Raw genomic sequence first — 57,671 nt, 5'->3', positions numbered from 1 at the left:
TTATCCATGAATTCACGTATTTCGTCCGGTGTTTCTTCTCGTAGTATGTCGTAACGATCCGTGGGTTTGGGCGCGCCGTCGCCTGTCACTCGTTGTTTACGCATGATGCGGGTTTGTTCACTTGGTGCTTTGCCCAGATTCCATTGGGCTAACTCACGCTCCAGATCTATCGATCCCGTGTGGCTGCGAACGTAACGCCAGTTGAACTTGGCTCTTGGATTGCCCACGGCAGAGGCTTTGTTGGCATCGTCCGGTCTGTCGAGACCCGATTTGGTCTCATCGCCCCTGAAGTTCTCCTCCTCTCCGCCAAACATAGCGGGGGCGTGGGGCGGGTACAGTTGTTCAGCGTTGATCAGGATCTTATGCCCTTCTTCTATAGGGCCTTTCGAAATGAGCCCTGTGAAAAAACCGCCACCTGGATAACGAGATTCGTTTTTGGCGCGTAACAGCTCATAACCTGGAGGCTTTCCGACCATGACCGGTGATCCGTCACGGTAGCGTTTGGTCCACATGCGCTGAAAAAAGCGTACGGCCTTCAATTCAGCCATAGGGTTGCGAGTACTGTCTTTGCCATGGGTTTCCCACACCCCGTAAGTGCCGATGCCTCTCACGTCATCCAGTGCGACTGTGGTGTCGTCCGGGCAGAAATACAGGTACACCTTGCCGCGGTTATCACGCTCGGGAAATACCGTCATGTTACCGACACTGTCCTTGCGCGAACCTTGTGTAGGTGACCACTGCGGGCCGCTGCGTCCGCAGTAGGTTGCAGGGTTGCGCAAGTCCGACAGCGGCGGTTGGGTGTGGGGTGCCTGAGTCACTTGCGCCACGATGCGGGTCAGTGTGGATAGCGTGTCTTGATCTTTGGGGGTGACTTCCGGGAACAGGCAGTAGGGCGTGTCCACCATGATTATCGTGTCCGCGCAACGATGTCCACCGTCCACCAACAGTGCTTGCGCCAGCAGGGTAATCAACGTGCCTTGGCTATGCGCCATGATCGTGATGGTTTCGTCGGGAGACACCCTGCGTATCTCCTTGACCATCATCGCGAGCCGGTGAGCAGCCAGCACGTAATAACGTCGATGTGGGTTATCCCCCAGAAAATGGGTGTTGGGGAGCATCTTTCGGGCAATCTTAAGGCGCATGGTGAGTGGCAGGCCCTTGTCATACATTTCCAGCAGGTTATTGGTGGCATTGACAAAATAACCACCGGCCTTGCCAAAATGCCGATCCAGGCGATTGCCCTGTATGTCCTGATACTGGTCGCGCAGTTTGGTGGGGTTGTTGTTCTTGTCTCGACTGATTTCGCTGGGGTCAGCCCTATATCCCCAATAAAAGGGAATGAGCAGGCTACGGGTTTTCGGATCCTTGGTGTCGCGTTGATAAAGATAGGTGTCGGGATCGTCCAGGATGCCCTTCTGATCGTCCTGCACATCTTTAGATGGTAGCTTTCTTAACTTTCCGTACTCATACCCATACCTTCCAGCCACCAGATCCGGCCGATCCAGCCGCTCATTAACCCCCTGACACAACCCCGTCTCCACCGACTCATAAGAAGCCCCCGGGTCATTCACACCGTGCAGAAAGATCACTACGCCTGGCAAATCGCCGGGCACTTCCATTTTGCAGGTGGTGTTGAGGTTGGGGATCAGCCGTGTGTTGCCTTGGGCAACGGCGTATTCATCGGCGCCGTTCATTGCGCACCTCCTTTCGGTGTGCCGCTGCGTAATGCCGATACCTGTGCCTGATGCATCATTTCGCGTTCCACGCGCTCGGTCAGTCCGTCTGCGTTCGTCATTCCTTTCACCAGGCTGCCATCTTCCAGTTTGATTTCATACGAGTGATCCGCTGCTGCCCGCGGGCTTTGTTCGCTGTGCCCGGGGTAGTGAAAGATGACCTGCTGGGCGGCGGGGTCGCGGCCGAAAGAGGGGATCGCAGCGCTGTCGGTCTTGGGGCTGATCCAGTCGTGTTCGCTGGCGTGCACAGTGACTTTGCCCTGTGAGCCGATCTCGACGCCGCCGCCAATCTTGATGTAACTGCCGTCATCGGCGACCAGGCGGATGGTCGGCGCGGTGATGACCACTTCGCCTTCTACTGCGGAGACGTGCAGGTTTTTCTGGGCATTGAGGGCGATGTCGTCTTCCTGCGCTTGCACCAGCACTTTGCCGCGGTTGGCGATAGCGCTGATGCCTGCGTCCTGGGCGAAAGCTGACAGCCCTTTGCCCGCTTGCAGGTGCATGGCCGCGCCGCTGGTCAATTGCAGGTTGTCCTGCGCGGTGGTGTCGTGATTTTCACCGGCATAGTGAGCCTGCGAGCGTGGTGTGGCGCTGGCGATGCCTGCTGCTGCGGTCATGGCCAGTACCGGGTCGCCCAGGCCGTTATTATTCGGCGCGGGCCATTGGTCGAGCGACTGGCGCAAGGCTTCTATGCCTTTGACATCCACCGCCTGTCCGCCACGTGCGGCTGCGGTTTCGCCGAGGGATTTGAACAGCTCGCCGCACTCGGCCAGCAGTTTGAGCAGCTCTTCGCGATCCAGCTGTGAGCCTTTTGCGTCGGTACGCGCGTAGGTGGTCAGCAACATGCCTTGCGCGGCACGCAGGGCGATGGCGGCATCGGTGCGCAGTTCTGCGCCGTTGCCGCGTGGCTGGGCGGTGCCGTCAGTGCGCGGGTCGGTCAGTTTGCCCAGGTTGAGGGCGGTGGCCTGATGGGTCGTGCCCATGCGTGCGCGCAGTGAGCCTGGCGTGTCATCGAACAGCAGTTCGTTGAAGCCGCTGCCTTTGTGTTCCTGGGTGCGGATCCCCGACAGTGTGCGGTTACCGGGCAGCCCCGAGGCCTTGCTGAAGCGTGGCGGCAGATTAATGTTGTTGTAGAGCACCGACGTCACCAGAGGCCGGTCGATATCGCCTGCCAGAAACGTCACCAACACTTCCTGGCCGATGCGTGGCATGAACTGATGCCCGAAGCCGCTGCCGGCACTGGGCATCGCCACCCTTAACCAGGTGGTGCCCTGCGGCAGGCTGTCGCCGCGCTGCCAGTGGAACCTGACCTGTATCCGCGCCAGCTCATCCGTGAACACTTCCTCACCTTCCGGCCCGACCACGATGGCGCTCAGCGGGCCGTTAATGCTTGGGCGCGGGACGGTGATCGGATGACGGTAGGGAATCTTGTGGCGAATGCACACGAACTCGTTCGTGTAGCCCGCGCCTTCGTCCGACAGGTAATTGTTGCTGCCCTCATGCTTGACCGTTATCAGTAGAAAACTGCGATCTTCAGCAGAGCCGCGGTCATGATCAAAATGCTGGGTCAGCTCAAAGGTGTGGCCGGGGTACATGGCGCGGCAGTTACTGTTGCCGGTGAATGTCTTGCCCTGAACTTCAATGGCCTCCAGACGCTGACGTACCAGGCGTTCTCCGTCATTGAAGGTGCCGTGGCTGTAGTGATCGAGCACGTCATACACTTCATACGAATCGACGTTGCCCTGCTCATTGAGGCTCGGCATGCCAACCGGCAGCGAATTGCGCGGCTGCTTGTAATCGAAAGTCTGAATGGACATGCGCCCCGACTGCAGGCGTCGATGGCTGCGCCATTCGGTAATCGAATCCGCTGTCTCGGTAACGGATGCACTGTGATAACGAATGGTGGGCTGTTGCGGCAGGGGCGAGAGGTCGCGCGAGTGATCAAGAATGATCAGCGTGTGCTTTTCCTGATTGTGATCGAAATAGAAGAACAGCCCTTCGTGTTCCAGCAAGCGCAATACAAAGGTCAGATCGCTTTCACGGTACTGGGTGATGTAACTGTGCGTCTTGAGTGGCTGGCTGAGTTGAAACTCGAAATCGGGCAACGCACCATAGGCCGCAAATACCGTTCGGATAACGGCTTCGATGGTCTGTTCCTGAAATATCCGCGAGTCGACGCGCCGCGAGAGCATCCACAGCCAGGGGCTCAGTGTGGCGCTGTAACGTGCCAGACCGCCGTCGCTGCCTTCCAGGCTGAAGGCACTGATATAGCCATTGATGAAGCGCGACTCGCCGGTGGCCAGTTCTATTGCCAGTTGTGCAGGCTGGCCGATCTGCGATTTGAGCTCCAGACCGGCATCGCGGCTGATCATCGACAACTCGAAGCTGAACAGCTCGGACAGGCTTTCAGTACCGGAAAAACGTTCCAGCAGGAGTTCCTGTTCGTCACGGGCAACGGTCGTCAGCTTGATCAGGCGACGGTTTTGTGGCGCAAACAGCGCCGTTAGATCCTTTAACATTGTTGCTCCGTTATATAAAACCAGCCGCTCGTTCCGGGCGAGAGTGTTGATATAGAGAGGTGGGTGAGTCTATAGACTTGTTTCCGGGGGCACACAGTTAAATTGCAAAGGGCCATTACTGAGCGACATTACTCTTGATGCTGCAGTGAGGTAGTGAAGAATGGCTAGCAGTGTCGTCGGCCAATTCATAAGAAGCTGTAGTGCGTTTCTTACGGCGTAATGAGAGACGCCAGGAGGAAAGACTGTAAGGGGAGGGCGCGCGCTATATGAAAAAAGCCCTGGCGCGTGAGCGTCAGGGCTTTTTTAGTCGGCGATTACTGCAGGCTTATATTGGCCAGCGTAACGATAATGCCGATTGCCGCGACGACGGCGGCGACTGCATTGATCGAGAACACCGTGCGTAGGGTTGTGGAGAGTCTCCACGGTTTTACGGCGAACGCATAAACCAGCAGAAAGATGATGGCGAAGATCTCCACCTGCGCGAGCAGAACCACCGCGCCACCGAAGGCCATTGGCCCGGAAGGGGTCGCGGGATCCTGTGACAGGTAGGAGCTCAGCAGGGTGCCGATGATCGGCAGCCAGATCCCCAGGCTGATAAGGATCAGGGGAACGGGGTTGAAAGCGCGTGCTTTGTTTTCGGTGTCCAATGTTGTTCCTTGATGAGGTAGCCAGAGATCAGGGCTTGTCGATAACGGAAGCCTCTTGAGGCGGCTCGGTCTTCGCCGTGCGTATCTCTCGGTTCCATTGCAGGATGATCATCACCAGCGTCGGAATGCCCAGCAGCGCGGTGATCAGGAAGAAGTTGTGGTAGCCGTACTTTTCCACCACCACACCGGAATAGCCGCCCAGCAGGCGCGGTAGCAGCAGCATGATGGAGCTGAGCAAGGCATATTGCGTGGCAGAGAATTTCAGGTTGGTGAGGCTCGACAGGTAGGCGACGAACGCCGATGTCGCCAGCCCCGAGCTGAGGTTGTCCAGCGAGATGGTGACGATCAGCATCTTCACGTTCGGGCCCATGTCCGCCAGCAACAGGAACAGGATATTGGTCGAAGCCGAGGCCAGTCCGCCGATGAACAGGATAGGCATGATGCCGAAGCGCACGATCAGCAGCCCGCCGATACCGGCGCCCAGCAGGGTCATGATCAGGCCGAAGATTTTGCTGACGCTGGCGATCTGGTCCTTGGTAAAGCCCTGGTCGATGTAGAACACGTTGGCCATGACCCCCATCACCGTGTCCGACATCCGGTAGGTCGCGATCAGGCCCAGCAACAGCAGCGCCTGCCAGCGGTAGCGCATGATGAAGTCGTTGATCGGGGTGAGAACCGGTGCCAGTCCGCGACGACCCATCGAGGACAGGCAGGCGATGGTCAGGAGCGTGTAGAGAATCGCGCGTAAAAACGCCCGGTCTTCCAGCAACAGGTCCATCCAGCTGGTGCCGTTGAACAGCACACTGGCGAAGTCGGTATTGTAAAGCTGGGTAAACATCGCCGGTACTGAGACCAGCAACACAATCAGCACGAACACCGAGGCCAACTGGTGCGTAAAGCCATAGCGCGCTGCCGACAGTTGGGTGCGCAGCGGCACCGGCGGCTCGCGCATGATCAGTGTGGTGACCAGGGCGGGCAGCATCAGCAGCCCGAACAGCACATAAGTGCCGGTCCACGCTGAATGCTTGTAGGCAAAGCCTGTAGAGCCGAAGCCCTCGGCGAAATACAGTGCACCCGCTGTCGCCAGCAGTGCAGCGACCCGGTAGCCGGACATGTAGCTGGCGGCCAGGGCAGCCTGTTGGGTGTCCTGGGCAATTTCCAGGCGATAGGCGTCAATGGCGATGTCTTGCGTGGCTGACGAGAAGGCGACCACCACGGCAATCGCGATCAGCCACGAGAGATGCTTTTGCGGGTCGCAGAAGCCCATGCCGATCAGGCCCAGAATCACCAGGCTCTGGGACAGCACCAGCCAGGACCGACGACGTCCCAGTTTGCCAAGCAGGGGCAGGCGCCATTGGTCGAGCAATGGCGACCAGACCCATTTAAAGGCGTAGGCAAGGCCGATCAGGCTCGCATAGCCGATGGTCTCGCGCGCGACACCGGCTTCGCGCAACCACACGGACAATGTCGAAAAGACCAGCATATAAGGCATGCCCGCAGCGAATCCGAGCAGCAGTAACACTAATGTCGACGGGCTGGCATATGCGGCGAGCGCGGCGCGCCAGGTTTTACGGGGCATGGGCTGGAATCTGCCTCAGGTTACGAAAACAAAGGGCGCACTCTAACCGCTGTGCTATAGGGGACGCCAGCCATGGCGCTGCATATCAACCCGATTATTCACAATGGTGACGCCCTCGGCGCGTAAACGTGCCCGTTGTTCGTCACCGGAAACGCTGCCAGGCGGCAGACTGAGCCGACCTCCGGCGCCCAAAACCCTATGCCAGGGCAGCGAAGAACCGCCCGGCAACTGGCTCAACGTACGACCCACCCAGCGTGCAGCTCGGCCCAGGCCGGCCAGTTCGGCGAGTTGCCCGTAGGCGACCACTTTGCCTTCCGGTATCTGCGCCATCGTCAGGTATAGGGCGGTGCGTCGCGCCTCGTTCGGCGATTGTCCTGCCGGGTAAAGTAATGTCAAGTCCGAGTCTGCCACGCGATAATCCTGTATAAAACGCTATTGATTGCTGTTCGCTGAACTTTTGCTTCTCCGGGCTGTCAGTTACCACCGTGCTTGATGGTACATGGATCGCACCGACACCTCCCCGCAGGAAAATGCCTGATTCCCGCCTTACAGAGCCTAGTTATCGCTTATGTTGTCCAGAACCCTGTTGTGCCTTGCAATCACCGCTGTTTCCACTCCATTGCTTGCCGATACCGTCTGGTTGAAGAATGGCGACCGTCTGACCGGCACAATCAAGGTGTTCGACGGCGGCAAATTATTGCTGCAGACCGAATACGGTGGCGCTATCGCACTGGACTGGAAGCAGGTCAAGACCCTGAAAAGCGATCAGCCGTTGTTGGTCAAGCAAGATGAGCATGGCGGCGAAGTCTCCAATTCGCTGCAGGCAGCGGATGATGGCAAGGTCGTGCTGGCCAATGGCGATGCACCCAAGACTGTCGAGCTGGCAAGTATCCATCAGATCATCAAGCCCAAGCCGGTTATCACGGATCTTGTCTGGAAAGGCAACATCGATGCGGCGCTGGATTTCCAGCAGGCCGAAAACGATACCAATGATTACAACGTCGCCTTCAAGACCTCGGCTCGCCATGGCGACTGGCGTCACAACGCCAAGGGCGATTACAACCGCGAGACCACCGACGACGTAGTCGGCACTGACAACTGGAGCGCCGAGTACTCGCTGGACCGCTTCCTGACCGAGAAATTCTTCTGGGACGGTCGCGTCAGCTACAAACGCGACAAGGTCGAGGATCTGTCTCGTCAGCGCGTAGTCGGTACCGGTCCAGGTTACCAGCTGTGGGATGACGAACTGGGTGCATTCAAGGTCGGTGCGCTGCTCAACCGTACCGATTTCGAGTTCTCCAACGACGAGAAGGAAAACTTCTATTCCGTTGCCGGCACCTGGGATTACAACCGCTACCTGATCGGCAAGAAGGTCGAGTTCTTCACCAACGGCGAGCTGGGCAAACCGCTGAGTGCCGTCGCCGACTACTCGCTGGATGTCGAAGCGGGGCTGCGTTACAAGGTGACCGACTGGGCGTCGCTTAACCTGAAAGCCGAGAAGAACGTCATCAGTGGTTCGAGCAATGGCGATGTCGACAAGACACGCTACACCGCTGGCTTCGGCGTAAGCTGGTAAGCGAAGGGCAGGCGACGCACACCCTGTGCGTCGCCTGCTGCTTTTACGGGCTGACTAGATTCGCATTGCGCCATCCAGCTCAAGGATGCGTCCGCTGTAATAATCGTTTTCCAGAATATAAGCCACCGAGTGTGCAATCTCGTCCGGTCTGCCCATGCGCTTGAGCGGGATCGCCGAGGTCATCTTCTCCAGTGCTTCGGGGCGCATGCTGCCGGTCATTTCGGTTTCAATGAACCCCGGCGCCACGCCTGCCACTCGAATGCCGTAGCGCGCCAGTTCCCTTGCCCAGGTAACCGTCGCAGCCGCCACACCGGCCTTGGCTGCCGAGTAGTTGGTCTGTCCGATATTCCCCGCACGTGAAATCGACGAGATATTGATGATCGCGCCCTGGCTCTTCTGCTCGATCATTTTCGCCGCCACTTCGCGGGTGCAAAGGAATACGCCGGTCAGGTTGACGTCGATCACTGCCTGCCATTGCGCAAGGCTCAGTTTGGTCATCTCGCCATCCTTGACCTTGACCAGCAGGCCGTCACGCAGAATGCCAGCGTTGTTGACCAGGCCATGAATGGTGCCGAAATCCTCGGCGACCTTGCTGACCGTATCGACGACCTGTTCTTCATTGGCAACATTGCACAGATAGGCGCGAGCCTTGACCCCGAGTGCTTCACAGGCGGCGACAGCCTGATCGAGTTTCTCCTGATTGAGGTCCAGCAGCGCCAGGTTGGCGCCTTTGCCGGCCAGGTATTCGGCCATGGCTCTGCCCAGCCCCTGGCAGCCGCCGGTGATGATTATCAGCTTGTCTTTCAATTCCATATGCGTGCCCAATCACAGTTGATCGTTTCCATGGCATCACTGGCGGGTTGCGAGTGCTTATGCCATAGCCAGAGCACGTTATAGGCTGTTTTTACCCGTTCGTCTCGGGCGGGCCGCCTGGCCCTGAAATACACCGACACACGTTTGTGAAGGCCTGGTTCAGCTCACTTGTGCGCATAATTTAGCGGTAAGCCAGATGCAGGGAGCTTGAATTAACGACCTTCTGACATCACATACGGTCTACTCGGAAGGCATTCTTCCCTTGAGGAACTCATTTGATGCGTGTTTTTTTGCTGCTGTTTCTATTATTCCCGGTACTTGAGCTGTTTCTGCTGGTTCGTGTCGGGATGTCCATCGGCTTTCTCTGGACCTTTCTGCTGGTCGTCGCGACGTCGATGCTCGGCTTGTTCGTGATGCGCGTGGCCGGTTTCGCGACGGCGCTGCGTGCACGCGAAAGCCTGGCGCGTGGCGAGTTGCCTGCCCAGGAAATGCTCGAAGGCCTGATGGTTGCCGTGGGCGGCGGTCTGCTGCTGTTGCCCGGTTTCATCAGCGACATTCTGGGTGTGATCTGCCTGTTGCCGATCACCCGTCGTCTGCTGATCAACAAGGTCCGCCAGCGCGCCCAGGATCAGGCCATGCGTCAGCGGGCCTTCGCCGATGATTTGCAGACACCTGCCAATCAGGGCGCGTCGAGTCATCGCCCGACGGCGATTCACCAGCCTACCCGCGAGCCCGACGTCATCGAAGGCGAGTTCGAGCATCGCGACAAGTAATCTTCCACACCCCCCGGCAGCGCGGCACCTCAGGGTGCCGCGTTCGTTTTGACCAGCCGGTTCGGGTGTAAAAAATTTCTACCCAAGACTTGTAATCACTTTGCTCGCCCTTATGTATGGGTCACCGCAAGGTTTCTGGCCTGAAGGCCAGACCGTATTCTGCGGTTCGCGCGTCGAACCGTAACCGGCAAGTCCGGATTTAAACCGGCCGGTGCACTCACCGGACGATCAAACAAACATAATCAGGAGATCGACAATGAAGCTTCGTCCTCTGCATGACCGCGTCGTCATCCGTCGCAGTGAAGAAGAAACGAAAACTGCCGGCGGTATCGTTCTGCCAGGTTCGGCTGCTGAAAAGCCTAACCGCGGCGAGATCGTTGCTGTGGGTACCGGCCGCGTGCTGGACAACGGCGAAGTACGTGCGCTGGCTGTGAAAGTGGGTGACAAGGTTGTGTTCGGCCCTTATTCCGGCAGCAACACAGTGAAAGTAGACGGCGAAGACCTGCTGGTGATGAGCGAGAACGAGATTCTTGCTGTCGTCGAAGGCTGAGTGCTCCCGCTGACTTCCGTTACTACTAAGTATTCAAGGAATAATGATCATGGCTGCTAAAGAAGTTAAATTCGGCGATTCTGGCCGCAAAAAAATGCTCGCCGGTGTAAACGTCCTGGCTGACGCAGTTAAAGCGACCCTGGGCCCTAAAGGCCGCAACGTTATCATCGAGAAAAGCTTTGGCGCTCCGCTGATCACCAAAGACGGTGTTTCGGTTGCCAAGGAAATCGAGCTTAAAGACCGTTTCGAAAACATGGGCGCGCAGCTGGTCAAAGACGTTGCTTCCCGTGCTAACGATGATGCAGGCGACGGTACCACTACCGCTACCGTTCTGGCTCAGGCCATCGTCAACGAAGGCCTGAAGGCTGTCGCTGCCGGCATGAACCCGATGGACCTCAAGCGCGGCATCGACAAGGCGACCATCGCCATTGTTGCCGAGCTGAAGAAGCTGTCCAAGCCATGCACCGACACCAAGGCAATCGCCCAGGTCGGCACCATCTCGGCCAACTCTGATCACTCCATCGGCGACATCATTGCCGAAGCCATGGAAAAAGTGACCAAAGACGGCGTTATCACCGTTGAAGAAGGTTCTGGCCTGGAAAACGAGCTGTCTGTTGTAGAAGGCATGCAGTTTGACCGTGGTTACCTGTCCCCGTACTTCATCAACAAGCCGGACACCATGGTTGCCGAGCTGGACAGCCCGCTGCTGTTGCTGGTCGACAAGAAGATCTCCAACATTCGCGAAATGCTGCCGGTTCTGGAAGCAGTCGCCAAGGCTGGCCGTCCTCTGCTGATCGTTGCCGAAGACGTTGAAGGCGAAGCGCTGGCGACTCTGGTGGTCAACAACATGCGCGGTATCGTGAAAGTTGCAGCCGTCAAGGCTCCAGGTTTCGGCGATCGTCGCAAGGCCATGCTGCAGGACATCGCTGTTCTGACTGGCGGTACCGTTATCTCCGAAGAGATCGGCCTGAGCCTGGAAACCACTACCCTGGAACACCTGGGTAATGCCAAGCGCGTCATCCTGAACAAAGAAAACACTACCATCATCGATGGTGCTGGCGTGAAAACCGATATCGACTCACGTATCTCCCAGATCCGTCAGCAAATCGGCGACACCAGCTCGGACTACGACAAAGAAAAACTGCAAGAGCGTCTGGCCAAGCTGTCTGGCGGCGTTGCAGTGATCAAGGTCGGTGCCGGTTCCGAAGTCGAGATGAAAGAGAAGAAAGCCCGCGTTGAAGACGCCCTGCACGCAACCCGCGCAGCCGTTGAAGAAGGCGTGGTACCTGGCGGTGGCGTGGCACTGGTTCGCTCCCTGCAGGCTATCGAAGGTCTGAAAGGCGACAACGCTGATCAGGACGTCGGTATCGCTCTGCTGCGTCGTGCAGTCGAAGCGCCGCTGCGCCAGATCGTTGCCAACTCCGGTGACGAGCCAAGCGTTGTTGTCGACAAGGTCAAGCAGGGTTCGGGTAACTACGGTTACAACGCTGCTTCCGGCGAATACGGCGACATGATCGAAATGGGTATCCTTGACCCGGCCAAAGTGACTCGCTCTGCTCTGCAGGCGGCGTCCTCCATCGCCAGCTTGATGATCACCACCGAAGCGATGATCGCTGACGTGCCTGACGACAAGCCAGCAGGCGGCGGCATGCCGGACATGGGCGGCATGGGTGGTATGGGCGGCATGATGTAAGCCAGCTTTACCCCCAGCGTTACACCCATAAAAAACCCCGCCTTGTGCGGGGTTTTTTTATGGTCTTTGTGTCCGATCAATCAATGCGTCGGTTGTACTTTGCTGTTATCGAGACCCTTGGGTTCGGGGCGGTAAAGCACGAAGTAATAAACCCCCAGACAGATCAGCCAGCAGAACACTGCGGTCCAGATGTTATGGGAAAAGAAGTGCGCACCTTGCAGCATCCGCCCGACAGAGAACACCGTTCCAAGGCCGAACGCCAGAGCCAGGCCCATTTTTGCCATCCGTGGACGACGGTCGCGAAAAGCGAAGAACAGCGAGAACAGGGTAAAGCCGGTCGCCGCATGACCGCCCGGCCAGCAGCGTCCCGGTTTATCGGTCGCAGGGCGTGGGCTCAACAGTTCGCTGTAGGTTTCCTGACCACCGAATTCTTTCAGGCTCCAGGGGCACTGCACTGACGTCACCACTTTCACCGGGGTAACGAAGGCGGTTGAAAGCGCCATGGACAGCACCAGGCAACCCAACTCCCTGCGCCACGGGATCAGGCGCTGTACTTTGAAGGAAGCCGCAAAGCCGATCATCGCCACCGCGCCGAACACCATGACCAGCTGTTTGGCGCGGTCGTGGAGAACGTCTTCGAGAAAATAACTGTGCCTGCCGATGAACTGTCCGCTGACCGGATCGAAGGCCAGCTTGGCGATGTCCATGTCCAGTGACGTCAGTTCAAGCAGCATGAGGATCAGCGCTACGGCGACAGGGATACCCAGGTAAATCCACGGGTTGATCGAACGGGAGTAGGGTGGGGCGACGGTTTTCGACATATCGAATCCAGATCTTTGAAGGGCATGCCGCGATTATTGTGTGCGACGGTTCGTCTCAAAGTGTGTCATGAGCCTTATGAATCATAGGTGAAAAAAACGTCATGCCATTTCGGCGCTGGCCCTCACGCCCACTTCGTCTTAAGCTGCGCCAGCCCAAACTGCATACGAGAGTGTTTTATGCGAATTCTTCTGGTTGAAGACAACCGCGACATCCTGGCGAACATGGCCGATTACCTGGGCATGAAAGGCTATACCGTCGATTGCGCCCAGGATGGCCTCTCAGGACTGCATCTGGCAGCCACCGAGCACTACGACCTGATCGTTCTCGACATCATGCTGCCCGGTATTGACGGCTACACCTTGTGCAAGCGCCTGCGCGAAGATGCCCGGCGGGACACGCCGGTCATCATGCTCACCGCCCGCGATCAACTGGACGACCGACTGCAGGGCTTCCGCTCCGGTGCTGACGACTACCTGCTCAAGCCGTTTGCCCTGTCTGAGCTGGCCGCGCGGATCGAAGCGGTATTGCGTCGTGCCCAAGGCGGCGGGCGGCGTACCTTGCAGGTGGCTGATCTGGTCTATGACCTCGACACCCTCGAGGTCACGCGTGAGGGGCGCATGCTCAAGCTCAACCCGGTCGGCCTCAAGCTGCTCGCCGTACTGATGCAGAAAAGCCCGCACGTGCTGCGTCGCGAGATTCTCGAAGAAGCGCTGTGGGGCGATGACTGCCCGGACAGCGACAGTCTGCGCAGCCATGTGCACCAGTTGCGTCAGGTGATCGACAAACCGTTTGGCAAACCGCTGTTGCAGACCGTGCATGGCGTGGGCTATCGCTTGGCCGAGGGCCGGGATGGAGTTTAAACAGAGTCTTGCGCAACGGATCATCATTGCTTTTGCATTGATGAGTGCACTGGTCGCCGGGTCGTTCGCCATCGGAATCATCTCCACCGTCCACCTGGTCGAAGAAAAGCTGATTTCCGCCGGCCTCGGTGGTGACCTCAACCGTCTGATGCTGATGGACAGTGTCAGCGACTGGAGCCACCGGCCCAAGCCCGACCAGTTGTTCTATTTCACCAATGGTCCGGGCGACTTCGACCTGCCCAAGGATATTCGTCACCTTGAGCCAGGTTTCCATGAGGTGTTCCGTGGGCCGTTGTCCTACCACGCCATGATCGAGGTGGTGGATGGCCGGCATTACGCCCTGTTGCAGGATCAGAGCGATTTTGAAGAGCGTGAGCGGGTGCTGTTCGCCGTCGTGCTGGTCGGTTTCGTTCTGGCCTTGGCACTGGCGGTGTTTCTGGGCTGGGTGCTGGCGCGCCGGGTCATGGCGCCTGTAGTGCGTCTGGCCCGGCAGGTTCGCCACCGTGACCAGCTGCTTGGACTGGCTCCGCCATTGGCGCCCGACTATGCCGCTGACGAAGTCGGCGAGTTGGCGGTGGCCTTCGATGCAACATTGGGTCGCTTGCGGCAGGCGCTGATTCGTGAGCGCATGTTCACCAGCGACGTGAGCCATGAACTGCGTACGCCATTGATGGTGCTGGCCAGCTCTTGTGAGCTACTGCTGGAAAACCCTGCGCTCGATTTGCGCGGCCGCCGTCAGGTCGAGCGTATCGGCCGTGCCTGCGAAGAAATGCGCGATCTGGTGCAAACCTTCCTGATGCTCGCTCGCACCCAGCGCGAAGACCCGGCCATGACGCCCAAGGCCACGCTGGTCGGGGTGGCCGAGCAATTGATCTCCCAGTGGCGTGACCCGATAGAGAGCAAGGGGCTGCAGTTGACCTATACGCCACCTGCCGATGACCAGCTGTCCGATATTCGTTACAACGCGACCTTCCTGCATGCCGTGATGGGCAACTTGCTGCGCAACGCGCTGCATTACACCGATCACGGATTCATCGCGCTGACCCTGCACGCCGAAAGCTTCACCGTGGAAGACAGTGGTGTGGGCATTCCCGAGGAGAAGCGCGAGGCAATGTTCGAGCCTTTCGTACGCGGCAACGAGCAGCGCGGAGAGGGGCTGGGCCTCGGGCTGTCACTGGTGCAGCGCATTTGTACCAATCAGGGATGGAGCGTGGATCTCACCCCAATGGAACCCCATGGTTGCCGGTTCAAGGTGACGCTCAACGTGATCAAACCCTGACCTTTCTCTCGAGTAGACCGGCCTTATTGGGTAGCGGCCAATCGACTGCACTTCGTCGATTGGCCACACACGGCCTCTAACTCTCTGTAAAATCTCGAAACACCTGACGTTAAAAGGTAACATTTTTTTCACATTCAGATGACCTGACGGTGACGGCCGTGCCTTTAATTTGGCGCCCATCAACATCAGGAGCTGCTCTCATGAGCGATCGCATCGAACTCGAGTTTTCCCGAAAGTACGACAAGACACACGCCCGCCAGTACCTCGAAAAGCATCAGGACGGTATCTGGCGCAAGCTGTCGCATCACCGCGATGAACAGCTGGCGAGAAAGGCGCTGCACATGGCCGGGGACCCAGGCCTGGTGCTGGACCTGCCTTGTGGTGCTGGACGCTTCTGGCCGCTATTGGCCGAGAAGCCGAACCGCTCGATCATCGGTGCCGATAACTCTGCAGACATGCTCAGTACCGCCTGTGCCTCGCAGCCGGCAGACGTTGTAAAAAGGGTACAACCTTTGCAGACATCTGCCTTTGCCATCGACCTGCCTGATAACGCAGTAGACAGCATCTTCTGCATGCGCTTGTTGCACCACGTCGGTCAGTCCAGCGACCGGATGGCTCTATTGCGCGAGTTTCAACGCGTAACCCGTGACAGCGTGATCGTCTCCCTCTGGGTGGATGGCAATTTCAAGGCATGGAAGCGTGCGCGCCTCGAGAACAAGCGCCAGCAAAAAAACGGGCGGGAAAGTTACCAGAATCGTTTTGTGTTACCTGTTGTTACCGCAGAAACCGAATTTGAGCAGGCAGGATTTCGCATTCAGAACCGAATGGATTTCCTGCCCATGTACGCCATGTGGCGAGTCTATGTCCTACGTAAAAGGTAAAAAGATGGGTTTGCAGTCCGTGAAAGAACCAGTTGTGAACCCGATCCAGAACGAGTTCGATCAGTTCTGGAGCCAGCGTGGCGAATGGGTTGAAGAACCCAATGTGCGTCGCGGCGGAGAGAGTGGTGTGCAGCGGTTGATCATGGACGATGGGCAGACCCTTTATGCCAAACGCCAGACAGGTCACATCTACCGCAGCCTGCTGCACCCGCTGGGCCGACCCACCGTACTGCGCGAGCGCGAGGCGCTTGAAGGTCTACGCAAGCTTGGCGTCGTCGTCCCCGAAGTGGTGTTTTGTGGTGCCGAGCGGGGTGAGGACAACGCCTGGCGGGCATTGTTGGTCACCGTAGCGCTGGAAGGCTTCGAGGAAATTGAAAAGTGGCAGGCTGCCGGAGGGCGCGAGCGCCATGGCGAGCTGTTCTATGAGCGTGTGCTCAAGGAAGTGGCAGCCACTCTGGCCCGCATGCACCTGGGCCGCTGGCAGCACAGCTGTCTGTACATCAAGCACATTTTCGTGCGCGTGACAGGAGAAGGGGCGGACGCCAACGTCGAGGTCGCCTTGCTCGATCTCGAGAAGGGCCGTCGCCGCCTTACCGCTCAAGGCGCAGCCCAGCACGATATGAAGCAGCTACGACGCCATTCGTCATTCAGCGCTGCAGACTGGCAGAAGTTGATCTACTTTTACCAGGCAGCGTTTGGCAGCTCTATCAAAGGTTTAGAGTCATGAAGCTAGAAATGGCAAGAGGTCTGTTTATCTTCGGTGCACTGGCAGTTGCCACGGTCGCCGTGGCGGCGCTTGAACAACCGTCTACCCGCATCCTCACCACGCAGCACGGCGAGGGCCACTGCCCATTGCCACGTGTGGCGAAGAATCTTGTGAACGTGCAGCCGGACCACGACCTGTTGCTGTTCATGTACAGCCTGGCGCAGGGTACCGGGATCAAAAACTGAAGCCCTGGGCTCTCTTACCTAACCCACCTGAGCCAGATGAAGATGGTTGTCCCACAACCCGGCTGGCAGGTCCAATGGCTGGGCCAGCAGTTGCGCTTTGCGACAGTCATAGAAGCGGCAGCGTCCCTGGCCTGAGGTCACGACAAAGCCGTCGGCTACAGCCCCCACTCCCGCACAGTCCGGCAACGGCGCATCCAGTTTCAATGCGCCACTGTCCAGATCCCAGATAAAGAAGCGGTTGCCGCGGGGTGCCGTCAGGGCTACCAGTCGAAGGTCACTGTGTACCGCGACGCTGGCGGTGTAGTGGGCCATCGCGCGCAATTGCTCCTCTGCCACCGGAAACGCTTGGAATGGCTGGCCTGGACGCTTGATTGCCAACAGTTCGGCCAACTCGTGGCTGTCGCCCATGAACTGTTGACCCGCGACGATGGTGCCATCGCTGGCAATGCCCATATGGCGCACGCTGTTCATCTGCTGGGAAAGCGCTTCCTTGCTGAGCAAGGTACCGTCACGCTGCATGATGACCAGGCTGGGTTGCATGGCATCGAGGTTCATCTCTACCCGGCTTTCCGATTCGGTGCGAATGCCACCATTGGCGACCACCAGCGTTTCACCGTCCGGCATCCAGGAGACCTGATGCGGGCCGATGCCATGCGTGGGGATCTCGGCCGAGTGCACCAGTCGCTCGTCGACGAAGCGGTAGACGCCCAATAAACCGCGGCCTGGATCGCGGGTATCGTTTTCCGTCGCATACAACCATTCGCCGTCGCGATGAATCACGGCATGGCCGTAGAAGTGGCGGTCGGGCTGCGAAACGATGGTTTGCAGCAAACGGCCATCGCGCAGGTCGATCAGGTAGCTTTCCGTGCCAGGACGACGGGCGATGAACACCGCGAGTGGCAGCTCAGGATGATTGATGATGTCGTGGCAGCGCTGGCCCACCCGGGTCGCGAATACCTGCGTTCCGTCGAGCTTGAAACCCACTGCATAGTGCTTGCCGTCGCCATCGTCGCGAGCGGAAAGCAACAAGGGGCGTGTGTTCTTTTGCTTGAACAGGGTCCAACCACCCAGCGTGCAGGCGCTGCGCAGAAGACTGCCGAGCGCCATGGCCTGACGTCGCAACATCACCTCTACCTCTTGATCAATCGCCGTCGTTGGCGTTGAAACCCAATTGAATGCCGAGGGCCTTGGCCAGCTCGCCTTCGTGCAGGCGGTGTACGGCATTCAGGCTGTCGTAAAACGCATTGAGTTGCTGGCGTCCTGCATCCGTGGCCAGCAGGTCGGCCAGCGGCGGCTTGAGTTCCGACAGCAATTTGCGGCTGTTAGCGTAGGCGGCATCGATTTTGTCGGCCAGCGGTTTCTGCTCGGCGGGCAGCAGGCTGCGCAAGCCCTTGTTGTCGACACCGGTCCACACCGTCTCGGCGCTGATCAGGCTGGCTTCCAGGCTGCTGAGCGACGACTTGCTGCGCCAGGCATCTGCCTGGAACGGCTGTGGCTGCCCCTTGCTCTGGCGACCCAATGGCGTGCCGAGCTTTTTCTTCAGACTGTCGAGGGCGGTGACCTGAACCCGCAGCAATTCGGCAATCGCTTCATGAGAATCGGCGTAGCGCTGATTGGGGAACTTGCTCAGTTGCGCGAGCATGCCGTCGGTGCTGTTCCAGCTGTTGAGGATTTCTTCGGCAAGCAGCTTCTGGCGTTCACCGATGGCCATCAGTAGCGGGCAATAGCGTGCTTTTTGCTCGGCATTGGCCATGTCGATGTCAGCGTCGAAGAGGATGTATTCGTAGGCGGACAAACCCTGCACCACGACACTGGCCTTGGACAGTTCCTGAGCGGTGATCTGTGGCTGTGCAGTCACCAGTTGCTCGACCTGACGGCCCACCAGATTCTTCTTGTCGGGCCAGAACTGTATTTGCCAGGCGCGATTGCCTTCGGCCAGAGGGCCGATCAACAGCGGTTGCAACTCGGCCCAGGTCTTCTGTGCTTTCAGAAAGTCGGCGCGGGCGCTGGCCAGATCAGTCTTGCCCTGGCAGAACGCCAATGCGCTGGCTGCCAACTGACGATCAGCCTCCACCCAACGGCTGTAGGTCGGCAGGATGACCTGTTTGGCAATCGCTGCGGACGTTACCGCCTGAGGGTCGGATGGCGAGCAGGCACCCAAGGCAAGTGCCGCAAGGCTGGTCAGCAACAACTTGGGTCGGAACATGTCCGGCTCCTTATTTCTGAAAGGAAGATGTGTGAACAGGAAGATTCTGCAAAGGGCGCAATCATAACGAATTCAGGAAGGCCAGCAGCGCTTCACGTTGCTGTGCGTCAAAAGCCAGAACCTGGCGCTGTGCCGCCTGGGCTTCGCCGCCGTGCCACAGTATCGCCTCAAGCGCATTACGCGCGCGACCGTCGTGCAACAGTTGGGTGTGTCCGCTTACCGTGCCGGTCAGGCCAAGCCCCCACAAGGGTGGGGTGCGCCACTCACTACCGGTGGCCTGGAACTCGGTACGGTTATCGGCCAGCCCTTCGCCCATGTCGTGCAGCAGCAAGTCGCTGTACGGGCGAATCTCCTGATTGGCCAGCTCGGGTTCGGCGGCGTCGCTACGGGTTTTGAAAGCGGGTGTGTGGCATTGCTGGCAGCCAGCCTGAAAAAACAGGTTCTTGCCTGCCAGCACTTGAGGGTCGTCGACCTTGCGACGCGCCGGAACACCCAGGTTGCGGGTGTAGAACTCCACCAGGCGCAGGATGTTGTCGCTGACTTCCGGTTCGCCATCCGGGCCATTGCCATTGGGCGCAGCCAGGCAATCGGTCTGGGCCGGCGTGCAGTCATCGAAAGGGCGCAGGCTGGTGGTCAGCCCCATATCACCGGAAAAGGCATGCACGTTCTGCTGGTTGAGGTTTGGCTGTCCGGCTTTCCAGCCAAACCTGCCCATCACCACTTTTTGCCGAGCGTCGTCCCACACCCAGTTGGGACGTCCCGAGATGCCATCGGCGTTCTTGTCGTCGGGGTCGGCATTGGCAAGGATGGCATCATCGGCAATCGCCTCGAGCAAGCCCAGGCCGATCATCGGCAGTGCCACGCGAGCCGAGATGTGAGTATCGGGGTGCATGGGGCCATAGCCCAACTGGGTGATCCTGAGGGTCGGCTGGCGCAGCTCGACTGACGTGCCATCGCGAAACTCGACCGTCAGCGCATCGTACTCGACCCGCACCTTGCCCTCGGGCGCAACGCCGGGGTTCGACATGTCCTGCAATTGCCCGCCGTAGACCGGTTCGGGCAGCACGCCGTTGCGCTTTATGAGGTCGGCATAGGCCGGGTCATCGGGAATCGACAGCCTGACCAGCATGGATACGGCATTGCTGTCGCCAGCCTCCGGCGGGTGACCGCGACCGTCCTTGATGTGGCAGTTCTGGCAGGCATTGGTGTTGAACAACGGCCCCAGCCCATCGCGAGCCGTGGTAGTCGACGGCGCAATCACCCACGGGCTGCGGAAAAAGCTGTTGCCGACGCTGAAATCCAGCCGCCGTACGGGTGCCAGGTTGGCCGAGGGCATCGAGAAGGCGTTCTGGTCGCTCTTGCTGACGGTGGCGCTGCCACCCGACAAGGCTTCTCCCGGCTCGGCATGCGTGAAGCGCGGGGCGTCATCGCACGCGCTCAGGACCAGGGTCGTGAACAAGGCAAATGATAGACGGAGCCGCGTACTCATAGACATCCTGCAACGGGGCGAAAAATCGGGGCGTGCAAGCTTATCAGCCTGGTGCGGTTTGAATAAGAGGGATTATCGTTTGCGACGTCTCATGCAATGTGATGTTACGAATCTTCGAGGCTGGTCGGGTCCTGATGTTTTTGCCTATGCTGCGCAGGCTGCTTCACACGATCAGTCACATGACGCTGGCAGCATTCATACACCAACGGCCAGCAGAGATTATCCAATGAATAACCCGGACAACAGCGCGTTCGTGACCACCATCCAGGCACTGGAAGCGATCTATGGTCCGATCGCACCTCCTTCGCTCCTCAAGGAAGTTGACCACATTCACGAGGTCTATCGACCTTTCATCGAGCAGGCACCGTTCGCCGTGCTTGCCTCTGCCGGTCCTGACGGGCTTGATGCTTCTCCACGAGGAGATCAGGCGGGCCTGGTGCATATCGAGGACAGCAAGACGCTTTACCTGCCGGACCGACGCGGCAACAACCGCATCGATACGCTGCGCAACATCGTCAACGATCCGCGCGTCGCGCTGCTGTTCCTCATACCCGGCGTGGGTGAAACCCTGCGCGTCAACGGAACCGCACAGATATCGGTTGAGCCCGAGTTGCTGTCGCGCTTCGCAGTGAAGGGCCAGTTGCCCAGGTCTGTCCTGCGCATTTCAGTGACCAGCGTGTATTTCCAGTGCAGCAGGGCGACCATCAGGTCTGGTTTGTGGGACCCGGCGAAGCACATCGAACGCAGTGCGCTACCCACTGCCGGGCAGATCCTCAAAGCGGTTTCGGCGGAGCAGATCGACGGTGAAGCCTATGACAAGGCGCTGCCGGGACGTATTGCGGATACGTTGTATTGATGCTTGGGAGTCTGCCCATGTCGCAGGTCAACGCGCACGGCAGTTGCAAACAATGCCTGTCAATCAGACACAAAAAATGCCAGTCAGCGAACTGACCGGCATTGATCGTTACTGCAACAAACGCGGTTGATCAGAACTCGTGATCGGCGTTGTCCGGGTTCAGGTCAGTGATGCCCAGCTTGCCAGCCGCCTGCTCGATAGCGCCTGTCTGTTTGACCAGCGCGGCGATGGCGTCACGCACCACCTGATTGCCAGCCGTGTTGCCGGCAGCGATCAACTGGTCGAAATGCTCGCCCTTGTTCGCATGATCGACGATGACCTGCAACTTGGCCTGAGTGTCGTCCAGATCAGCGCGCAAGGTGGCGTCCGTGGCCGGGTCTGCCTTGGCGACCAGAGACGAAAGGCTCGGCCCGCTGACTTTGCTGCCGTCAGTACGGGTGTACTCGCCCAGGTAGACATTGCGAATGCCTTTGCCGTTGTAGAAGTGCGAGTTGTGCGTGTTGTCGCTGAAGCAATCGTGTTCGTCTTCGCTGGAGTTGGCTTCCAGTGCGACTTTCATGCGCTCGCCCGCCAGTTCACCCAGCGACAGGCTGCCCATGCCGAAGAGCATTTTGCGCAGACCGCTTTCGCCGGATTCGGCTTCCAGCGTGGCGCGGTAGTTGTCGGGCACGCCGGCTTTCCAGTTACCGGACATTTCTTCAAGGTCGCTGACCAGCAGGTCGGTGACGGCCTTGAGGTAGGCGCGGCGACGGTCATTGTGGCCGCCGGTTGCGCCAGCCCCTTGCAGGTAATCGCTGGCCGGACGTGCGCCGGCGCCAGGGCCGGTACCGTTCAGGTCCTGGCCCCAGAGCAGGAATTCGATGGCGTGGTAGCCGGTGGCGACGTTGGCCTCGGAACCGCCCAGTTCGTTCAGGCTGGCGAGTTTTTCGGAGGTGATTTCCTTCACGTCGACCTTGTCTTCGCCGACCTGAATTTCGGTGTTGGCGATGATGTTGGCAGTGGCGCCCGGGTTGCCCAGCGCGTGCTGGTAATCCTTGGCCACATAGTCGATCAGGCCTTCGTCCAGGGGCCAGGCGTTAACCTGTCCTTCCCAGTCGTCGATGATGGTGTTGCCGAAGCGGAAGACTTCGCTCTGCATGTAAGGCACACGCGCAGCGATCCACGCCTCACGGGCGGCTTTCAGGGTTTCATCGTTGGGTTTGGCCAGAAATGCGTCGACGGCAGTGCTGAGTTTTTTCGCGCCGGCCTCGGCATCGTCGAACACGGCGGACACCATGTTGGCGTAGTTCGCGACCACAGCCTTGGCCGCCGCATCGTCAGTCTGGGCAGCGGCTGCCGGAGCAGGGGCCGCAGGCGTCACAGCCGGCGTCGCCGGAGCAGCGGCTGGCGCAGGTGCCGGGGCGGCAGCCTTGTCCTTGCCTTCGCCACAACCGGCGAGAGAGATAGCGATGGCCAACAGACTAGCGGTTGCCAGAGGCATACGAATCATGACGGAATCCTGCGTCGATAAAGGTGAAGGCGGGGGTGCGCCCATAAAATCTGCGACATAATGCGAAAGATTTGCATTCGATGTAAAGGCAAAACGCCTGTGTGGGCGTGTTCAAGCATCCGGCAGGTTGTAACAGTCGGTTTCAAGATGACCTGAATGGCCGGAAGCGTGCAAGCCGGCTCACAGGCTGGCGGCGTGGTCCTGACGCGACTGCTTGAGGTAAGCCAGCAACTCCCGACCCGGCAGCGGCTTGCTGTACAGATAGCCCTGGCCTTCGTGACAGCCCTCGGTCATCACATAGGCCTCCTGCTCAACGGTCTCCACGCCTTCGGCAATGACTTGCATGCCCAGGCTTTTGCCCAACTGGATAATGGCTCGCACGATGGTGGCGTCATCGTCGTCATCGATCAGGTCCTGCACGAAGCTGCGGTCAATCTTGATCTTGTCCAGCGGCAGGCTTTTCAGGTAGCTCAGGGATGAATAGCCGGTGCCGAAGTCATCGATGGCAATCAAGGCGCCGGAACGGCGCAAGCTCAGCAAGTGCTGGGCGGCGGTGTTGATATCTTCCATCAGCCCGGTTTCGGTCACTTCCAGTTCCAGGCTGCGCGGTGGTAAGCGGTAGATCTGCAGCAGGTTGTTGACCACGCGGGGGAGTTCGGCGTGATGCAGTTGCACGGTCGACAGGTTGACTGCCATGCGCAAATCGGTGAAGCCTTGATCGAGCCATTCGCGCAGTTGGCGGCAGGCCTGATCCAGCACCCATTCCCCGATGGCGATGATGGTGCCGTTCTGTTCGGCCAGCGGGATGAAAACGTCCGGCGGCACCAGGCCATGCTCCGGATGCTGCCAGCGGATCAGTGCTTCCACACCGACGATACGGTGATCGCGGTAGCTGATCTGTGGTTGATAGACCAAGTACAACTGATTGAGTGGCAGGGCTTCGCGCAGGTCTTTTTCGAGTTCGCGGCGGCGACGCATTTCGCTGTCCACGCTGGCGATGTAGAACTGATACCGGTTACGTGAGCGGGCTTTGGCCAGCGTCATGGTCTGCTCGGCTTTTTGCAACAGCTTCTCGGTGCTGTCACCGTCTTCCGGGAACAGCGTGATGCCGATGGTTGCCCGCAGTCGAATCTGCTGATCACCGACGATGAACGGTGCTTCCAGCTCATCCAGGATATTTTGCGCCAGCTCAGCCGCCTCGTAAGGCTGCTCGATGTTGGACTGGACCAGCGCGAACTGGTCGCCGCCCAAGCGCGCAAGGGCGCCGAGTCTTACGCTGTGCGCGCGCAAGCGATCAGCGAGGGCGAGCAGCAATTGGTCACCGGAATGATAACTGAACTGTTCGTTGATGCCCTTGAAGTCATCCAGACCTACACAAAGAACCGCCACTCTGTGTTGCTGGCGTCCCGCGTCTTCCAGAATCCTGTCCAGTCCGGTCTGCAATTGAAGTCGATTGGGCAGGCCGGTGAGAAAGTCGTACTGCGCCATGCGCTGCAGGTTGTTCTCGGCCTCATGGCGCAGGTAAGTGTGGCGCTCAATGGAAGCCAGCAACTGGTTAGCGGTGTTGACCCAGATTCCCAGTTCGTTTTTCTCGTGGCCTTTGAGCAGCGGCAACTGGTGTTCGCTGGGGCGGTCGGGATTGATCGCGATCAGGTGTTCGATGATCTTTGACAGCGGTCTGGTCAGCAGCCAGTGATAGACCAGATACAACACCAGCCCCATTGCCAGCGCACGCAGCACGCCCGCGATGAAGATGATTCCGGCATTGACCAGAAAGCTTTCGCCGTAATTGGCGGTGTCCAGCGTGATGCGCAGGTCGCCGTAATACTCGCTGTAGGGGTTGCGGCCTACCAGTTGAGTGGTGAAGCTGCGCTCCTGGCCGAGGATGATGTCTGTCAGCCAGCGGGTAGAGGAGGTTTTCAGTGGCCGGTTTTTCTCGGCGAGCAGGCTTTCGTTGGGGTGTCCTATGGACGCCATGCGTACCGAGTCATCCTGGAACAGGCCCTCGATGACCTGCATGCCCATCTCGCGGTCCAGGCTGTAGACGGCCTGCGTCGAAGGATCGCGAAACATGCCGAGAATTCGCTCGGCATCGCTCGCCACGGCCTGACGTGTCTTGTAGGCGTCGAAGACGATTTGCGCACAGCTGAGCAGGATGCCTACCAGAAGCGCCGAAAGCAGCACAACGCGCAGCAACTTTACCGACAGGCTGTTCTTGAGTTCCAGCTTCAATGGCCGTTCCTTAGTTCGTGTCGCAGGGCATATCGCCTCATGACCCTCGAAAAACCAGACCCGCACGCTGTGACCTTGTCACAACCGGTGCGCCTTGCTGATCTTCGCGTTCCTTGCACCTGCTGGCCAAAGCCACCTCAATGTGTCGGGTGGCCATGTAGGTAACTAGAGCAGAACACTGTAAAGAATTACGTCATAGAGAATTACGTTGGGGTACGAGTCAGCTAGCGTTTTCTGACAATACACAAAGTACGAGCGGCAGGCGAAAAAAGATTTGCGATTCGCCTGACGGGCAGGCCGGTGTTCGACGCCGTCGGTAAAACAGGCGTCTGGTGAGCGGCCTGTACAGGCTGCAAAACATAAAAAACCCGGCGCGAGGCCGGGTTTTTTCGATGACGCTGGACTCAGGCTGCGAATTGCTTGGCCACGAAGTCCCAGTTGACCAGGTTCCAGAACGCTTCTACGTACTTCGGACGCAGATTGCGGTAGTCGATGTAGTAGGCGTGTTCCCACACATCGCAGGTCAGCAGCGGGGTGTCGCCGCTGGTCAGCGGGTTGCCGGCACCGATAGTGCTGGCCAATGCCAGGGAACCGTCAGCCTTCTTCACCAGCCAGCCCCAGCCGGAGCCGAAAGTGCCGATGGAAGTCTTGCTGAACTCTTCCTTGAACTTGTCGAAGGAACCGAATGCCTTGTTGATGGCTTCGGCCAGAGCGCCGGTAGGCTCGCCGCCAGCGTTAGGGGCCAGGCAGTTCCAGTAGAACGTGTGGTTCCAGACCTGAGCGGCGTTGTTGAAGATACCGCCCGAGGAGGTCTTGATGATCTCTTCCAGGGTCTTGCCTTCGAACTCGGTGCCAGGCACCAGGTTGTTCAGGTTCACGACGTAGGTGTTGTGATGCTTGTCGTGGTGATATTCCAGAGTCTCCGCAGAAATGTGCGGCACCAGAGCGTCTTTGGCGTAGGGCAGTGGCGGCAATTCAAAAGCCATGGTTTATCTCCTTTCAGGTCAATTGCGGTAGTCGCACGGCCGATCACGGGCGGCCAGATACAGCATGCACCGGGAGTTTTACTCTTTTGCGGCGCAGACCCCGGATCATAGCACCGGGTCTGCGCCTTAACCACGCAACAACTGTGTGGGATAGAGGTTCCCACGCGTTTGACTCTGCGGTCATGAAATCCGTCAGGCTGAGCGGATCAACTGGAAGGCCACGCTGAACATCATCACCGCGATCATCAGGTCCAGCATGCGCCAGGTGGCAGGGCGCGCCAGCCAGGGAGCCAGCCATGCCGCGCCCAGGGCCAGGCTCGAGAACCACAGCAGCGAGGCGCTGGCTGCGCCGGCGACATACGCGCCAGGTACGCCCTGTTGCGCGCCCAGCGAGCCAATCAGCAACACGGTGTCCAGATAGACGTGCGGGTTCAGCAAGGTGACGGCCAGTGCGCTGAGCAACACGGTGCGCAGCGATTTTCTGCCGACCGCTGCACTGTGCTCCAGGCTTTGCCGCGAGCAGGCGCGGCGCAATGCCTGCAGGCCGTACCAGCTGAGAAATATCACGCCGCCCCAGCGCGCCACCGCCAGCAGGGTCGGATTCTGTGCCAGTACATTGGCCAGGCCGAACACACCTGCCGCTACCAGGATGGCGTCGCAGACGATGCACAGCATCGCCACGGCCACATGATGTTCGCGACGCAGGCCCTGAGCCAGCACAAAAGCATTTTGAGTTCCGATAGCCATGATCAGGCCTGCCGCGATCAGCAGCCCATTGAGGTAGCTTTGCCACATAAGGATGTTCCGTTGAGCAGATTCAGATGGCCATTCTTATGGGTGGAGAGATATAAGGAAAACCAATAATCTTCATCGCTCATTAGGAAAACTGATGTTCGACTATAAATTGCTGTCGGCGCTGGCGGCCGTGATCGAGCAAGCCGGCTTCGAGCGTGCCGCTCAGGTGCTCGGGCTTTCCCAGTCAGCGGTCTCGCAACGCATCAAATTGCTGGAGGCACGCATTGGCCTGCCAGTGCTGGTGCGCGCCACGCCGCCGAGCCCTACCGACATTGGCCGGCGGCTGCTCAATCACGTGCAGCAGGTCCGTTTGCTGGAGCGCGACCTGCAAAGTCAGGTGCCAGCACTGGACGAGGAGGGCATGCCCGAGCGTTTGCGCATCGCCTTGAATGCCGACAGTCTGGCAACCTGGTGGGCGCCAGCCATTGGCGCGTTTTGTACGCAACACCGTTTGCTGCTGGATCTGGTTGTCGAAGATCAGGACGTAGGCCTTAAGCGCATGCGCGCCGGTGAGGTAGCGGCTTGCCTGTGTGGCAGCGAGCGTCCGGTGGCCGGGGCCCGCAGCCAGTTACTGGGGGCCATGCGCTACCGGGCGCTGGCCAGTCCGGCGTTCATCGCCCGCCACTTTCCGGACGGCGTCAGCCCTGAAGCGCTCGTCAGATCCGCAGCTCTGGTATACGGGCCGGACGATCTTCTGCAGCATCGTTATCTGGCACTGCTGGGTGTTCAGGACGGCTTCGAGCATCATTTGTGTCCGTCCTCCGAGGGTTTCATCCGTATGATCGAGGCGGGGATGGGCTGGGGGCTGGCGCCCGAGTTGCAGGTGCGCGACCAGTTGCGCAACGGCACGCTGCTCGAATTGCTGCCGGACCGTTGCATCGATGTACCGCTCTACTGGCATCATTGGCGCAATGGTGGGCAGCTTCTGACGCGCCTCACCGAACATCTTGCGCAACATTCGGCTCACTGGCTGGTGCCGCTGAGCGAAGACTGATCGTCAACAGGATCATGTGTAATCCATGCAGGCAGGGTTTTCCTTTCCTGCAGACGCGTTAATGGAGCGGTAAATGAAGATTCTGGTCACCGGCGCGAGCGGCTTCATCGGCGGACGCTTTGCGCGTTTTGCCCTTGAGCAGGGCATGAGCGTGCGGATCAATGGCCGTCGTGCCGAAGGTGTCGAGCACCTGGTCAGGCGCGGTGCCGAGTTTATCCAGGGCGACCTCGCCGATCCCTATCTGGTGCGCGCATTGTGCGATGACGTGGAAGCGGTCGTGCATTGCGCAGGCTCGGTCGGTACGTGGGGACGTCGCCAGGATTTCATGCAGGGCAACGTGCAGCTCACTGAAAACATCGTCGAGGGCTGCCTGAAACAAAGGGTACGACGGCTGGTTCATCTTTCCTCGCCGTCGATCTACTTTGATGGGCACTCGCACCGCGGGATCAAGGAAGAGCAGGTGCCCAAGCGCTTTCACAATCACTACGCGGCCACCAAATACCTGGCCGAGCAAAAAGTCTTTGGTGCCGAAGAATTCGGGCTGGAAGTCATTGCCCTGCGGCCACGCTTTGTCACCGGCGCGGGCGATAACAGCATTTTCCCGCGTTTGCTGCACATGCAGCGCAAGAGGCGCCTGTCGATCGTCGGCAATGGCTTGAACGTGGTGGACTTCACCAGCATGCAGAACCTTAACGAAGCCCTGCTGAGCAGCTTGCTGGCAACGGGTTCGGCACTGGGCAAGGCCTACAACATCAGCAATGGCACGCCGGTCCCGCTGTGGGACGCGATCAATTACGTGATGCGCCAGATGCACTTGCCGCAGGCTACCCGTTATCGTTCGTACGGGCTGGCCTACAGCGCCGCGGCGATCAATGAGGCTGCCTGTATGCTGTGGCCGGGCAGACCTGAACCTACCCTGTCGAGAGTGGGCATGCAGGTCATGAACACGGATTTTACGCTTGATATCAGCCGCGCCAGGCATTATCTGGATTATCAGCCTCAGGTCAGCCTGTGGGCGGCGCTGGATGAATTCTGTGGCTGGTGGCAGGCACAGCACGCGATCTGAATGCGGCAGTAGCACAGTGAGATTGATTCTGCGCTGTTGTTATACTGCCCAACTTTGATTTAACAGCTTCCTGAAGGGTTATTCATGCGCAACGATCCCTACGACGACGTCGATGACGTTCCCAGCCTGAGTGCCAAGGACGATGACGACGACTTCGCGCCGAGCAATGGCGCACGCGAGCGCACCACCGTCTATTCGCGCACCACGCCTGTAGTCAAGGTCAAGGCGCCGAGCACCGGGCCTTTGTGGGCGTTGGTCGGTGCGTTGTTCATCGCCTTCTGCGGTCTGGGCTGGTGGAGCTTTCAGCAGGTTTCCCTGATGGAACAGCAGTTGGTAGCGACTCAGGAAAGCTTTGCGCGCATCAGCGAAGAAGCAGCCGGGCGCTTGCAGGATATTTCCGGCAAGGTCGTCGCGACCGAAGCGCTTTCCAGTGATGGCGAGGCGCTCAAGCAGCGTATCAAGTTGCTCGAAGCGCAACTGGAAGATCAGGATAAACAGCGTGAAGGTGTCGAAGGCCAACAGGGCAGTCTCGACAAGCGTCTGGAGCAGATGGCCGCGCAAACCGCCCAGCAGCAGAGTGAAAACGCGCAGTTGCAGGAGCAGCTCAAAAGCGTCGTCGCTGAACTGACCACCCTGAAGGCGGCGTTGCCTGACCTGAAGACCGCTCAGGCCGATCAGGGCAAGCTGGATGCGCAGATCAAAAGCGTGGCAGCCGATGTCGCCACGTTGAAAAAGCAGGGCAACCCGTCTGCCGCTGTAGAGCGCCTGGAACAGGACCTGATGGTGCTGAAAAGTGAACAGGAAAACCGCCCGGCTCCTTCAGCGCAAGCCAATACGGCCGAGTTCGATGCGTTTCGTGCTCAGGTGACTCGTAACATCAATACCCTGACCAGCCAGATCCAGAACCTGTCGCAACAGCTCAACGCACGCCGTTGACCCTGGCAGCATCTGCCGCCGTCAGTGCGGCAGGTCGACCAGGGAGCACTGGCCAGAAAATTCAGGTGCAGATACAAAGAAACCCCGATTCCTGCGAATCGGGGTTTCTGCTTTCACGACAGCGGTTTACATCCGTGGGTAGTCGATATAGCCGACTGGCCCTTTGGCGTAGAACGTCTCCGGATGGGCTTCATTCAGAGGCGCATCGCTGGCCAGACGCTCAGGCAGGTCCGGGTTGGCGATGTACGGCACGCCAAAGGCAATGGCGTCGGCCTTGCCTTCTGCCAGCCAGGCGTTGGCCGTGTCCTTGGTGAATTTTTCATTGGCGATATAGACGCCGCCGAAATCCTTCTTCAGCTGTGGGCCGAGGCTGTCTTCAGCATCATGCTCACGGGCACAGATGAACGCGATACCGCGCTTGCCGAGCTCTTTGGCCACGTAGCTGAAGGTTTCAGTACGATTTGCATCGCTCATGTCGTGCATGTCGAAGCGAGGTGAGAGGTGAACACCTACACGGCCAGCGCCCCAGACATCGATGACTGCGTCGGTCACTTCGAGGAGCAGACGCGCACGATTTTCCACCGAACCGCCGTACTCGTCGGTGCGCTGGTTGCTACCGGTCAGCAGGAACTGTTCAAGCAGATAGCCGTTGGCGCCATGCACTTCCACGCCGTCGAAGCCCGCAGCCTTGGCGTTTTCCGCACCGACGCGATAGGCCTCGACGATGTCACCGATTTCCGCCAGTTCCAGCGCGCGCGGGGTTGGCAGTGGAGTGATCGGACGCATCAGGCTGACGTGGCCTTCGGCGGCGATGGCACTCGGCGCGACCGGCGTTTCACCGTTCAGGTAGGAAGGGTGGGAAATACGGCCCACGTGCCACAACTGCAGGGCGATGCGGCCACCGGCGTTGTGCACGGCCTTGGTGATGTTGCTCCAGCCACGCACCTGGTCGTTGGACCAGATGCCCGGGGTGTCGGGGTAGCCCACGCCCATTGGGGTGACGGAAGTGGCTTCGGTCAGGATCAGGCCGGCCGAGGCGCGCTGAACGTAATACTCGGCCATCATCGCGTTCGGCACACGGCCTTCATCGGCACGGCAGCGCGTCAGTGGGGCCATGATGATGCGGTTGGGCAGTTGCAGATCGCCCAGGGTGATCGGGTCAAAGATAGTCGTCATGTGTCTAATCCTCGTAATTGATCAATGCGTAGCAGGGGCCAGATCGGGGTTGCCGGTCTGACGAAATGTAATCAGGGTAATCAGCAGCGCCAGCACGGCCAGGATGGCGGCAGCCAGCGGTACGCTGGTCAGGCCCAGACCGTGGGCGATGACGCTGCCACCGACCCAGGCGCCCAGCGCGTTGCCGACGTTGAAGGCGCCGATGTTCAGGGTTGAAACCAGGTTCGGTGCGGCTTTGCCGAACGTCACCACGTTGATCTGCAGGGCCGGGACGGCAGCGAAGGCTGCGACTGCCCAGAGGAACAGGGTGATTTCAGCCGGGATCAGCGCGGTGCTGGTCCAGCTGAGCACGGTGGAGATCACCGCCATCGAGACGAATACGCCAATCAGCGTGGACGACAGGCGGCGGTCGGCCATCTTGCCGCCGATCACGTTGCCGGCGGTCAGGCCCAGGCCGATCAGCAACAGGGTCCAGGTCACGCCGTTGGGCGGTACACCGGTGACTTCGCCCAGCAGCGGAGCAATGTAAGTGAACAGGGTAAACATGGACGCCGAGAACAGCGCAGTCATGGTCAGCGACAGCCAGATGCCGGCCCCTCGCAGAGCGCCCAGTTCAGCGCGCATGTCGAGCTTTTCTTCATTGCGGTTGGTCGGCAGGAAGCGGATCAGGCCGATCAGCGCAATCACGCCGATGACCGTGACGGCCCAGAACGTCGAGCGCCAGCCTGCGTATTGACCCAGCGCAGTACCCAGCGGCACGCCCAGTACGTTGGCCAGGGTCAGGCCGGTGAACATCAAGGCCACCGCTGAGGCACGCCGGTTGGCGGGCACCAGACCTGCGGCAACCACCGAACCGATGCCGAAGAACGCACCGTGACACAGTGCAGTCACCACGCGGGCGAACATCAGGACGTTGTAGTCACTGGCCAGCGCACAGAGCAGGTTGCCGATGATGAAAATCCCCATCAGCGTGACCAGCGCCGCCTTGCGCGGCAGTTTTGCCGTGGCCATGGCCATGAACGGCGCACCAACGGCGACACCCAGCGCGTAGCCGGTCACCAGCCAGCCTGCGCCGGGGATCGATACGCCAAGGTCGGCCGCTACATCGGGCAGCAGGCCCATGATGACGAATTCGGTGGTGCCGATGGCGAAGGCGCTCAGGGCCAGAATGAGTAGCGAAAGAGGCACGGGGGCAGCTCCTGGTAAACGTTGGAAAATCAGGTCGGGTTGTTCAGTTCTTCAACCAGCGCCTGAACGAATGCCTGTATGACTTCTTCGTTGCGTCTGAAGAAATGCCATTGGCCGACCTTCTTGCTGCTGATCAGACCAGCGCGTTGCAAGGTCGCCAGATGGGCCGAGACAGTGGATTGTGACAATCCCGCACGCTGATCGATCTGTCCGGCGCACACGCCGTGTTCGATCGAGTATTCCTGGGCGGGAAAGCTTGCGCGGGGGTTCTTCAGCCAGGTCAGGATTTCTCGGCGGACCGGGTGGGCCAGGGCTTTTATTATGTCGTCGAGGTCGATAGGCATGTCGTTCTCACAGGCGGTGTAGCGTTATATCGCGATAGAGCGAACCTTATATCTGTATTTCGCGATATACAAATATGATTATGTGCTTAGGATCAGTGAAATCGCTATATCGGGTTATAACGATATATGGACAGTGGGCCCGAAAGCGGCCTAGGCTTGCAGCCATGAACTACTTGGCACATCTTCATCTTGGCGGGCACCGGCCCGCTCAATTGCTTGGCAGCCTGTATGGCGACTTCGTCAAAGGTCCGCTGCCGGGACGTTTTCCTGCGGAACTCGAAGCGGCGATTCGTCTGCACCGTAGCATCGACGCCTTCACTGACAGTCATCCGCTGATCAAGGCTTCCATTGCCCGCTTTCCGCTCCAGAGACGGCGTTATGCGGGCATCATGCTCGATGTCTTTTTCGATCATTGCCTGGCGCGCGACTGGCATCGTTACGCCGACCTGCCGTTGGACGCATTCACCCGCAAAGTCTATGGCACGCTGGCTGCCGAGCCGCAATTGCCCGAGCGGCTGGCGCTGATCGCACCGCGCATGGCCGCGCAGGACTGGCTGGGGTCGTATCGGGATTTCGAGGTGCTTGAGCAGGTGTTGAGCGGCATATCCCGACGCTTGTCAAAACCCGAAGGGCTGGCCGGCGGCATGCAGGAACTGCAGGCGCTGTACCAGCCCTTGAGTGCGGATTTCGCCGAGTTCTATCCGCTGCTCGAAGATTTCGCTCAGGCCGCTCTGGCCGGACGCGAAACCACTTCGCTCGGCTGAGCCGGCGGCTCGCCAAACAACGCCACCTGAACGGCCTGTTGGGCCTTGAAGGCCAGTGCTGCACGTTCCTGGTCAGCGGTCGGGATCGGTGTCAGCAGGTGGATATGCACATCGCTCTGCTCGTTGGCGAACAGTCGGCGCAGATGCGACAGCAAGTCATCGTCGCCAATGAACGGGGCTATGGGGTCCGGTTTGCCATCACGTGAGTAACCAATGGCCACCGGCTGGATTGGCACGCCAGCGTCGATGGCGCTGGACAGCAGGCGACCGTGAAAGGTGCGCAGGCTTTTGCCGTCCGTGGTGGTGCCTTCGGGGAAGATCAGCAGTGCGTTGCCTTGTTGCAGGTGGTTGCTCATTTGCTTCTGGATCAAACGGCTGTCGCCCGATCCGCGACGAATGAACAGCGTACCGGCCTTTAGCGCCAGCCAGCCCGCTACCGGCCAGGTCCGTACTTCGGCTTTCGACAGAAACGACAGCGGTGCGAGCATGCCGAGCAGGGCGATGTCGGTCCATGACACATGGTTGCTGACCCACAGCATGGGCTGGGTTGGCAGTTGACCTGTCACGGTGACGCGAAATGGCAGGGCGTTGGTCAGGCGTGCCATGAACCAGCGGCTCCAGCGCTGCCTGCGCTCCATCGAACCTCCGACCTTGGTGCGCTCCAGGATCGCGAACGCGCTGGCAATCGTCAATCCGAGCGCCACGACCAGTAGCACCCGGACTACGCGGGCGTAGCCGCGTAACCGGCTCATCACACGGCCGCCTTGAAGTGGCGGGCGTAGCGCGGGCACAGGTCGTCGCGCTTGAGCAGGATGAACACGTCGGCTACCTGGAAGTCTTCGTCCCAGCACGGTTCGCCGCAGATCTTGGCCCCCAGACGCATGTAGGCCTTGAGCAGCGGTGGCATCTCGCAGATCACATTGCTCGGGATGTCGAGGGTCGGCAGCGGATTCTTCGGCTCGGCGCGCAGGTGCTCATTGCACAGGTAGCGTTCGCGCAGGCGTTGCATGATCGCATGGGCCTGAATACCGCCGTCCTGCATCGGGATGCTCGCGCAGCCCATCAGGTAGCTGTAACCGCCTTCGTTGAGCACCTCGGCCAGTTCGCTCCACAACACCGCGATGGTGCCGCCGTTGCGATAGGTTGGATCGACGCAGGTGCGGCCCAGTTCGAGGATCGGCCCTTGCAGATTGACCAGCCCGTGCAGACTGAACTCTTCTTCGCTGTAGAAGCGCCCCAGCGTGTTGGCGGCCTTATGGTCGAGCAGCCGGGTCGTGGCAACCAGACGCCCGGTGTTCAGGTCGCGTACCCCGATGTGCGAGCAGTGAACATCGTAATCGTCGATGTCCAGGCCTTGTTCAGCGCCGTTGAGACGGGCGTTGAACTCTTCGCTGAACACACTGAAACGCAACGCCTGTGCTTCCTGCAAGGCGCGCGCTCCAATCAGGCGCTCGGCCTGAAGACGACGTTCAGAAGTGTTGTCACGAATGCGGGCGATCTGGGTCATACGAATCTCCATGAGCCAGCCTTGCAGATGCAGAAAGGGCTGGTGACTGATTTGTCCAGGCGCTTTGCCGTACTTGCAGGCTAGGGAGATGCCGTGTCATGCCTGTGAAGCTTTGGTGATGGTTGTGTGACGGGAAACGCTGTGGCCATTTCCTCCAAGTCAGGTCTTGAGGGTTGCAGGGCGGCGCAGATTTGTGACGCAGAGCGTCATGTGAATGCGTTCCCACGCCGCCGTGAGGAACGAGCGGCGTACAAAGGATGACTATCGTCCCCATGCTCGCGTAGGCATGCCGTTCTGGACGCTCTGCGTCTGCTCTCGGGTTGATAGCTGACTGTCATGAAACGCTGATACGGTGTGCGGATCATTCTGTAGAGGCCTTGTCATGCTGCGTGGATTTGTCAGTCTGTGTCTGGTTCTAATCCTGGGCTTCAGTGCCCAGGGCGTCGTTGCTCAAACATGGCCGGCAGAGCAATGGCCTTCTCAGTCTGTGCCGCGATCAGCGGCCATCGAAGAGCTTGAGGCTTACGCCTTCCCGCCCCGTGACGACGCCACGCGCAAGGGCATACGCACCGATGCGCTGCTGGTGATTCGTGACGGCGAAGTTGTTTTCGAGCGCTACGGCGGTGTAACCACTGCGCAAACGCCGCACCTGACCTGGTCGATCAGCAAAAGCGTCATGGCGACAGTGCTGGGCGTGGCGTTTGCAGAAGGGCGCTTTCAACTGAATGATCCGGTGGCGAAGTTCTACACGCCGTTCAAGGCGCACCCCGAGATCGCCATCAAAGACCTGATGCACTGGGCGTCGGGTCTGGATTGGCAGGAAGACTACGAATACGCTCCGCTCAACTCCTCGGTGGTCGCCATGCTCTACACCCGCGGGCGTGACGACATGGCACGCTTCACCGCCGATCACCGCGCTGCCCAACCCCCCGGCAAGACTTACCTTTATTCCAGCGGCGACAGCACCGTCCTGGCTGCGGCTTTGAAAAAGATGGTCGGCGATGAGGCTTATCCGGGTTATCCATGGACCGCGCTGTTCGACCCGCTCGGCATTCGCAGTGCCGTCTGGGAAACCGATGGCGCGGGTACATTTGTAGGCTCTTCCTATGCCTACATGACCGCCCGCGATCTGGCCCGCATCGGCCTGCTGATGCAGCGCGGCGGGCAATGGCAGGATCGGCAACTGCTCAACAAGGAGTGGATGGACTTCGCGCTGATGCCGTTTGCCGGTGCAGGCGTGGATGCCAGCGTTGAAGTGCCCGGAGGCCAATGGTGGCTCAACCGTACTGCCGATGGCGGCAAAGGACCGTGGCCGGACGCTCCCCCTGACACCTTCGCGGCACTGGGGCATTGGGGGCAGGCGCTGTATGTGATTCCCGATCAGAAGCTGGTGATCGTGCGCTATGCCGATGACCGCGACAGTACCTACAACCACAATGAGATGCTCAAGCGCGTACAGGCCGCGTTTGGCAAGGAGGGCGGTCAATGAGCACGCGTCGAATGTTCATCCTGCGCCGTCCCTTCAGCAGCCTGCTGTTGCTGATCGTTGCCGCACTTGCCGTACTCGCCTGGCAGTACCGTGTGAACCTGCAGGCATTTCCGACCATCATCAGTGCCTACACCGCCAAGGAATACTGCTCATGCAGGTACGTCATGAACAATTCCGAAGCGTATTGCCAGGGCTACATCAAGCAGTATCTGCCCAGCACCCTGGTCGACGACAGCAGTCAGAAACGGGTCATTGCCAGCGGCCTGGGACGCATCAGCAGCGCGTCGTGGCAGGGTGAGCGACAGGGCTGTCGCCTGCTGCCATGAGGGCTTGATGGGGTGCCGCCGAACGCAGTCGTTTGCCAGCGGTCAGACAGGCGGATAAGGTGGCCCTCAATTGTAAGTCTGGAGTCTGCATGCTCACTATGAATCGCCTGCTGCTGGTCCTGCTGGCCGCAGTGGCGTTACCTGCCCATGCGAACTGGTATCTGGATAACGAGTCGTCGCGACTCTCGTTCACCTCGACCAAAAATGCCGATATTGCCGAAGTGCATCGCTTTCTCGTGCTGCACGGCAAAGTCGACGCCAAGGGGCTGGCTGAAGTGGAAGTTGAAACCGATTCAGTCAGCACCGGCATCCCTCTGCGCGACGAGCGCCTTCGAGAGCAGGTGTTTCAGGTGCGCAAGTTTCCGACTGCTCAGATCAATGCGCAGCTCGACATGCGCCCGATCAACGACCTCGCGCCCGGTGCGCAACTGGAACTGCGTTTACCGCTGACCGTCAGCCTGCGCGGCAAGACCCACAGCTATAACGCCGAGCTGCTGGCGACGCGTCTCGACGAGCGGCGCTTTCAGGTCGTGACGCTCGAGCCGCTGGTGATCCATGCCCAGGATTTCGATATGGCCCCGGATTTCAAAGCTTTGCGCAACGCCGCGGGATTGTCGGCGGTGAGCCTCTCGGTCCCGGTCGGGGCTGTCCTGATCTTCACGGCGCGCTGATATGAACGGTGCGATTTTTCCGTGGCGTGAAAACAACCGCTTTCAATTGCTGATCGACGGCCCTGCGTTCTTCCCGCGCATGATCGCAGCCATTGATCGCGCCGAGCAGCAGGTCGATCTGGAGTTGTACCTGGTCGAAGCCGGGGCCTGCGCCGACGCCATCGTGCGCGCGCTGGTCGAGGCGGGCAGGCGTGGCGTGATCGTGCGCTGCCTGTTCGATGACTTCGGTTCAAAAGCCTTCGACGCCGGCCTGCGCAAGCAACTGACCGATGCCGGTGTGATTCTGCGTTTCTACAATCCGATCCACTGGCGGCGCGGCGTGCGCAACTTCTACCGCGACCATCGCAAACTGCTGTTGGTGGACAAGGCCTTGGCCGTGGTGGGCGGCACGGGTGTGACCGACGAGTTCTGGGAGCCGGACAAGGACGCCAGCCAGTGGCACGAAGTGATGGTCGAAATCACCGGGCCGCTGGTGATTGACTGGCAGGCGCTGTTCAACCGGCAGTTCCACGCCAACGCCCGGCGGTTCGCCTGGCGTCCGAAAGAAAACTTCGGTCTTGATCACCTGCCCAAGGCCCCGACAACCGGCGAGGGGCTGGGCCGCGTGGCGTATGCCGATTCCCGCCAGCACCGCGACATCCTGCAATCGCTGGTGCGTGCGCTGAACACCGGGCAAAAGCGGATCTGGCTGGCGACCCCTTACTTTCTGCCCACCTGGAAAGTTCGCCGCTCTTTGCGCAGGGCTGCGGCGCGTGGCGTTGATGTGCGTTTGCTGCTGACCGGACCGCGCACCGATCACCCGTCCGTACGCTATGCCGGTCAACGCTACTACCCGCGCCTGCTACGCGCCGGGGTCAAGGTGTTCGAATACCAGCCCTGCTTTCTGCACCTGAAAATGGTCCTGATCGACGACTGGGTGAGTCTTGGCTCGTGCAATTTCGATCACTGGAACCTGCGCTTCAATCTGGAAGCCAACCTCGAAGCCCTCGACCCCGGACTGACCCGCGACGTGGTCGCCAGCTTCGAAAAAGACTTCGCCCTGAGCGCCGAAACCACGCTGGCAGACTGGAAGGCCAGACCGCTGTGGCGACGGGTCAAGCAGCGCTTGTGGGGCTGGATCGACCGGCTGGTGGTGAACTTGCTGGATCAGCGTAACTGAGGTTTGCGCGGGGCCAGGCGTGGCCCCGGCTTGTCATCTGGTCAAACGATGCATTCCAGTGAGCGGTCAACCATGGCTTTGGCCATCTCGGCCATGTGCAACACCGAAAACGCCAGATCACGGCTGGTGCCCTGAGTGCTGTCGCCGGACTCATAGGCCGTCGTAATGATGCAGCGCAGCAGATCCGAAGTGTAGTTGAGCGCTTCCTCCTGGCTGACGGATGCGTTGACGGTGAACAGGGCGGTGGGCGGGTCGGGGACGATTTTATCGGGCATGTTTGCAACTCCAGCAGAACTTGTGGGAGCCGTCACTCATCGCTACCAAACGATAAGGTGGCGGCCGTGTGCAAGTTGGTAGACCGGCTGCTGGCACCCGGTGCATCCGGAGATGCCATGCGCACGGCCACCATGAAAACGGGACGAAAGAGATCGCCTCGCGGAGGTGGCACATTGCGCCAGCAAAAGCAGGTCTACCAAACCTGATCGCTGATTGGGCAGCGATCGATGAAGGCTAGAGACCTGAATAGCCAAGCGCAAGAGGCCGGGATTTTCTCGGAAATTTCCTTCAATTGGAAGGGATGCGTCCTGCTGATAATTCCTACAAGAATTATCGAAATGGGTTTTCTGAAGATGTTTTCGGTGTAGGCGGGGGAAGTGACGAGGGCTGTTTGTCAGTATTTCAGCAAGCAGTACATCACCGAGGGCGAGACCTTAAGAAACTATCGGATCACATTGAATCAGCATGATGTGTCTCCGCCCTATAGATAATGTGCGGAGTAGAGCGCATGTAATGAAAATAGCCTGTGCAGCGTTTGCCGGACAGGCTTGTTGCATGAAGGGAGTGGTTAAGGCTTTTTGATATTCTGCATGTAGCTCTGATTCGGGTGGGTCACGACCTTCTTCGTCAACGCGTCGAGCTCCTTGCTGTGATACATGTCCAGGCATTTCAGCAGGTCGAATTTTATACCCTTGATCTGGGATTCGGCCAACGGGTTTGTGTAGTCTCGCGCGAGGTATTTTTCAACCAGGGCCTTGACGGCAAGAGGACTTTTTTCCATGTCATAGTAGGTCCAGTCACGCATCGCACTGACACTGCTGCCCGCGTCAATTCCGACGTTTACGTCATATTTATAAGCGGTGGTTATGCAGGTGGCTAGCGCCATTTCCTTGTAGTTTTTTTCAAAGGTTCTGTACATTCCTTCGGGCGATGAGGTGGGGGTGTAGGCAAAGCAGTTGGATGGTGCCAAGACTAGAGATGCTGTAAGGGCCGCAAGACGTGATTTCATTCTACGAACCTCCCTGTGAATATGGATTTTATTTGTAGTCTTGCATGTAGGTGTGTGTTGGATTTACGACAGTCTTTTTTGTCAAGTCATTCAGATCCTTACTGTGGTAAAGATCCAGGCACTTTAAAAGGTCAAATTTCACACCTTTTATCTCGGACTCGGTTAAGGGGTTTGTATAATCTCTGGTCAGATACTTTTTTACGAGTGCTCGTATTTCATCAGGCCCCACTTCCCAGTCGTAATTTGCCCAGTCCTCAATGGCGGTGACGCTACTTCCAGCGTCAATTCCGACCTTTACGTCATATGCGTAAGCGTTTGCTATACAGGTAGCGAGGACCAGGTCCTTGAAGTTTTTTTCATAGCTTCGGTGCATGCCCTCTGGTGATGAAGGTTTTGTATGTGCGAAGCTCTCGGTTGTCACGAGTGCGAGACAGAATGTGAAGGCTGTGAAGAGAAACTTCATGAGGTTAGGCTCCAAAAGTTTGCCGTATCCGTACGGTAGTTGACGTCGGGCTCGTTAAAGTAGCAATGGTCATAGCAAAGATTGCCGTCAAATAACGTTGCATGGCCTTTTGCGTCTGTCCAGCCCGATATTTCAAATAATATAATTCCTTTTTTTCTTGCAAGCGCTCCGCCGTCAGAAGGTGGGTATTTGACGACTTCAGGCTTGCCCCAGTGCGTTTCCAAAAAGCTTTTCAGGTTCGATACACGGAAGAAGTACTGGTGCTGATCTGCGCCGGAGACTGTCTGTTTAGATACTTTAGGTATCTTCAGTCCTGAGTGGTTCAGGATGTAACTTAATCGAACAGCACAGGTGTTCCTCCATTTTGTAGAAGGATCAGGGTTGTTTATGTTCTTCGCGACGACCCCCCCAATCACCTCTGCCACTCGCTTTTCCGGCGCTACCGGATCATAAATATGTTGCGAAGCCGCCCAGGCGGCGGTAAAAAATGGCCGTGCCATAGTCCTTCCTTGATCATGTCGTGACGTTTTATGCGTGAGCGTTCAAGACGTCAGGAATAGACCTTGTTGTTGATGCGGTTCCAGCCACCCGAGACATTCCCTCCACCGGCACCGTCAGATCTTTTCTGCTGGGTGTAGGTGGTTTTGATTTTTCCGTAGTTCAGGCTGATGGTCTCGCTGGGGATGCCATCATTGGCATGCTGGGTGTAGTTGGAAATGATGACTTCTTCCAGCAGCACTTCAAAGTATTTGACCTTGTCTCCGCCTGCACGATGCAATGACAAGACGACTTCCTTCAGATGCCTGCCCGCGCACAGCGTTTCCATGAGTTTGCAGCTCGACTTGTCCAGTGATTTGGTGAACGTGAAATCACTCAAGGACGTCCGACCCGACGAGGCGCCTCCTGAAGAACTCGCCGTGGCGGAAGTACTTTGGTGCATGCCGAAACCATACCCGGTGATCTCGATACAGTCCTTGTAGCGATCATCCAGCGCTTCGCCTGGAATGCCTTCGATTTTGATATATGCGTCAAATGCCATGTTTAAAACTCCACGTTCGATCGGTCTTACGTTGCATACAGGTATCCATATGTTTCAGCAGCGTAATCTTTATTTTTATCGAACGTGGTGGTCAGCAACCTTTGCAGCGCACTGAAATATCTCCATTTTTTGTGGGAAATGTAGTACAGATTTAGGTGTATTGGCTTTATTGTCATTGCCTTGCTCTGTGCGTTGTACGGTATCACGTTTCAAGTTTTATTATATTGAAGCTCTTCTGCCTGGGCGGACATTTGCCCAGCGTCCTTCACCATTTAGTCCGCGCTTGAAACCGCGAAAAAAAATGTTGGACAGTGATCGTTGTTCCGGTTGCATGTTATCTGTGCGGGGTGTCTCACGGTAGAAAAACTTATCATGAGGTACAGCGTAGGCTTTATTTTCTTCCGCGGTTGCCGGCAGGAAGCTGCGGATCAACGAGGGGCCGGTCATGTGCATGGTTAACTTCAATCGGCTGAATAGTCCTTCACCCGGGGTACTGCGTTTCTTTGCCCATCCATAATTTTCATTGTTCTCCATCATACTAGGGCTTGTTGTGTAAAGGTCAACGATGGTGTCCATTATTTCACCAGCCATTTTGCCTCGGGGTGCGGAGGCGAGTACGGCGTTAGACGTCAAATTTTCTTCAATGTGTACAAGAAATCCATTGGGTGCATCGAGGCTCCCGAGCGGCTGTCCGACCGCGACATCCGCGTCCATGTACAGGCCTCCCTCCATGTAAGTTGAGGCCAGCTCTATTATATCGCTGGCTGCAGCGTAATTCTTATAAGGCCCATTTGTCTCGCGGCTATAGATCGCTTCGATTTTTTTTGCGTGTGGGTAGGCCTGGCCCAGTGAGCTGAATAGCTTTTCAGGATTGCGCTGTATTAACGAATCGCCATGCGCCAATGCCAGATGGCGTTCGGCAGGGTCGTTGCTTTCACTCATTTCCGCTAATGGGTTTAGCAGGTGCTTTACCTTGGATGTCCAAACATTGACTTGGTAGTCGGGATTTATTTCTTTAAAAAGCAGCATGTTCTGCAGGTGCGGTATTGGAATGTCGCCACCTTCCCAGTAAAAATGTGCGTTAAGGGGTATGGCTACGTTACCTTTCAGGTCAACATGATTAAGAGAGTTGTTTCTTAGCATTCTATAAAGATTAAGGTCAGTATTCTCGCCGGATACATCCGGATTTATCCACCGCTGTAGCCACGGCGCGTAATACCTGACCCCGTAGTAATAAAGCCCGCTCGCTTCGCGCTCCTTACCCGAGTAACGCACTGTCTTGTACTTCGCTTCCACCGCACTGCGCGCCGCCCACCAGGCCGTGCCGCCGAACGGATAATAACTTTCCTGGCTGATCAGACCGCCTTGCTGATCAAGCTCTAGCGTGGTGGAGCCCAGGTGATCGCTCAGGCTGTAACGTACCTGATCGTTCGCAATGGCATCTGGTTTTCCAGCTTCCCAGTGCAAGACCCGCACGCTGTTGCGACCCGCCTGAGTCGTAACGACATGAAGGATTTCGCCATCGGCCGTAGTACGAATTTCCAGCCCCGGCAGGTAGCGCACTTCATTGATCAGTGTGCGACCTGATGCCTGAGCAGTACTGATCTTGCGACAACGTTGACCCTGGCCGTCATAGACATAGCGTTCGTCATCGTTCGGTGCGTCTTTACGCTGCACAGTGGTGATGTGCTGCAACTGGTTACGCGCATCCCAGCCCATAACCTGCCCGCGAACCAGTTTCAGCAGATTGCCGTTGGCATCAAAACTCGTAGCGAAATCCACATCCCCGTCATCGTCCGGCAGGCTGCGATCGCTGTCCGGTGCAACGTGCATGTTGCGGGTGAAGTTGTGTGCGCCTTCGTGGCGCATTTGCAGCAGGTTACCCGCAGCGTCGTAGCTGTAACGCTGTGTGTAGTTGCTGACCTGGCAAGGATCGAGCGTCGGCAGAGGTTGCAGACCGGGCAGCGCCGGACCATGGCCGGCGCCGTTTCTGACCTCCCGGCCAGTGGCTTCGATCAACTGATACACCGTGTCGTAACGGTAACGGCTGATCGGTTCGATAAGCTGGTTGTCGCAATACCGGTCTGGTTGCGAGGCATCGTTGACGAGCAGGATATTGCCCACCGGGTCATAGCCGTAATTGAGTTGCTGCAGCAGCGTGCCGTCAGCAGAGATCGCGCTCAGCCCGATCAGCCTGCCGTCCTGCTGATCATAGGCGTAAAGGCTGACTACGCCATTGCCCGCTGTTTCCTGTTCGACTTGATTGAACGCGTTGTAACGGGTATCGACAAGCAATGCCTGCGGCTGTGAAATGCCTGCTTGCATAAGGCTCAGTGTCTTCGATTGCCCGGCAACGGTCTGGCCGAACACCTGCCGGTTACCCATGGCATCGGCTTGCTCGCGGACTTCGCCCTGTGCATTGAATCTCCACCGACTTTGCAACGGAGCCGGCTCAAGCAAGGCATCGCGCTCGGCTTCGGCGACCGGCCAGTCCGGCACGTCGAGCGACAAAAGGAATTGCCGAGCCTCGGTCAGCAACGCCCCCTGCAATGCGTAGTCCGGGAAAAAGCGTGTGCCCGCTGTATCGTCATGTCGGACGAGTTGATTGCATTGGTTATGCCCGATCGTTACGTTCCTGTCGCCATAACTAAAGCGCTCAACGACCCGACCTTGTTCAATGATGGCCAAGGGACGCAACCTAACGTCGTACTCAATATTTCGCTCACTGCCACGGCCGTCCCAGCTCGCCATTCTTTGACCTGCTTCGCCCGCCAAGACAACCCCCCAGCCAGCATCGACGCTGCTGGTCAGCAAAGGAAGGCCGGAAAGCGAATGCAGTGTGCTGATAGTGGGCAATGCATCGCTGCTCAGTCGTGGGTCTCGCTGAGCGATGATACGTCCCGCCACATCGTATGTCTGATGCGTCACGCGCTTATCGGCGGCTTGGTTTGAGTCCTGACGTAGTAAGGCGATGCTACGCACGGTGAGCGATCGTGGGTCTGTCACTGCCAGCGTTGGTGTGTGGGCATGCGTAGCTTCGTTCATGTCGAAACGTTCTCTTATCAACCTGGCGTGGCCCGCGAAGGGCCTTTTCATACGGAGTACAGTGCGGCTCCATTCGATAAAATCTTAGCGAAAAACGATTTCACCCCCGTCCTATGGGGTTGCGACGTCACGGACGGCATCAGCCATTGGAAAGTCGTCGTTGAACCACACGTCTTTGCTCCGGGCGCGACGCGAGATCAAGTGCAGGCATATCTGATGGCCTGCTGTGAGTCATGGTAAGTCTTGCCAGCGGTCCATTAAATCGTTGATTGATAAACGAGGTCAGCAGGGACAGGGAGTCAGCGTTATTCAAAATGGCTTCAGCGCGACTCAAAGGGTTTTTTTCAAAAGTAATACTGTTAACTTCTGCGGCATCTGGCCCGTCCCAGATATATCCACTAAAGCGCTTTTGAAGTTTTTGCACATGACTGAGGATATCAATTCGGCCACTGTATGATGCCGAGCCTGAAGCGCTTTCCTCTGTCGAGCCCGGTACATTAATATACCAACTGTCTTGTGTGCGTAACGCTATGTGGGATGCCTCATGGATAATATTCCACGCCGCAGTGTTAGGACTTTCATTCGCAACGTTCTCTCTCATGAATATATGATGCTCTGGGTCTTCTGTGTATTGCCAAGCGGCCGTCTGGCTTTCCCGAGGCCCACCGACGCTTACTATTTTTTTACCGTCGTATTTTTGAACAAATGCAGTCAGTTTGCCCATGACCAAGCTCGACGCCGACAGTATTTTTGCGTCCACTTCGGCGTTGCTTTCATCCGGGCTCCTAAAGTAGCCAAGCACAGTCTCTTTCTCTTCCGCGGTCGCGAGTCCAAACTTGATGTGGTTGATTTTTTGTCGAGCAAACGCCAGGCCTTTTTTACTGGACGCTAATGCTACGGCCAGCGTACCGCCAAAAGCGGGGTTCAAATGAGTGGTGTTTTCAATGCCCACCGCCTGGACAGGATCGCCCTGTGCGTTTAACTCATTAAGGACCTCATTAAAATTGAAAGGGTTGAAGCCTGTTCGATCTACCAACAGGGTAGGGGTGTTTCTTGAGAAACAAAAAAGATTCAACCCATCCACATCCCCCGCCGGATCCGGATTGATCCACCGCTGCAGCCACGGCGCGTAATACCTGACCCCGTAGTAATAAAGCCCGCTCGCATCGCGCTCCTTACCCGAGTAACGCACTGTCTTGTACTTCGCTTCCACCGCACTGCGCGCCGCCCACCAGGCCGTGCCGCCGAACGGATAATAACTTTCCTGGCTGATCAGGCCGCCTTGCTGATCAAGCTCCAGCGTGCTCGAGCCCAGATGATCACCCAGGCTGTGACGCACCTGATCGTTCGCAATAAAGCCCGGTTTTCCAGCCTCCCAGTGCAACACCCGCACGCTGTTGCGACCCGCCTGAGTCGTAACGACATGAAGGATTTCGCCATCGGCCGTAGTACGAATTTCCAGCCCCGGCAGGTAGCGCACTTCATTGATCAGTGTGCGACCTGATGCCTGAGCAGTACTGATCTTGCGACAACGTTGACCCTGGCCGTCATAGACATAGCGTTCGTCATCGTTCGGTGCGTCTTTACGCTGCACAGTGGTGATGTGCTGCAACTGGTTACGCGCATCCCAGCCTATAACCTGCCCGCGAACCAGTTTCAGCATGTTGCCATTGGCATCAAAACTCGTAGCGAAATCCACATCCCCGTCATCGTCGGGCAGGCTGCGGTTGCTGTCCGGGGCAACGTGCATGTTGCGGGTGAAGTTGTGTGCGCCTTCGTGGCGCATTTGCAGCAGATTGCCCGCTGCGTCGTAGCTGTAATTCTGTCTATAGTTGCTGACCTGGCAAGGATCGAGCGTCGGCAGAGGTTGCAGACCGGGCAGCGCCGGACCATGGCTGGCACCGTTTCTGACCTCCCGGCCGCTGGCTTCGATCAACTGATACAACGTGTCGTAACGGTAATGGCTGATCGGTTCGATAAGCTGGTTGTCGCAATACCGGTCTGGTTGGGACGCGTCATTGACGAGCAGGATATTGCCCACCGGGTCATAGCTGTAATTGAGTTGCTGCAGCAGCGTGCCGTCAGCAGAGATCGCGCTTAGCCCGATCAGCCTGCCGTCCTGCTGATCATAGGCGTAAAGGCTGACTACGCCATTGCCCGCTGTTTCCTGTTCGACCTGATTGAAGGCGTTATAGCGAATCGCGCTGACCAGCGTCCGCGCGTGCATGCTGTCGTTCAATATCAGGTCTGTGCTGTGCAGCTGACCGGCCAGATTATGAGTCGAAAGCTGGCTATTACCACTGGCATCGGTCTGCTTCAGCACTTCACCTTGTGCGTTGAAAACGCGACAGGTCTGAAGGCCGGCCGGCTCCACCAGCTCATTACGATCAGGCTCGGCTGATGGCCAGTCCGCTGCTTCTGCGGCGAGCATGAAATGTCGTGTTTCACTGAGTACCGACCCATGCAGGCTGTAATCCTGCAGCAAGCGCGAGCCCGCCGTATCGTCATGGCGGACCAGTTGATTGCACTGGTTGTGTCCTGCCGCATCTTTCTGGCCATAGGTGAACCGCTCAGCACACCGATTTTGTTCGATGATGTTTCTCAGGCGTAACAGCAGGTCGTACTCTAACTGCCGCTCGTTACCGCGAGCGTCCCAGCCATTCAAGACCTGGCCAGCCTCGCCGAACAGCGCAACTCGCCAGCCGGCATCGACGCTCTCGGTGGCCAACGCGTTGCCGCCAAGGCTGTAGACAGTGCTCCGGTTGGCGTCGGCCAGACGTGGGTCAGTGGCGGCGATCATTCTGCCTGCCAGGTCGAAACGCCGCTTGGTAACCCGCATTGCGGCGGCTTCTGCGGCTTCTGCGGCTTCTGTTCGATGTAAGAGGACCTGGCGCACGACCAGCCCACGAACCTCGGAAACGAGCAGTTCCGGCGTATGGGAATGTACCGCGCTATTAACCACGCTCGGCTGCCTTTCTCGCGGCCAGCACTTCCTCGGCTGTATCGTTTTCGTCCTCACTGATGGTGTACCAGACCCGATAGGTCTGTCGGCGCATCCAGCCTTTGGCGGTGATTGTGATGGTCGGACGCCCCAGCGGGTCGTAGAACTGTTTGTCGACAATGTTTTGTGAGCGTATCGATGCGTCGTTCACATACAGATGACTGTTGGCGAAATACGGCCGGTAAACGCGCACCGTCAGGCCTTTATTGTTGTATTCCACACGTTCACTGACACGCCAGCGCGGTGATGCGTGGACAATTTTCGGCCTACCGTCGACCAGTTCGAGATTGCCCCATTCATCGACTGAATAGGCGTTGCCGTCCTCCACCTTTTGACGGGTTTGCAGCGTGCGACCGAAGCCGTCTATCGACGCCATGCTGATGCGGATCTGCCTGTCCAGGTCTTCCGGGTAGCGGTCTGCCGCGAGGGCAGCGGTGGCCAGCGGGATGTGGACTTGCCCCAGAGCCGTGTTGCCGTCGTAATAGAGCGCGCTGGCTTGCCTGCCCAGAGCGTATTCGGGTTGCAGCGCTACCTCGCCGGCAGAAGCCCGATAATGCCCGGCGCGATTGAGTGGAGGAAAACCGACTGCCTCACCCAGTTCCGTGCCGTAAAAGCTGGTTGCCCATATTCTGCCGAAGGCGTCGTAATCAGCTTCCTGACTGTTCTGATTGGGGTCGATGATTCGTTTTGGTTGCAGCACACGATAATCGTATTCAGCGGTAGTGACGCAGCCTGCCGGGTCGGTGATGCGAGTCGCGAACAGATGGTAGGCGTCGTATTCGACGAGACTCCAGCCGTGACTGCGCGTGGGCCTGAACTGAGTGGGATGAAAGAAGTGCTCCTGACCGGCGTAGGTGGCGAAGCCGCGTTTTACCGACCATAGATTCAGGCTGTCTGCTGGCAGAAAGCTTGGCATCTGCTGATAACCGATCTCGACGAGTTTTTCGGCCAGAGTGACGCTGTCCATGACCCGCTCATAGGCGCTCAGTGCATGATCATCCAGTTCAGCCGTTTCAACGGCGTCAGCCAGCGCCTGAAAGGTCGCCTCGCCATCGCCGCAACCGATGTAGCGTTGCACCGACAGACTGGTGAGCGTACGTGGCAAGGTTGCGAAGGGCCCGGACGGATCGGCGAACTGTTCATAGCTGATCTGCTCAGGCGTCAAGGCGCTTGCCGGAATGAGCATGGCGTCGCCGCGTGTGCGGTAAGGCAGCCCCAGACGCCAGCTCTGCGGGCTGTCCAGGTGGATTGCTTCGGCGTGCATTTCATTCAGGCAGGACTGTTGCTGGGCGTCGTCGTGTGACGCCTCCCACCATTGTTGCTGGTGAGGGTCCGCAAAGGGTGGCGCGTCACCCGGTTTCTTGCGCCGGGCATAGTTGACGCTGACTGAGTGGAGCGTCGAGCCGTAGCGGTCCCACGCCAGGTTCAGGCTGTGTTCGCACATCGGGTCCTCCAGTTCCTCGGCCTCGTAACGATAGGTGATGACTTCCAGGCTCAGTGGCAGCATCGACGCGTAGGGTCGATGTGCGCTCAATGCTTGCAGTTGGCGAACCAGATAGCGGCATGACCGGGTCGAATACAGCACTGTGGGACGTTGACTGGCGTCGAGTCCAAAGACTTCGCTGCGCAGTACCGAGCCGCTCAGCGCTCGCGCCATTTCCTGCAAGGTCGCGTCATCCGCGTCCGTTATTGGCAGCTCTGTCTGGGTTGCGGCGTCGAGTCGGGACAACACATGCTCGCCGGGCAGGCGTGCCAGTAGGTCGCTGCGGTCATGGTCGGTGCAGGGTCTGGCAGGATAGTGTCCGGTGTGGAACCAGGTCTTGTTCAATACCGGAGCGGTAAAGTCTTCCTGATCCTGCGACGACGTTTCGGTGTCGGTCTGCAGGAGCAGGCCAAAGCCTCGAAACTCCCGTTCGCGAGGGTCATAGAAACCCTGCCGATAGCGGAACAACTGAGTCAGCGTATTGCCAGTGACCTTGTCCTGCATGGTTTGCCTGACGACCACATGAACCGGGAACGGTAATTCCGAGACAGCAACGCTGCCTGCGGTCTGCAGCTCGTTTTTTTCGTCCAGCCATTCCTGCGCCGAACTGCGATAGCTGACTTCTCCGGCAGCACCGAGATTGTTATCCGAGGCCTTCAGCAAATACGGTTTTCGCACCGAGCCTGCCCGGTCCGCCGCGTAATAAAGGCTCCAGTGCCGTGGCGCCATGTGCGGTACGGTCAGCACCAGGCTGGAGAAACCCAGGCCCAGCAGATCGACCGCGCTGAACTGGCAGAACCGGTCATAACGCACGCCCTCCGGCCAGGGCTGATCAAAGGGCGCGGCCAGACCGTTGCCGCCCCTGTTCATGAAGACCTGAAAGCCATCGGCTTGCAGGTACAGCACGTCACTGGCACCTGAACCGTCCAGGTCCGCCAGCCGCACCTGGCTCGAATCAAAGGCCTGAGAGGTGTAGGGCAGGGTGGCAAACAACTGGCCCTTGCCGAACCGGCCTCGGCCCAGGTTTGGCCAGACGCGGATCTCGTTGTGCCGGATCCGGATCAGGTGTTGTTGCCCCGTACCCAGAAGGTCGCTAAACGCCACGAGTTCAGTGGAACTGTCGCTGAGCAATGGCAGGCGATCCTCGTCGTGAGGGATGTCCACTGCTGCGGCGAATCCATCGGCTCGACGGTTGGCATACAGGCGAACGCTACGTGGGCCAATCAAGGCCAGATCTGACAGCCCGTCGCCGACCAGGTCCGCCATCTGGCCTTGCGGGTGGAAAAACTCTGTAGGAAAAGCCGAGAACGTGGCGTAGTTCGACCAGCTTCGATCAGGGTTGAGCGTAAAGAATCCGGCCATTCCCGGCTGGGCGACAACCCAGTCCAGCCGCCCGTCGCCGGTCAGATCCGTGAGGGCCTGACGTACCGGTGTGGCTGAATCAGCCGTGGGGATGCGGGGTAGCGGTTGACAGGTTCCGTAGGCAACGGCGTCCTCTGTGCCAGCGGTATCACGGACCGGTTCGCGATAAAGCCACGCCTTGTCGTCTCGATACAGAATGCCGGGCAAGCCGTCGCCATACAGATCGACCAACTGGTATTGCTGGCCGTCATTCAAACCGGCCATGGGCTCCAGCGGCGTGTAGATGCCTGACTCAAGACTGAAATCGGTGTATTGAAATTGCACAGGAGGTTGCTGATCGACGCGCCGCCAGTCCGTGCCATCCCATGCCTGCGAATGCGCTGCGCTCAGCAGGTTATAGCCGAGAGCTGTCTGATAATGCTCCAGCAGCAGTCGCCGGGTCAGCAGAGGCGCTTCTCCGAGCTCATCCGGGAAGTCATGGAACATCAGAACCTGCCGGCACAGGCGCAGATTACCCAGCTCAAAACCATAGGCGAAACTTGAATGCGGATCACTGCGCACCGGCCAGGTAAATTGCTCGTCGTATTCGGGGGGCGGGTCACTGCGGGTGTCGCGCTGGTCATAGTCGAATATCAGGTCGAAATGCCATAGCAAACCGTCCAGCGAATCTTCCTGCCACAGGTAAAGTACGGGGTGCGCCTTGGCATTGCCGTAGCGAACCCGGCTCAGGTAGCGTTGGGCGCGGAAGTTTCTCGGGTGATCCTCCGCCAGGCCCTGATGGTCTTCGGGCTTGTACTCATAGAGGATGTGTTCGCCGACGGCATTCATGCTTTCATCCAGCAACCATTCGGCAACCCGATTCATGTCTGCCGGGTCGGCAATGCGCGACGAGGTCCTCCTGCCATAAAGATTCAGGCTGCCGTCGGCGCCGTGGATCAGCCAGAAGCCGGGATCTGCAATGTCTACGCGCCAATGCTCGATGCGCGCAAAGGCCCCTTCGACTCGGCTGAAGTAACGCACCACCTGATAAGTCGCATTCAAATCATGACCGTTGTAGCGGCTGACCTGACTCGAAACCAGCGCGCCGCTGTCGTCGCGTTCGGGCAGGCAGACATCGCCTCCGGGGCCGAAAATGAGGTCGTCGTCGGTGTAGTTCGGTACGCCCTTGCTGGCACGACGCGCCACTTTGCTGGTGTTCAGGTTCCAGCCAAGTCCGAATACGCCGTTGCCGGAAGTGCTCTGATAACTCAGCGACAGGGCGGGCGCGTAACCGCGGCCCTGGCTGATCGGCAGGGCGATTTCCAGTGACGCCGCGCCGCTGGTGCCAACGGCTCCCCAGCCCTTGCCGATGCTTTGAATCGCGCCACCACCTTTGGGTAATGACGGAGTGGCTACAGCCGGTTGCAGGGACGGCGGCGATTGATTTTGCGATTGAGCTTCCATGGAGCTTGCTCCCAGTCGGTTAACGGCTTTTCGCCGTGTAGCGCATGTGCACGATAATGTCGGTGATCGAGTCGATCATGTCGCGCTGCGCCGCCGGGTTGGAAAAGCTCAGGGTCCAGCGAGAGATTGCGCCAGTGCCCTCGAACGGCAGATAGCGCTCATCGTCGAAGTTGAAAACGAACAAGCCGTCATCGTCCACGCCGGTAGACAAGGCGATCTGCTGGCTGGCACGCATGTTTTCCTTGAGCGGCCCGTCAGGCTGTGCGTCCATCTGCACCGCGCTGTACGACTGGGTCAGGGCGGCGCGGATGTCCTGATATGGTCCGACCGTTGCTGGCAACGACACACTGATGCGCTTGATGCGCCGCAGGTAGTGGCCCGGGTAATCCTCGTCAAGCATGGCTCGGGTTATTTCGAACTCGGCAATCCCGTCTTGCGCCAGGCGCTCGACCACTGCATCCCAGCCGTGATTGATCCCGGCACCATCTCCCTCGGTTATTGGCAGCTGGCGCACCGATACCGTCTTGACGATCTCCATTTTGCGCTCGTTGCGTGCCATATAGGCCGCGTCCATGCGCAGCAGATTCAGTTTCAGGGCCTCGCCAGCAGTCAGGCCGCGCCAGGCATCCTTCCAGGCCGCGGGCTGGATGAAGGAGGCCGAGTAGTCGGCAATTTCATACTGCCAGCTGGCTTGCGTCGCCAGGCACAGTGAGAACGTGGCGTCATAGGCCTGGTAGTAGAAGGTCGAGAACTGCCCATTGAGCCATTGATAGAGCTGGCTGTTGGTGAAGCGCTTGTTGAGAAATGCATAGACAGTCTCGGCCTGTTTTTTGGCTTCCTGAGCCTGACGAAGTTGCAAGGCGGTAACGCGGGTCTGGGCGTCGTGGACAGTCAGTTGCAAGGTGATCTGTTCGGACTCGAGCAAGGCCTGATCGCGCGCGTGTTCCCATTCCTGGAGGCGCCGACGGAACATTTCCGTGCGCTCCAGTGCATCGCTGACAGCTGCAGATCTTGCTGCGACGGCATGAGCGCCAGTTGCAACCATTTCCGGTATGCCTTCCAGCCGGAAGCCGCCTACGGCCCCTCCGGCTGCGGCACCTACGGCCATCCCGCCGGTTGCTCCGGCATGAACACCGGCGTGATTAGGCGCTACTTTCATAGCTGAAGCCACGATGCTGGCCGCACTGGCAGCGCTTTCTGCGATACGTGAAACAAGTTTTGCAGCACCCGCCGCGATTTCGACTGCGCTGACATTTTCATCCGCCAGCGTGCCGTAAAAGCGGGCCCTTGCATCAACGACCGCTTTGCTGGCCTCCAATGCCTTGCGTGCCTGAACTTCGACTTTTTGCGCCTCAAGCTGCAGGTCAATGGCGTACTGGGCGAACTCCCAGACCTGCTGCTGTTGCAACTCCATCAGTTGGCCCTGCTCCTTGCGCTCGATGATCGACAGCAAGGTGAAGCCAAACTGGATCAGGGTCTCCACCGCCGCGCTGGCCCTGGCGAACATGACCGGGTAACGATAGTGGGGCGTTTCCTGAGCCAATCGGCTGCCTGCACCGCTGTCGGTCGCGCCATTGGCGTAGGCTGCGAGCAGCGCCCGTGGGTCCAGCGGTGCGGCGAACAGCGGCAGCGACAGTGGCTTGCCGTCCAGGGTGAGGTTGTGGCGCAGGTTGTACAGGCGCGACTCAAGCATCTCCCAGTATTTGACCAGCTCCGAATTCATCGGGAGGATGAAGTGATCGCTGTCTTCCTCGTTCAATGTCGGGTCGCTGCTGAAGGTGCTCAAGCGCAGGGACGGTTGGCTGAAACTGACAGTGGCTTTGCCATCGTTGACGGCGGCGCTGGCACGTACCTGTTGTTCCTGCTCGACAAGCTGCTGCTCGAAAGCCCGCAGTCCCGGACTGGTGGATGCTGCCAGATCGCCCAGTGCCATCGGCGTCCATTGGCTGGTCAGTTTCATATCCGGGCGCGGCCCGAGCAGATCGAGAATACGCACGTACCACAGCTTGGCTTCGCCCAGACTGTCGGGCGTCAGTTGCCGATAGGCCATGTCGCCGCGGTCGATAAGGTTTTTGATGTAATGGAAATACACCGCTTTCTGATAGCGCACCGGGTCGCTTGCCGCGATGCCGTCCGGGTCGATAGGGGCGCGCAGAAAGTAATCCGGGTCCGGTATCTCCACCAGAGGTCGAACGTTCCAGTAAGCCGGTGCGTCGCCTGTTTTTTTACGGCCCGGGTCGAAGATGAACCCGAGCCAGCGTTCGGCATCGGTGAAGCGTTGTTCCAGATTCAACCGATGGGAGATCATGAACGGCAGATGCAGAAACAGCTCCCAGAAGTACAGACCGTTGGCCCCTTTGAAGTCCATCAGGTCGGGGATGTTGTCTTCATCGATGGGCGGCTCCTGCAATTGCTGGGTGTCCCAGGACAACAAGGCTTCGAGCGCAATGTTGGCCTTGTTGATCAGCTCGCGGGCGAACAGCGTGTTCATGCGGATGGGGTCGCGGGTGTCGGTGGTGGAGTTGTCGCTGAACCGAATGCTGGAGGCGGAGAAATCGATGTATTCGGCGATCCCCAGAATGGCGTTGATGCGTTTGCTGATTTTGGGCGCGATAGGGTCGCCCCCATCAGCGGTTGTCCACTCCAGCTCTATTTCGGTGGATTTGAGGGCGTTACCGATCCAGGCAGGGGGAACTAGCGTGTTTACGGCAAAGCCGTGGGTGATGTAAAACTTTTTCGATCCGCTGATGAATTGGGTTTGCGGAAGATTTGGCAGAAGCGTGGATTTATCGAATGTAATGATTGTTTCGTAACGGCTCGGTGCTGTAATGCTGCTGGTCGGAGGTCGTGCGGTCAGCTGCTTTTGCGAGTTGTTGTGGGGGACGTTCATATCCGATGGGTAACCGAACCATTGGGCGAAAGAAAGCGCCTCAGTGTAGTGAGGCCCTACGTGTGCAGAGGGATACAGATTATATGAAGTTTCGCCTTGTATAAGTGCTATGAGTGCCCAGGATATGACCTCCGGGTCGGTTGCCGCCAAAGACATTAGCTCGACAGCGCCCACCTTCAGTTTGCCGTCTCTAAGGTTCCAGTAGGTGGTGTATCGTTCTATACGGTAAAAACTATTGTATGGGTTGCGAAGGAAAGTGGTACTTGAGGGGGGAGCGGCTACAGCGCTATATAGGTCCAGCGCCAGGTCGCCCCAATAGCCTCCGGTTGATTCGATTTTTAAGTTTGAGCCGTTCTGTAATATAAAGTTTTCATGGTAGATGTCGAGATCGTCGGGTGTCGTTATGAACTCAAACGTCCACTGGCTGGCTGGCTCAGTCAATACGAGTGTGGTTTTAGTAGTACCATTAATGAGGATGTCCTTGTTTATTGCAGTGCTTAATTTTATTGTGGAGTTTTCAAGGTCCAGGCGGGGTGCATAGACACCGGTCATCTGGGCTATTGCTTCCTGATGGTCTTGGTAGTCCCACCAGGTGTCGCCATCGTTTGGAGATGTTGTCAGGGATGGTTTTAGCCTGATATACAAGCTCCACGTAAACTGAAAATTCCCCTTGTTCTTTAAAGCAAATGCCCAGCAGGTCTTGCGCACGCGAGGTTGCTCCAGACCCAGGTCTGCCTTGTCGGAAACGGCGTCTACGTAGTTCGCAACTGGAAAAGCTGGCGTTTTGTTGAAATTCTTGTCGATAAAGGCCGTGTGTAGAAAAGCATAGGTCGATGTTGATCCATCGGTGTCACCAGGCGCCAGCGCTTCACCCGCATACATGGCGATAAACAGCGATTCCGGGGAGGCCGACACATCGAAGATGGCAATACTGTTCAGGTCGTTTTCAAGGTTGACTGCCTTGCCTGCCCGGGTGAAGACATTGGGTGTGGTCACGTCCATGTAGATTTGTGGCGCACTCCAGGAGTCGTCATATTTTTTATAGGAAATATTGAATACCAGACGCACATTGGGTGTGATCACCGTCAAGGGCGCGATGTCAGCCGGTGGGGTGATGGGGATACTGCCATCGGCGCCTGGCTTAACCGTGCCTTCGGGCAGCGTAACCGCTACCTGTTCGGTCACGTGAACCAGGTCCACCCACGTCACAAACAACCGATTGTTGAAATACACCGGGCGAATGGTTCTTTCCAGTGTATTGGCATTGATGCCGATCTCGGCGCGCTTCCAGTCGGACCAGGCACCGGGTGTCGGATTATCGAACTTCGCCCCTTCAGTGCCTTCCTGGTAGGCACGCTCATTCATGTCCACCGTGCGCCAGTAATAAATGTTCTCGGCGCGCGACTTGCCGATAAAGTAGTACTTGCCTTCTGCGAATCGGTCGCTGTCGATGTAGCCGTTGATGATCGTCAGGTTGGCGACTTCTTCAAAACTGGCCAGGTAGGCTTTTACCGCATCTTGCGCCGTGTCGATATTGATCCTGTTCTGATTGATATCGTTTTCCAGTTGCGTGAAGTAGCCGGACTTCTTCAAGCGCAATGCTGGAGAAATATAGATTTCCGGATACAGTGCCAATTGCATATTGGCCGCCCAGATCGGGTATTGACTGCTGCGTTCACGCCACTCGACAAAGCGCGCTTCGGTCGGCAGCAGCGTTTCATAGCCCGGCTCCATGCCCAGTAACGTGCCATTGATGAGCTGCTGCAGGCTGCTCATTGCCGACGCGACATAACTGGTCTGGACTTCATTGCTGACCTGATTGTCGAGCAGAAAAAACTCATACAGGTCATTGGCGGTTTTCAAGCGCTGGTCCAGGCCCAGGCGCTTCAGCATAGGGTCGTTGGGTACGACCTCACTCAGATAGTAAGCTACCAGCGCATCGCGAAAGGATTCGTTGAGCCGGCTTTCAAGGGTATCGGACATGATCAGGCCTCCATGGCATTGAACAGGTTAATGCTCACGGCTTAACGGTTGGCGGCTATCACGGCTTCGCCTGTGGACTTCCAGTGCGAGGCCGTGCTGGTCGCTGTCAGGTCGGTAGCCGACAGTAATTGTCTTGCCGAAAGGCCGGTGACATCACTGGCGCTGTGCATCCGGCTTAACCAGTCCACCTCGTGCATGCTGGAAGCGATACGATCTGACCCGGTCAGCAATGCGTTTGCGGTCAGCACTTCAGATGACGTCCAGCCTGTCAGTGATGCCAGCCGCGCAGCACATTGGGTATTGTCTCGAGGCGTGTCATTGGCTTGCTTGAAATACTCGAGCAGCGCTTCTTCCGGGTAACCGCAGTTGTCGCGCCAGTTGCGATAACGGTCGAGCAAATACAGACTGCTCATTGAAAGGGGAAGCAGCCCGCCAAAGTCTGCATGCAGCCAGCGTGGATTGATCAAAAAAGTGCGCAGTGCCCAGGCGCTCAGCCCCAGTTGCTGGCTGACTTCTGAATAGCGAATCAGCGTCGAGAGTGTCTCAATGACGCCATTATCCCAAAGTAACGCAGCGAGAAACTTGTTTACGTCGCTGCCTGCCCAGCGTATCACCGGCTCGCAACGGTCCGGCGGCAAACCGGTGAGGGTCAGCAACAGCTCTTCCACCAGCCGATGCTGATTCCGATAGCCGTTCAATACGAACGTTGCAAGTCTGGCTTCGACTTCGCTTGCAAGGGGTTCCGCGATGGCTATGGCGGACAAGCGTTCATGCAGGGTGCGGCGGATGCTGACCGCGGGTTCCTCGTGCAGCGGCTGAGTCCTGACCAGCCCTGATTCGTCGATCAGGTAAGAGAGGATTAACCACCAATTGATGGTGTTGTTTTGGTCATCCTTGCTTGGCAAATCAAGGGATGCCAGCTGGTCGCTGTTCACTACAGCCAGGCGCGCATCATTGGTTAATTGCTCAAGCTGAACAGTCAGTTCCTGCGTGACTATTGTTTCGGTCATGTCCCAGCCTGCCTGACGTCGCAGTGTGGTGACGTCTCGATCAGACGCTTCGAGCCATGTGACTGCCCAGTCCAGTTGCATCAGGATATCGAGCACGTCCGGTTCGGTGTCGTCGAGTTGACCTGAGACCACCTTTTTCCGAAAAGACAGAGAGCCTAGCAGGTCGATCAATGCCCGGCATTGCGCAGTGGTCAGACCGAACATCGAAGCAATGCGGGCTTGGCGGTACAGCGAAGAGATCATGCTGACGTTGAGTCTGAAGTCAGTGGGCGCGTTGCCAATCAGTTCGCTAACATCGATGGCCAGTTGCCTCAGGCC

The 57,671-nt window shown here is 58.2% G+C and carries 47 protein-coding genes (2 of these 47 cut by a window edge); 18 read left to right on the top strand and 29 right to left on the bottom strand.

Features of this window, described 5'->3' with window-relative positions; translation table 11 throughout:
* The 5 genes from V476_RS05635 to V476_RS05615 form a co-directional block, all read right to left on the bottom strand.
* Positions 1 to 1,694 carry the 5' portion of a T6SS effector phospholipase Tle3 domain-containing protein gene (locus tag V476_RS05635; RefSeq protein ID WP_024959700.1) on the bottom strand. 349 nt of this gene lie to the left of the window's left edge, so 1,694 of the gene's 2,043 nt are visible here — the first part of the coding sequence; it begins with the start codon at positions 1,692 to 1,694; the stop codon falls past the left edge of the window.
* Entirely contained in the window at positions 1,691 to 4,252 is a 2,562-nt protein-coding gene (locus V476_RS05630; RefSeq protein WP_024959701.1) for a type VI secretion system Vgr family protein, read from the bottom strand. The genes V476_RS05635 and V476_RS05630 overlap by 4 nt, the downstream gene beginning before the upstream one ends.
* Before the next feature lie 314 nt (positions 4,253 to 4,566).
* Complete coding sequence (locus tag V476_RS05625; RefSeq protein ID WP_004416217.1) at positions 4,567 to 4,899, bottom strand: hypothetical protein; 333 nt, start codon at positions 4,897 to 4,899, stop codon at positions 4,567 to 4,569.
* 28 nt (positions 4,900 to 4,927) lie between these two features.
* A complete protein-coding gene (locus V476_RS05620) occupies positions 4,928 to 6,478 on the bottom strand; it encodes an AmpG family muropeptide MFS transporter (protein WP_004416219.1) in 1,551 nt (516 codons plus the stop codon).
* A gap of 54 nt (positions 6,479 to 6,532) precedes the next feature.
* Positions 6,533 to 6,889, bottom strand: a complete 357-nt coding sequence (locus V476_RS05615; protein ID WP_024959702.1) for an MGMT family protein — start codon at positions 6,887 to 6,889, stop codon at positions 6,533 to 6,535.
* 157 nt (positions 6,890 to 7,046) lie between these two features.
* Between V476_RS05615 and V476_RS05610 the strand changes: the two genes are divergently transcribed.
* Positions 7,047 to 8,054: a DUF481 domain-containing protein gene (locus tag V476_RS05610; protein WP_003395309.1), complete on the top strand. Its 1,008-nt coding sequence runs from the start codon at positions 7,047 to 7,049 to the stop codon at positions 8,052 to 8,054.
* A 54-nt stretch (positions 8,055 to 8,108) separates the two neighbouring features.
* On the opposite strand, the gene V476_RS05605 is transcribed toward V476_RS05610, so the two are convergent.
* Positions 8,109 to 8,867: an SDR family oxidoreductase gene (locus tag V476_RS05605; RefSeq protein ID WP_024959703.1), complete on the bottom strand. Its 759-nt coding sequence runs from the start codon at positions 8,865 to 8,867 to the stop codon at positions 8,109 to 8,111.
* Positions 8,868 to 9,145: 278 nt separating this feature from the next.
* Here V476_RS05605 and V476_RS05600 point away from each other — a divergent pair, with 278 nt between their 5' ends.
* The 3 genes from V476_RS05600 (at position 9,146) to groL (ending at position 11,883) form a co-directional block, all read left to right on the top strand.
* Entirely contained in the window at positions 9,146 to 9,640 is a 495-nt protein-coding gene (locus V476_RS05600; RefSeq protein WP_003363969.1) for an FxsA family protein, read from the top strand.
* A 256-nt stretch (positions 9,641 to 9,896) separates the two neighbouring features.
* A complete protein-coding gene (locus V476_RS05595) occupies positions 9,897 to 10,190 on the top strand; it encodes a co-chaperone GroES (protein ID WP_003304675.1) in 294 nt (97 codons plus the stop codon).
* Between the two features lie 49 nt (positions 10,191 to 10,239).
* Positions 10,240 to 11,883: a chaperonin GroEL gene (groL, locus tag V476_RS05590; RefSeq protein WP_003413326.1), complete on the top strand. Its 1,644-nt coding sequence runs from the start codon at positions 10,240 to 10,242 to the stop codon at positions 11,881 to 11,883.
* Positions 11,884 to 11,963: 80 nt separating this feature from the next.
* Here groL and V476_RS05585 read toward each other — a convergent pair whose 3' ends face one another.
* On the bottom strand, positions 11,964 to 12,704 hold the full coding sequence (locus V476_RS05585; protein ID WP_024959704.1) for a phosphatase PAP2 family protein: 741 nt from the start codon (positions 12,702 to 12,704) through the stop codon (positions 11,964 to 11,966).
* A gap of 177 nt (positions 12,705 to 12,881) precedes the next feature.
* Between V476_RS05585 and colR the strand changes: the two genes are divergently transcribed.
* From colR to V476_RS05560, 5 genes are all read left to right on the top strand, one after another.
* Positions 12,882 to 13,565 (top strand): two-component system response regulator ColR, encoded by a 684-nt coding sequence (gene colR / locus V476_RS05580; protein WP_002555020.1) that lies wholly within the window; start codon positions 12,882 to 12,884, stop codon positions 13,563 to 13,565.
* Positions 13,555 to 14,844 (top strand): sensor histidine kinase, encoded by a 1,290-nt coding sequence (locus tag V476_RS05575; protein ID WP_003413322.1) that lies wholly within the window; start codon positions 13,555 to 13,557, stop codon positions 14,842 to 14,844. Before colR ends, V476_RS05575 begins: the two co-directional genes overlap by 11 nt.
* A gap of 200 nt (positions 14,845 to 15,044) precedes the next feature.
* Complete coding sequence (locus tag V476_RS05570; protein ID WP_003313508.1) at positions 15,045 to 15,725, top strand: class I SAM-dependent methyltransferase; 681 nt, start codon at positions 15,045 to 15,047, stop codon at positions 15,723 to 15,725.
* A 4-nt stretch (positions 15,726 to 15,729) separates the two neighbouring features.
* Positions 15,730 to 16,452 (top strand): lipopolysaccharide kinase InaA family protein, encoded by a 723-nt coding sequence (locus V476_RS05565; protein ID WP_004416236.1) that lies wholly within the window; start codon positions 15,730 to 15,732, stop codon positions 16,450 to 16,452.
* Entirely contained in the window at positions 16,449 to 16,676 is a 228-nt protein-coding gene (locus tag V476_RS05560; RefSeq protein WP_024683819.1) for a hypothetical protein, read from the top strand. The genes V476_RS05565 and V476_RS05560 overlap by 4 nt, the downstream gene beginning before the upstream one ends.
* 18 nt (positions 16,677 to 16,694) lie before the next feature.
* Here V476_RS05560 and V476_RS05555 read toward each other — a convergent pair whose 3' ends face one another.
* The 3 genes from V476_RS05555 to V476_RS05545 all read right to left on the bottom strand — a co-directional run bounded on the left by V476_RS05555 (position 16,695) and on the right by V476_RS05545 (position 20,371).
* Positions 16,695 to 17,801: a DUF1513 domain-containing protein gene (locus tag V476_RS05555; RefSeq protein ID WP_024959705.1), complete on the bottom strand. Its 1,107-nt coding sequence runs from the start codon at positions 17,799 to 17,801 to the stop codon at positions 16,695 to 16,697.
* Between the two features lie 16 nt (positions 17,802 to 17,817).
* On the bottom strand, positions 17,818 to 18,882 hold the full coding sequence (locus V476_RS05550) for an imelysin family protein (protein ID WP_024665055.1): 1,065 nt from the start codon (positions 18,880 to 18,882) through the stop codon (positions 17,818 to 17,820).
* A gap of 61 nt (positions 18,883 to 18,943) precedes the next feature.
* Complete coding sequence (locus tag V476_RS05545; protein WP_024959706.1) at positions 18,944 to 20,371, bottom strand: di-heme oxidoreductase family protein; 1,428 nt, start codon at positions 20,369 to 20,371, stop codon at positions 18,944 to 18,946.
* Between the two features lie 226 nt (positions 20,372 to 20,597).
* Between V476_RS05545 and V476_RS05540 the strand changes: the two genes are divergently transcribed.
* Complete coding sequence (locus V476_RS05540) at positions 20,598 to 21,227, top strand: pyridoxamine 5'-phosphate oxidase family protein (protein WP_003424424.1); 630 nt, start codon at positions 20,598 to 20,600, stop codon at positions 21,225 to 21,227.
* Between the two features lie 130 nt (positions 21,228 to 21,357).
* Here the strand turns inward: V476_RS05540 and V476_RS05535 are convergent, their stop codons facing one another.
* From V476_RS05535 to V476_RS05520, 4 genes are all read right to left on the bottom strand, one after another.
* Positions 21,358 to 22,716, bottom strand: a complete 1,359-nt coding sequence (locus V476_RS05535) for an imelysin family protein (RefSeq protein WP_003348183.1) — start codon at positions 22,714 to 22,716, stop codon at positions 21,358 to 21,360.
* A gap of 180 nt (positions 22,717 to 22,896) precedes the next feature.
* Positions 22,897 to 24,948, bottom strand: a complete 2,052-nt coding sequence (locus tag V476_RS05530; RefSeq protein ID WP_024959707.1) for a putative bifunctional diguanylate cyclase/phosphodiesterase — start codon at positions 24,946 to 24,948, stop codon at positions 22,897 to 22,899.
* 404 nt (positions 24,949 to 25,352) lie between these two features.
* Positions 25,353 to 25,934: a superoxide dismutase [Fe] gene (gene sodB, locus V476_RS05525; RefSeq protein WP_003313497.1), complete on the bottom strand. Its 582-nt coding sequence runs from the start codon at positions 25,932 to 25,934 to the stop codon at positions 25,353 to 25,355.
* 192 nt (positions 25,935 to 26,126) lie between these two features.
* Positions 26,127 to 26,729, bottom strand: coding sequence for a LysE/ArgO family amino acid transporter (locus tag V476_RS05520; RefSeq protein ID WP_003313496.1), 603 nt, complete (start codon positions 26,727 to 26,729; stop codon positions 26,127 to 26,129).
* A gap of 94 nt (positions 26,730 to 26,823) precedes the next feature.
* Here V476_RS05520 and V476_RS05515 point away from each other — a divergent pair, with 94 nt between their 5' ends.
* From V476_RS05515 to V476_RS05505, 3 genes are all read left to right on the top strand, one after another.
* Positions 26,824 to 27,723 carry a LysR family transcriptional regulator ArgP gene (locus tag V476_RS05515; RefSeq protein ID WP_003395283.1) on the top strand — a complete coding sequence of 300 codons (900 nt, stop codon included), beginning with the start codon at positions 26,824 to 26,826 and terminating at the stop codon, positions 27,721 to 27,723.
* A 73-nt stretch (positions 27,724 to 27,796) separates the two neighbouring features.
* Positions 27,797 to 28,789 carry an NAD-dependent epimerase/dehydratase family protein gene (locus tag V476_RS05510; RefSeq protein ID WP_003313494.1) on the top strand — a complete coding sequence of 331 codons (993 nt, stop codon included), beginning with the start codon at positions 27,797 to 27,799 and terminating at the stop codon, positions 28,787 to 28,789.
* Between the two features lie 84 nt (positions 28,790 to 28,873).
* A complete protein-coding gene (locus tag V476_RS05505; protein WP_003345326.1) occupies positions 28,874 to 29,725 on the top strand; it encodes a hypothetical protein in 852 nt (283 codons plus the stop codon).
* A 126-nt stretch (positions 29,726 to 29,851) separates the two neighbouring features.
* Here V476_RS05505 and V476_RS05500 read toward each other — a convergent pair whose 3' ends face one another.
* Genes V476_RS05500 through V476_RS05490 form a run of 3 tightly spaced genes read right to left on the bottom strand, consistent with a single transcriptional unit; the run spans position 29,852 to position 32,433 of the window.
* Positions 29,852 to 30,901 (bottom strand): alkene reductase, encoded by a 1,050-nt coding sequence (locus V476_RS05500; protein WP_024959708.1) that lies wholly within the window; start codon positions 30,899 to 30,901, stop codon positions 29,852 to 29,854.
* Between the two features lie 21 nt (positions 30,902 to 30,922).
* On the bottom strand, positions 30,923 to 32,089 hold the full coding sequence (locus V476_RS05495) for an MFS transporter (RefSeq protein ID WP_024959709.1): 1,167 nt from the start codon (positions 32,087 to 32,089) through the stop codon (positions 30,923 to 30,925).
* Between the two features lie 29 nt (positions 32,090 to 32,118).
* Entirely contained in the window at positions 32,119 to 32,433 is a 315-nt protein-coding gene (locus V476_RS05490; RefSeq protein WP_003313487.1) for an ArsR/SmtB family transcription factor, read from the bottom strand.
* A gap of 164 nt (positions 32,434 to 32,597) precedes the next feature.
* Between V476_RS05490 and V476_RS05485 the strand changes: the two genes are divergently transcribed.
* A complete protein-coding gene (locus V476_RS05485; protein WP_003313486.1) occupies positions 32,598 to 33,197 on the top strand; it encodes an acyl carrier protein phosphodiesterase in 600 nt (199 codons plus the stop codon).
* On the opposite strand, the gene V476_RS05480 is transcribed toward V476_RS05485, so the two are convergent.
* Both V476_RS05480 and olsB read right to left on the bottom strand, forming a co-directional pair.
* Positions 33,155 to 33,949, bottom strand: a complete 795-nt coding sequence (locus tag V476_RS05480; RefSeq protein ID WP_017278161.1) for a lysophospholipid acyltransferase family protein — start codon at positions 33,947 to 33,949, stop codon at positions 33,155 to 33,157. The genes V476_RS05485 and V476_RS05480 overlap by 43 nt on opposite strands.
* Positions 33,949 to 34,704 (bottom strand): L-ornithine N(alpha)-acyltransferase, encoded by a 756-nt coding sequence (gene olsB, locus V476_RS05475; RefSeq protein WP_003424385.1) that lies wholly within the window; start codon positions 34,702 to 34,704, stop codon positions 33,949 to 33,951. The genes V476_RS05480 and olsB overlap by 1 nt, the downstream gene beginning before the upstream one ends.
* 382 nt (positions 34,705 to 35,086) lie before the next feature.
* Here olsB and V476_RS05470 point away from each other — a divergent pair, with 382 nt between their 5' ends.
* The 4 genes from V476_RS05470 to V476_RS05455 all read left to right on the top strand — a co-directional run bounded on the left by V476_RS05470 (position 35,087) and on the right by V476_RS05455 (position 38,349).
* Positions 35,087 to 36,193: a serine hydrolase domain-containing protein gene (locus V476_RS05470; RefSeq protein ID WP_024959710.1), complete on the top strand. Its 1,107-nt coding sequence runs from the start codon at positions 35,087 to 35,089 to the stop codon at positions 36,191 to 36,193.
* Entirely contained in the window at positions 36,190 to 36,519 is a 330-nt protein-coding gene (locus V476_RS05465) for a hypothetical protein (protein ID WP_024959711.1), read from the top strand. Before V476_RS05470 ends, V476_RS05465 begins: the two co-directional genes overlap by 4 nt.
* Positions 36,520 to 36,608: 89 nt before the next feature.
* The gene (locus V476_RS05460; RefSeq protein ID WP_004416281.1) at positions 36,609 to 37,190 is read left to right on the top strand and encodes a YceI family protein; all 582 of its coding nucleotides are present in this window, start codon (positions 36,609 to 36,611) and stop codon (positions 37,188 to 37,190) included.
* 1 nt (position 37,191) lies between these two features.
* Positions 37,192 to 38,349 (top strand): phospholipase D-like domain-containing protein, encoded by a 1,158-nt coding sequence (locus tag V476_RS05455; protein WP_024959712.1) that lies wholly within the window; start codon positions 37,192 to 37,194, stop codon positions 38,347 to 38,349.
* A gap of 41 nt (positions 38,350 to 38,390) precedes the next feature.
* Here the strand turns inward: V476_RS05455 and V476_RS05450 are convergent, their stop codons facing one another.
* From V476_RS05450 to V476_RS05405, 10 genes are all read right to left on the bottom strand, one after another.
* A complete protein-coding gene (locus V476_RS05450) occupies positions 38,391 to 38,624 on the bottom strand; it encodes a DUF6124 family protein (protein WP_024959713.1) in 234 nt (77 codons plus the stop codon).
* 569 nt (positions 38,625 to 39,193) lie between these two features.
* Positions 39,194 to 39,634, bottom strand: a complete 441-nt coding sequence (locus V476_RS05445; RefSeq protein ID WP_024959714.1) for a type VI secretion system amidase immunity protein Tai4 — start codon at positions 39,632 to 39,634, stop codon at positions 39,194 to 39,196.
* 28 nt (positions 39,635 to 39,662) lie between these two features.
* A complete protein-coding gene (locus tag V476_RS05440; RefSeq protein ID WP_024682594.1) occupies positions 39,663 to 40,097 on the bottom strand; it encodes a type VI secretion system amidase immunity protein Tai4 in 435 nt (144 codons plus the stop codon).
* Positions 40,094 to 40,597: a type VI secretion system amidase effector protein Tae4 gene (locus V476_RS05435; protein WP_003313474.1), complete on the bottom strand. Its 504-nt coding sequence runs from the start codon at positions 40,595 to 40,597 to the stop codon at positions 40,094 to 40,096. The genes V476_RS05440 and V476_RS05435 overlap by 4 nt, the downstream gene beginning before the upstream one ends.
* Before the next feature lie 50 nt (positions 40,598 to 40,647).
* A complete protein-coding gene (locus V476_RS05430) occupies positions 40,648 to 41,136 on the bottom strand; it encodes an Hcp family type VI secretion system effector (RefSeq protein WP_003313472.1) in 489 nt (162 codons plus the stop codon).
* Between the two features lie 219 nt (positions 41,137 to 41,355).
* Positions 41,356 to 44,181 (bottom strand): RHS repeat-associated core domain-containing protein, encoded by a 2,826-nt coding sequence (locus tag V476_RS28805; RefSeq protein ID WP_024959715.1) that lies wholly within the window; start codon positions 44,179 to 44,181, stop codon positions 41,356 to 41,358.
* Positions 44,182 to 44,320: 139 nt separating this feature from the next.
* On the bottom strand, positions 44,321 to 47,143 hold the full coding sequence (locus V476_RS05420; protein ID WP_024959716.1) for an RHS repeat-associated core domain-containing protein: 2,823 nt from the start codon (positions 47,141 to 47,143) through the stop codon (positions 44,321 to 44,323).
* Positions 47,136 to 51,470 (bottom strand): SpvB/TcaC N-terminal domain-containing protein, encoded by a 4,335-nt coding sequence (locus V476_RS05415; RefSeq protein ID WP_024959717.1) that lies wholly within the window; start codon positions 51,468 to 51,470, stop codon positions 47,136 to 47,138. The genes V476_RS05420 and V476_RS05415 overlap by 8 nt, the downstream gene beginning before the upstream one ends.
* 19 nt (positions 51,471 to 51,489) lie before the next feature.
* Positions 51,490 to 56,343, bottom strand: coding sequence for a Tc toxin subunit A-related protein (locus V476_RS05410; RefSeq protein ID WP_024959718.1), 4,854 nt, complete (start codon positions 56,341 to 56,343; stop codon positions 51,490 to 51,492).
* Positions 56,344 to 56,384: 41 nt separating this feature from the next.
* Positions 56,385 to 57,671, bottom strand: partial view of a Tc toxin subunit A gene (locus tag V476_RS05405; protein ID WP_235810963.1) — the 3' end only. Its footprint extends 1,659 nt past the window's final position; 1,287 of the gene's 2,946 nt are visible here — the last part of the coding sequence; its start codon lies beyond the right edge, outside the window; it ends in the stop codon at positions 56,385 to 56,387.

This window comes from Pseudomonas syringae KCTC 12500, assembly GCF_000507185.2.
Taxonomy (GTDB): Bacteria; Pseudomonadota; Gammaproteobacteria; order Pseudomonadales; family Pseudomonadaceae; genus Aquipseudomonas; species Aquipseudomonas syringae.
This window is presented reverse-complemented; position numbering and strand designations above follow the sequence as displayed.

Coding starts and splice junctions, on each gene's coding strand:
- V476_RS05630 (WP_024959701.1), bottom strand. CDS start 4,252: ATGTTAAAGGATCTAACGGCGCTGTTTGCGCCACAAAACCGTCGCCTG.
- V476_RS05620 (WP_004416219.1), bottom strand. CDS start 6,478: ATGCCCCGTAAAACCTGGCGCGCCGCGCTCGCCGCATATGCCAGCCCG.
- V476_RS05610 (WP_003395309.1), top strand. CDS start 7,047: ATGTTGTCCAGAACCCTGTTGTGCCTTGCAATCACCGCTGTTTCCACT.
- V476_RS05605 (WP_024959703.1), bottom strand. CDS start 8,867: ATGGAATTGAAAGACAAGCTGATAATCATCACCGGCGGCTGCCAGGGG.
- V476_RS05600 (WP_003363969.1), top strand. CDS start 9,146: ATGCGTGTTTTTTTGCTGCTGTTTCTATTATTCCCGGTACTTGAGCTG.
- V476_RS05595 (WP_003304675.1), top strand. CDS start 9,897: ATGAAGCTTCGTCCTCTGCATGACCGCGTCGTCATCCGTCGCAGTGAA.
- groL (WP_003413326.1), top strand. CDS start 10,240: ATGGCTGCTAAAGAAGTTAAATTCGGCGATTCTGGCCGCAAAAAAATG.
- V476_RS05585 (WP_024959704.1), bottom strand. CDS start 12,704: ATGTCGAAAACCGTCGCCCCACCCTACTCCCGTTCGATCAACCCGTGG.
- colR (WP_002555020.1), top strand. CDS start 12,882: ATGCGAATTCTTCTGGTTGAAGACAACCGCGACATCCTGGCGAACATG.
- V476_RS05575 (WP_003413322.1), top strand. CDS start 13,555: ATGGAGTTTAAACAGAGTCTTGCGCAACGGATCATCATTGCTTTTGCA.
- V476_RS05570 (WP_003313508.1), top strand. CDS start 15,045: ATGAGCGATCGCATCGAACTCGAGTTTTCCCGAAAGTACGACAAGACA.
- V476_RS05565 (WP_004416236.1), top strand. CDS start 15,730: ATGGGTTTGCAGTCCGTGAAAGAACCAGTTGTGAACCCGATCCAGAAC.
- V476_RS05560 (WP_024683819.1), top strand. CDS start 16,449: ATGAAGCTAGAAATGGCAAGAGGTCTGTTTATCTTCGGTGCACTGGCA.
- V476_RS05555 (WP_024959705.1), bottom strand. CDS start 17,801: ATGTTGCGACGTCAGGCCATGGCGCTCGGCAGTCTTCTGCGCAGCGCC.
- V476_RS05550 (WP_024665055.1), bottom strand. CDS start 18,882: ATGTTCCGACCCAAGTTGTTGCTGACCAGCCTTGCGGCACTTGCCTTG.
- V476_RS05545 (WP_024959706.1), bottom strand. CDS start 20,371: ATGAGTACGCGGCTCCGTCTATCATTTGCCTTGTTCACGACCCTGGTC.
- V476_RS05540 (WP_003424424.1), top strand. CDS start 20,598: ATGAATAACCCGGACAACAGCGCGTTCGTGACCACCATCCAGGCACTG.
- V476_RS05535 (WP_003348183.1), bottom strand. CDS start 22,716: ATGATTCGTATGCCTCTGGCAACCGCTAGTCTGTTGGCCATCGCTATC.
- sodB (WP_003313497.1), bottom strand. CDS start 25,934: ATGGCTTTTGAATTGCCGCCACTGCCCTACGCCAAAGACGCTCTGGTG.
- V476_RS05520 (WP_003313496.1), bottom strand. CDS start 26,729: ATGTGGCAAAGCTACCTCAATGGGCTGCTGATCGCGGCAGGCCTGATC.
- V476_RS05515 (WP_003395283.1), top strand. CDS start 26,824: ATGTTCGACTATAAATTGCTGTCGGCGCTGGCGGCCGTGATCGAGCAA.
- V476_RS05510 (WP_003313494.1), top strand. CDS start 27,797: ATGAAGATTCTGGTCACCGGCGCGAGCGGCTTCATCGGCGGACGCTTT.
- V476_RS05505 (WP_003345326.1), top strand. CDS start 28,874: ATGCGCAACGATCCCTACGACGACGTCGATGACGTTCCCAGCCTGAGT.
- V476_RS05500 (WP_024959708.1), bottom strand. CDS start 30,901: ATGACGACTATCTTTGACCCGATCACCCTGGGCGATCTGCAACTGCCC.
- V476_RS05490 (WP_003313487.1), bottom strand. CDS start 32,433: ATGCCTATCGACCTCGACGACATAATAAAAGCCCTGGCCCACCCGGTC.
- V476_RS05485 (WP_003313486.1), top strand. CDS start 32,598: ATGAACTACTTGGCACATCTTCATCTTGGCGGGCACCGGCCCGCTCAA.
- V476_RS05480 (WP_017278161.1), bottom strand. CDS start 33,949: ATGAGCCGGTTACGCGGCTACGCCCGCGTAGTCCGGGTGCTACTGGTC.
- olsB (WP_003424385.1), bottom strand. CDS start 34,704: ATGACCCAGATCGCCCGCATTCGTGACAACACTTCTGAACGTCGTCTT.
- V476_RS05470 (WP_024959710.1), top strand. CDS start 35,087: ATGCTGCGTGGATTTGTCAGTCTGTGTCTGGTTCTAATCCTGGGCTTC.
- V476_RS05465 (WP_024959711.1), top strand. CDS start 36,190: ATGAGCACGCGTCGAATGTTCATCCTGCGCCGTCCCTTCAGCAGCCTG.
- V476_RS05460 (WP_004416281.1), top strand. CDS start 36,609: ATGCTCACTATGAATCGCCTGCTGCTGGTCCTGCTGGCCGCAGTGGCG.
- V476_RS05455 (WP_024959712.1), top strand. CDS start 37,192: ATGAACGGTGCGATTTTTCCGTGGCGTGAAAACAACCGCTTTCAATTG.
- V476_RS05450 (WP_024959713.1), bottom strand. CDS start 38,624: ATGCCCGATAAAATCGTCCCCGACCCGCCCACCGCCCTGTTCACCGTC.
- V476_RS05445 (WP_024959714.1), bottom strand. CDS start 39,634: ATGAAATCACGTCTTGCGGCCCTTACAGCATCTCTAGTCTTGGCACCA.
- V476_RS05440 (WP_024682594.1), bottom strand. CDS start 40,097: ATGAAGTTTCTCTTCACAGCCTTCACATTCTGTCTCGCACTCGTGACA.
- V476_RS05435 (WP_003313474.1), bottom strand. CDS start 40,597: ATGGCACGGCCATTTTTTACCGCCGCCTGGGCGGCTTCGCAACATATT.
- V476_RS05430 (WP_003313472.1), bottom strand. CDS start 41,136: ATGGCATTTGACGCATATATCAAAATCGAAGGCATTCCAGGCGAAGCG.
- V476_RS28805 (WP_024959715.1), bottom strand. CDS start 44,181: ATGAACGAAGCTACGCATGCCCACACACCAACGCTGGCAGTGACAGAC.
- V476_RS05415 (WP_024959717.1), bottom strand. CDS start 51,470: ATGGAAGCTCAATCGCAAAATCAATCGCCGCCGTCCCTGCAACCGGCT.
- V476_RS05410 (WP_024959718.1), bottom strand. CDS start 56,343: ATGTCCGATACCCTTGAAAGCCGGCTCAACGAATCCTTTCGCGATGCG.